The following is a 46,435-nucleotide window of genomic DNA, read 5'->3' on the forward strand; positions in this document are numbered from 1 at the left end:
TCGGGGAGCTGCTCTGCCCTTTGTCTATGACTATATAGCCCAGAGAATCGGACCCGGCCGCCGGTGCCAATCACGTCCGCTAATGCACTGCGGTCAAACCGGCGAATTCCGGATCCAAGGCCTCTGTGGCTGCAAATATCCAAGGACAGCCGGTGTAATGGCGGATCATGTGAATACTGTTCCCATTCGATTCCAAACGCACGATTACCGTTGGCACCATTTCCGGCGCCAAGCCGCCCAGCAAAACCAATATGCTTTCGCCATCCAGGCGCGCTGTGATGAGCTTGCGCGGATATGACATCAACTCGAACCGTGTGAAGTAGTTCATGACCGCGGGGCCTGCATAAAGGTTGGTAATCATGAGCCGCGCGTCATCGCTTATCAGTTGACGTATACCGTCCCAATCCTGACGGTTGAAACGGTCGACATAAAGGGCATGCAGTTCGAGCATCGCGTTGTTTGCAGCACTCATACCTGCGGGGCCGTTTGGAAGCGCTGCAAGCTTCGCCCGCCCGCGGTGCAAAGCAGCTTTGACGCCGCCGACACTACTGGCGACGAGCGCCGCAATTTCCTCGAGGCTATAATCGAAGACATCCTTGAGAAGAACGCAAGCGCGCTCCTTCGGCGGCAGACTGATGACCAAACGCTCGAGAGCCCGGCTTATGCCGGGACCGTATAGTTCCGCCTGAGGCAGGACGTCAGGTTCGGCCGCAGCAGCCTCTTTGACTTTACGAACGGTCCGCTTGCGTATGAAATCGATGCAGCGGTTGTGAGCGATCCGGAAGAGCCACGGCCCTAAACTCTCGTTATCCTGTAGTTGATCCAGCTTTCGATAAGCCTCGAACAGCACGTCCTGCATGACGTCCTCGCCGTCGAGCACCGATCCCGTCATGCGGCTGCAATAACGATGCAGCTTCGCGCGGTGTCCGGCAACCGTCTCGATGAAGGCGGAATAGCGCCCATCGAACTTGCCTGTCAGAAAAATGTCCTCGGCCATGCTTCACCTGTGTCTTGAACTGCGCCCAAGCGGTTCTCTTTTCGCATGACGTTCGAGGCCCCTCCAAGGATACGTCTACAAGTCAAATTGCCTGATCGGTTCTAAGGGATTAACCGCTGGGCTCCGTTTACAGCAGGGGACTGTCAAAGGTTCACCCAACGCCGATCTAGTTTGACGTCGTGAGCGTGGTGAGAGGAGAGAGGCTTCCGGCCTGTCCCACTGGAGTGATCCGGTCGATGTGACGCATGGATCTAATGACCCCGATCACCTCAATTGCCGTTTACCCGGTGTCGATTCCTATCCAGACCTACGGATGGCGGTTCGGTCCGCGCCGGATCCCGAACCATCGCCACACGGCCGGTGCGTAGATCACCGCAGCGATGAAGCTCGCCAGCATCACCAGCGCGATGCCGAGCTGAACGACGTTATAGCGCAACGTACCTTCAGCAACGAACCAGCCCGCAATGATGCCTGCTATTGCGAACGGCAGGCGGGCGAGAATGGGAAACCACATGGCGACCTCCATCGACTAGAGAAGCAATAACCGCTTCACGATCGGCCCAAGTTGAGAGTACGACAGATAGGACGCGCCGACTACCAGCAGCGGCAGGAGCGCGGGAACAAGCACCGGCAGGACGTTGCCCTTGTTTATGAGGAGCGCTGACGTCTTCAGGGAGGCCTTGTAGAGAGGTTTTACGTCGCGGAATTCTTCAGTCTCCGGCTCGACCTCGTCCGCAAAGATGTTCTCGCCCAGGAGCGTGCGCTCCTGCTTTCGTTCAAAGTCCGTGGCTTTCGCCATAGAGAGCATGACCGCCTTCCGCTTCAGCCGGCTGATGTCAGCCGCCAATCCGGCCAGAGGCATCGCATAATATAAGAGCACGATCACGAGCCATCCGGCGCCGACGATTGTGAACAGCGTCGGCGTCACGGCGTCGTTCTGCATCACGTGTCCGATACCCGCAGCCGTGACAGAGCTGACCGCCAGCGTAAACAGCGTGTACCCGGCCGGATACAGGCCCATGAAGCCGAGGCCGCCGTGTCCGTCAGGGTGGGTTACGGCCAGCCTGAGATGACACCGACGAATGTCCGACAGGAATCCCGCCCAAACGACATGCTTCCAGACCATCCGGGCGAGGAGGAACCAGTAGAGCGTATTGCTTACGACGAGGCACCAGAGACCTGCCAGCGAAAGACGTCCTTCAGAGGCTGCCCAGCCGGGTGCCGATCCACTCAGAAAGTTGTTCGCGTTCAATATCGACGCCGCGGCGGCCAGCAGCAGGCAGCCGGCTTCTGCTCCCCACGCCGCTGTACGGTCCCTGGCATTCGAAAGTGCCTGGCGGGCGTCGGACATCGACTGTGAAGCGACCAAGGGGGTCCGGAAAAGGATCGCTGCGCATTCGTCGAGGGCGAAGCTTATCGGCTTCTCCGTCAGCGTGAGAAGGATTGGCGCGATCAGGAACTTGGCCCATGCACCCCAGTCGTAAAGGAAGAGGCGCGCTCCGTACCTGCCTTGGGTCGCCAGCAATAGAAGGACGGGCATCGTCCAGCAGAATGATCCGAAGACGAAGGCACGCCAGCCCGGCTTACGTAGGCCGAGCATTGACACGATATTGTAGAACGGGCCGCCGTGCATGATCCTTATGCGTGTGTCCTGGTCGGTGTCGCCCGCAGCCAATGTCAGCCCTCCGGTGCGGCGATCTTCGCCTGCTCCGCCTTGGCCGCCGTGACGGTGGCTGAGGCCGCAGCAGCGGCGGCGGCCTTCTCCTCGCCGCCGACCTGAACTGTCGGCTGTGCGAATTCGATCCCGTTTGCCATGAAGATGTCGCGGATCATCGTATAGGCGCGGCGGCGGATTGCGGACTGATGTCCAGGAGCAGTGGTGAATGCGAAGCTGAGCTCGATCCCGAAATCGCCGATCTGTTCAACACCCTTCATCTTCACCGTCTCAATGATGAAGGGTGCGAGTTCCTCATCGGTCAGCATTTCGGCGCCGACACCTTTCACCAGTTTCTTCACCTTGGCGACATCCGTGTTGAACGGGACTCGGAGCATGAACTTGTCGATGACCCAGTCTCTGCTCATGTTCTGGACCGCGCCGAGAGAGCCAAAGGGGACCGTGAAGATCGGACCGCGGTGGTGGCGCAATCTGACCGAACGCAGGCTGAAGGATTCGACAGTGCCCTTATAACTGCCGCTCTGAATGTATTCGCCGACCCGGAAGGCATCGTCCAGCATGTAGAAGATGCCGCTTATGACGTCCTTGACGAGGGTCTGTGATCCAAAACCCAGGGCGACGCCGAATATGCCGGCTCCGGCGATCAAGGGAGCGATCTGAACCCCCAATTCGGCGAGCACCGTGAGTGCGGTTGCCGCCAGCACGAAAACCGCAAGCGCATTTTTGAAGATCGGCAGGAGCGTGGCGATGCGATGCTGGCTCGCAGCCTCGCCGCCATGAGCCGAAGGATCAGCGGAAAATGACTGGAGCTTCTCGTCTATGAAGGCCTTGGTGATGTGCCAAATGAGATCGGCGACCAGGAGAACGACGACACTCTTCAGAAGGCCGTAGAGGATGGCCGTCAATGTCGGGTCCTGATGCGCAAGCGAGTTGGGGTTGAACTGCCAGACGATCGCCAGCCACGCCACCGCCAGCGCGATGACGACCGCACGGCTGCCGCGGACCAGGAAAATGTTCCGGACACGGTTCTGGCGGGAGCCGTCCTGGGCGGAAATCGCCCCTTCGATCGACCGCCCAACGGCTTTCAAGATACCTGGCAAGGTGAGCGCATAGATTCCAATCCAAGCCAGGCCCTTGAGATCAAGACACCACAGCACCCAGATGGCAAAGAGAAAGAGACTGAGAGTGCCTTTGATGGCACGGGATTTCGTGGATGTCCGCCAAATGGCTTCCACTCCGATCAGCAGCAGCACGATGGAAAAGCAGTAGGAGATCGCCGTGGTGACGGCGGGATCGATACCAAGCGGCGCGCCAAGGGTTCTGAAGGCCAGAGCGCACACGAAAATGCCGATGAAGAGACGCACGCGTCGGAGCAGTCGGTCACTCTCGACACTGAACACTGCAAGTACGGATAAAAAGCGATAGGCCACGAAGGCGATCAGGAACGTGAGCAACGCGATGCGCGCCAACGGGGGCCAATCAAAGGCAAAGAAGATCACCCCGATGACAAAAGCAAAGACAACCACCGGAAGGAGCCTGGCGCCGGCCGCGGCGATGGCGCCTTGCGCCTTGACGAACCGAACCGCACGAATGCGCAGGAATAGCTGCTCCGCCGCAGCACCGATGGCGACCAGAGCCGCGAAAATAACCATGACCGGCGCGTAACCGTGGGAGATGGCATCCGACCGCGTTCGGGCGGACGCGGCTGCAATCTCGGACGGTATGCGCGGAAGTGCGGATACCACACTGTGAATGCGGTTGCGCGTCTGGTTGTCCCAGTCTTCCAGATCCGAGTTGGGCGATGCGGATGGGTGCGTCGTTTCGCTCTTTGGCTTTTGGCTCTCCAACCACGCCCTCACATCCGGGTCCTGCAGAAGGCGCACCAGATCATCGATCTTCGGTTGGGCGGAGGGCGGCGTCTGAGCATGCGCCGTTATCGAGAAAAGAAGAACGAAAAGGACCGCTGCCACCCGTCGCATGTTCTGTCGCTTTCTTCGCTGCTTCTAACGGAAAGGAGATCACAAATTCTTTCGTGATACGAGTACGCAACGGTAAATGCCGGCGTAACATTCGGCCGATCCAGCAGAACGGCAGGCGTTTACAGTAACGTACTTACGGAAATCGCGAGACTGCATAGGATGTCTTCCTTCAACTTGAATGGAGGGCTGAACGATCTATGGGCACGGGCAGCACGAACCCACAGGAGGGGGCCGTCCGGCGGGGACTTTGGAGGCTCATGCTAAAACTGCCGGCGATGCGTGGGCGCCTTCAGATTCTTGGCGCAAAGTCTGCCGCACTCCAGGACCTGTTCGAAGCCTACGAGGACGCAAGCGTGACACTCGAGCGCCTGCTCAAGGAGCCCGACAGCGACGCCCGTTTGATGATCCGCGAATATGAGACGATCTGCAGCGAGGTCGAAAACGACGTCATCGAATATTGTCTCGGACATAGCCCGGACGTGCCGAAATAGCGCGGAGAAACGCCTGAAAAAGATCACGTTTCGGTTTTGTTAGCGTCTTGTCTTGCAACCGCTCGTCATCTGAGCGATATATTCGTCTGTTCTGATGGACTTGGACCAAGCGTAGCGGGGGGCCGTGATGCACGCTGAGGAACATGGCGCAACGGACTGCGAAGTCACGGAAACCGAGGCGCGCGCTGAAGTCGAGCGGCTTCTTTCCGATACCAGATTCCATGCAACGGAGCGCCAGCGCGCCATACTGCGCTATCTCGCCGAACGGCATTTCTGCGGACATGACGATGGCGTCAAGGCCTACTCGATAGCGATAGACGTGCTTGGCAGATCAAGCAGCTTCGAGCCTTCCCTCGACCCCATCGTGCGGATCGAAGTCAGCCGCCTGCGGTCCGCGGTCGCGAATTACTACGAAGCCTTCCAACAGGTGGGCTGGGTTTCAATCGATCTGCCGAAGGGAAAGTACGTCGTCGTGTTCTCGAAGGCGGCGACCGGTGAACCCGCGGAGAGTGGGGAGGTTGAGGGAACCCGCGGGCAGGAAGCGGAGCGAGCATATTCTGCAACGCCGACGGAAACGGCAATGCCGGCAGCGGCGTCCGTTACGCGACCCAAAAAATGGATCATCCCGGTGTCATCCGCTGCGGTGCTTTGCGTGGCCTTGTCGGCGGCGACCGCTGCATGGCTCTACACCCGCCCAGTGTTCACCACGAGGCCGGTGGTCTCGGTCATCATCTCGGCGGCTGACGAGCGGTTGGAGGGCGAGGCGACCCTGACGCGGGACATACTGATCACGGCGCTGACCCAGTTCCAGACTCTCACGGTGACATCGACGGACGATGTTACCGGATCGGTATCACCCACATCGCGTGTCCAGTCGGGGCGGTCGTACCGCATAGATATGAAGTACTACGGCGACCATGACGACCGAAGTGTATGGTGGCAGATCGTCGACTCCGGATCCGGCGACCTCCTGAAGGCAGGGCTTGATAGGGTCGAAGGTGATGGCAAGAGCGTGCAGGCGGTAAGCGACGAGCTGGTCGCCGCATTGTCGCGGCGGTTCGCCACGAGCCGCGGCGTGATCAACAGCATCGAGATCCACCAGAACGCAATCGGAGCGCTTGGAAACGCCTGTATTTTGAGAGCGGAATACGAACTCGACGATGGCAGCCCCGCCGACGTCGCCGGAACAGCCGACTGCCTCGAACGGACGGTGGCGGCTGAGCCATCCAATGCCGATGCGGCCGCGACGCTGTCGCGCGTGCTCATCGCCAAGGAGGATGGCTTGGTCCCGCCAGAGATTGTCGCCCGTCCGCTGACACTCGCCAACCGAGCCGTGTCGCTTGCACCGCTGTCGGACCGCGCGCAGATCGCCCTCATGATGGCGCAGTTTCAGGCGGGACGCATCCCGACTGCGATAAGCGCCGGAAACCGCGCACTTGCTCTCAATCCAAACAATCCCGACGCCGCCGCCAAGCTCGGGATGATCCTGTTCGCAGCCGGCTATTGGCAGGCGGCTGCGGCAATGGCGGAAGGGTCTGCAAAATCGATGGATGTCGTTCCGCACGATGCCCAGCTTGTGCTTGCACTGGACGCTTATCGAAGGGGCGACTGGTCGGACGCCTCCCTCCTGGCGGAGCAGGTGAACTGCAGCGACTTCGTCGTCAGGGCGCTCCGAGCCGCTTCGCTCGGCCAGCTGGGATCGGATGCGGCGGCACAACGGTTGTCGCAACTCCGCAGCCAGAACCCCGATTTTGAATCCAACTTCCAGAGACTAATCGCAGGCAGGCGCTACCAGCCGGCGTTGGTCGCCTCCATGGAGGAGGGGCTGCGCAAGGCAGGCGCCCACTTGAGCTCGGAAGGCCTGGCAAGCGCGTTCTGAAGCGTAAACGGACACCAATTTGTCCGGCTACCGGAGCGGTCGGAACGCGGCCCGCAGCTCGGCAGAGAAGAGTTCAGGCTCCTCCCATGCGGCGAAATGGCCACCCTTGTCGACTTCGTGGAAGTAGCTCAGGTTCGAATATGCCCGCCGTGCCCACGTTTCGGGGGCCCGGTAGCTCTCGCCTGGGAACACTGTGATCGCCACCGGCAATGTGATTTCACTGGTTTTCTCTCCGGCCGCCAACGCAGGACTGCGGCCACCGCCATATTCCCAGTAGAGCCGCGCCGATGACACGGCGCTGTTCGTCAACCAATAGAGCGTGATATCGTCGAGCACCTCGTCCGGCGACTTTTCCGGATCACTGGCCTTATAAGTCCAGCGAGAAAAACCTGGATGCCCGAGCATCCACGCCGCAAGGCCTGCGGGTGAATCCGTCAGGCCATATCCGACGGTTTGCGGCCGGGTGCCCATCATCGTGGCATAGGACCTGTTGCCCATCTTTGCGGCCGTGCTGAGCGCCTCGAAGGTCGCGCGCTCCTTGTCGGTGAGGCCATCGGGTGCTGGGCCGCCCACCGCGAGAACAGCAGCAATCTCAGGCGGGACGACAGCAGGCAGATTGATGTGGATGCCGAGTAAGCCTTTGGGTGCCAGTCGCGCCATCGCGCTTGAGACAGGAGAACCCCAGTCCCCACCCTGGGCGACATAACGCTGGTAGCCGAGGCGCTTCATCAACTCCACCCAGATGCGTGCCGTGTGATCGGGGCCCCATCCGGTGGTCGTGGGTTTGCCGGAAAAGCCATAGCCGGGCATCGATGGGACAACGACATCGAAGGCGTCCTCAGCACTTGCGCCATGCGTGGTCGGATCGGTGAGCGGGCCAATGGCTTTCAGGATCTCGAACACCGAGCCTGGCCAACCATGCGTGATGATGACAGGCAACGCGTTTGGGTGCTTCGAGCGAACGTGAAGGAAGTGAATGTCGAGACCTTCTATTTCGGTCACATATTGGGGGAAGATGTTTAGCTTCTCCTCGGCCTTCCTCCAGTCATAGTCGGTGCCCCAATACTCAACGAGTGGCCTGAGGTTTGAAAGCTGAATTCCTTGCGACTGATCGGCGACCGTTTCCTGATCCGGCCAACGCGTCATCCGAATGCGGCGGCGAAGGTCGCTGAGGTCTTCGTCCGAAGCGTTGGCGCGAAACGGCCGGATCGTGTCTGCCGTTGCAGCCGACACGATATTGGGGCGCAAAACACTGATCGCCTCTGCTGCGACGACCAGACCGATCGCAGCAGAGGCGATCAGCTTTCGCCTGCCTTGATCGATGACCTCATGCCGTTTTTTCGAAGCGAGCCCTTTGAAGGATGTGGTCATAGCTTTGTCTCCTCTGAACCGAATGCCTTTGGCAGGGCCGCGAGCAGGGTTGTTGTCAGGATCGCGTATGCGTAGGCCGGGCGTTCAGTTCATGGGTGCATCATCTCGTGCGTAAAGGCCGCAGTCGTGTTGCGCACCAGCGCGACACAGCAGCCCGGAGCGCCATTCCGTGGCGCGCTGTGGGCTCGACGCAGGTATTGGCCAGAAGCCGGGTCACGATGAGCGGTGAAATGCCGCGCTGCCTGAGCTGTCGATCGAGGTCGGTGTTGGCCAGGGCTTGGCCATTGGCCAGGTCATTCCCACCCGAAGATCTTCTTCCAGTCGGCCTTCATGTCAACGACCAGCCAGTTCCGCCGTTCGGCCTCGTTCAATGCCTTATCCAGCTTCCCGAATGTCGACTGCCGGTCGTAGGCGTATTCGCGCTCGGCATCGGTGTGATGGATAATCATCGCGAACCCCGGACCTTTGGCCGCCGTCACCCAACGCAACATTTCGTAGTCGCCGTCCGAATTCCCGGCGACAAAAATCGGCTTTCTGCCAATAAATTGATTGATGCCGACTGGTTTGCCCGGGCCATCGTTCACGAAGTCTATCTTCGGCAGCCGCCTGAGAACCGGAACGTCGCCAACGAGAGCGTATTCCGTGATGATCGTACTGCCCACGACCTGTTCCGGTGGAATGCCATAGATCTTTTCCGTTATCGGACGCATGAACTCGACGCCGCCGCCGGAGACGATGTAGGTCTTGAAGCCATTGGCACGCAGGTAGTCGAGAAGCTCTCGCATCGGCGCGTACGTCATCTCCGTGTAGAGCTTCCCGGTCTTCGGATGCTTCGCTGTCGCAAACCAATCGGTGACGATCTTGGAAAATTGGTCGGTCGTCATGCCGGCATGCGTTGCCATGCCCAACTCGACCATGCCTTTCTCGCCGCTCCTGGCGACACCCTTCAGGTCTCCGGCAAGGACGGATTTGAATGGCGCCTTCTCCTTCCACTCCGGGTGCTGCGGAGCCAATGTCTTGACCCGGTCCAACACAAAGCCGAGCTGGATATAGAACGGCTGTTCTACCCACAGCGTGCCGTCGTTGTCGAAGACGGCGATGCGATCCTCGGGCGCGACATAGCCTTCGCCGCCCTTAGCGGTCGTTGCCTTGACGAAGTCGATGATCCGGGTCTTCGCCGCCGTATCGTTCCACGACGGTAGTGGTTCCTGCGCCCATGCGGGAGATACCGCGCCTATGATCAGCATGACCAGCGCGACGAGCAGCGAGGCAAAGATCGCGTCGGACGCCTCTGAGCGGTTTGTCATCGGAGCTCTCCTACTAAGCGGAAACTCTTTTCACGCACCGGAAGCCGACATGGGTCGTCGAGGTATCCTCAGGCTCGGCATGCCGGGCGGCAGGTCGGTAGCGGCGGCAGTAGTTGGGGGCGCAGAGGTGCGACCCACCCTTCAGCACGCGGCGCGGTATCCGTATTTGCGGCTGCCGTGGATCATAGCTCGCCTCAATACCACCGCCCCGTGGGTTCTGCGGGATGCAGCAGGACTTAGCGGCGGGTTCTGGATGGCGCGTCGACCAGTAGTCGGACGTCCATTCCCAGACATTGCCGATCATGTCGTAGAGGCCGTAGCCGTTCGGCGGGAACGAGCGTACAGGCGACGTGCGTTCCTTGCCGGCGGGCTTTGTGCTGTGGGTCGGGAAGGTGCCCTGCCAGGTATTGGCCATGGCAACGCCACCAGGCATCAGCTCGTCGCCCCACGCATATTCGGCATCATCCAATCCACCCCGGGCGGCCAGTTCCCATTCGGCCTCCGTGGGTAGGTCAAGCCCGGCCCAATCCGCATAGGCTTTCGCATCGACATAGGCGATATGGACCACGGGGTGCTCAAGCTTGCCACGAAGATCGCTCAACCCTCCAAGCGGACGCCGCCAGTTTGCCCCGAACTTGAACGTCCACCATTGTGTGATATCGGAGCCACTGACGGTCTTCGGCTTAGTGAAGACGAGGGATCCGGCCTTCAACATCTCCGGCAATGCGCCCGGATAGTCCTTTGGGTCGGGCGCTTTCTCGGCAAAGGTGACGTAGCCGGTCGCCTTCACGAATTCCATGAACTTGCGGTTGGTGACGGGCGTCTCCTCGATCCAGAAGCCGTCGATGTTCACGGGATGGGCGGGAGCTTCTTCCGGATAGTGGTCGTTCGAGCCCATGGTGAAGGTGCGGCCAGGAATCCAGACCATGCCTTCGGGTGCCTTGGCAGGTCCGCTTTTGGTGTCGAATGCCAATGCCATCATAGCCTCCGAATATCGAAGGGTGCAGCTTCGCGCCTGTCGGCTGGAAGGGGAAGTACGTTACTGTAAATACCGGCGTTAGCAACATAGCGAAGGGAGCAATGGACGCCGCTCGCACGGGCCTTTGTACTCTAGCCGTTCGGATCAAACGGGATTGAGGTCCGGCAGGACAGGCGCCGTCCGGGACGTGCTGGGCAAACCGGGTGTTCCGACAAGGCTGGCAAGCCATTTTCTGTCGATATCGACCGCCGTCTTTCCCCGAAACAGCCCTTCCTCGAGGATAGAGACCTGGCGGGAGAGTTCGGGTGAGTTCTCCGACGAAAGCCAATCCGCCAGCGTCCGGTGCCCGAGCGTTTTGGACCATGCCTGCAGTCCGGCATAGATCGCTATGGGATTGCCTGTCCGGATCGTCCTGCGCAACTGCCCGAGCTGGTAACGATCGGCGCGGCGGCGTCTCGCACTGATATCGGCAACCCGGTCCGCCACTTTCCGGGCCATTCGATGAACAGGCCGGAAGAAGATGCCGAGCAGCACGATGAGGACAGCACATGCGATGAAGAGCCAGGCTGAAGTTCCCGGCAGCGGCCTGGACTGCTCATCCTGAAGCTCGGGTGTGATTGCCTCATGCGTCGCGGCTGCCGTAGCGACGGTGACCTTCACCGCCGGCAGCGTAGCCGACCGCCAGGCGTGATCGCCGGCATCGAACCAGGGATAGGAAAGGGAGGGGATATCGAAAGTACCCGTGGTCTCCGCGGTATAGACCACTATCTCGACGCGCCGGCTGCCGGTCTCCCGGTCGACTTTAGCGCCGTCTTCGACCTGTGGCGGCTTCTCGTACTGTCGTAGGCCGGGCGCCGTTCCGACGTTGACGGGCGGGATCATCATCGCCTGCGTGTCCTCGGCAAAGATGGTGATGGTTCGGACCAGCGCATCGCCTGCCTTCAGCGTCGACGGGTCTTTGTCGAAGGACTGCGTCAGTGTCAGTGCACGCGCGGCAAAGACCGGCGCCTTAGGCGCGCCGTTCGCCGTTGCCACGACCCTAAAGCTCGTGGAGGGCGCACGAGCCGTTGCCTTCACCGGCTTTCCATCCTGCGAGTAGCCGAGTTCAATATCGATCTCCGGAAGGGTGAAGGTCCCGGCTGTCTCCGACACGACGGCATAGTGTCGGCGGATCACGGAATACTGGACGCCGTCCACCGTCTGGACGAGGTTCTGTGCGCGTTCCTCCGGAAGCGTCACGATCGCATTCGGGAGATCGAAGAGCGGGAACTGCGGCGGCGACGTGAAGAAGTCAGGCACGAAGACATCGACCGCGATATGCACCTGCTGGCCGGGGACAATCTGTCCTTCATCCTCGATCGCGACATGCGCGAACGGCTCGGCTGCAATAGCGATGCCGGATGTGGCCAGCCAGAAAAGGACCGCCAGCAATCTCATGGATTCCTCTTCTGCGTTTCGAGCGAGAACTTTCGCGCCATAAGATCGGCCGGGCTCACCTGCAGGTTCTTCATCCACATCTCCGATGTCTGCTCTGCGATGCTGATTTGTCCTTCCTTTCCTTGCTTGCCCTTGTCATCGAACTGCACGCTGTCCGGCTTCTCGTTCGGCTCCTGTGGCTGCTCCTGCTCCTCGTCCTTCTTCGCTTTCAGAAGCCGTTCGGCGATCACCAGGTTTGCCTGTGCGTCGGGCCAGTCCTTCCGTCTCTCGAGTGCCTTCTTGAATGCGGCGACGGCCTCCTCGAACCTCAACAGATGGAGAAAGGCGTTGCCTTGATCGTACCAGCTTTCGGCCGTGTCGACGGACGCGAAGGCGTCGACCGCCTCGGTAAATTTTCCCGCCTGGTAGAATGAGACCCCCCTCCACATCGGATCGGAGAAATGCGCTGCCGCACCCTCGAAGTCGCCATGTTCGAACGCCAGACGACCCTGCTGGTCCGGCGTCAGCCACATATCCATGAATTCGGCCGCCCCTGCGTCGCTGGGAGAAAGCAGCCGCAGCGCCAGAAGGAAGGCTCCCATACGCACGACCCAGCCCCTCCTGAAATTCAGCGCAAGGGCGACCATCACCGGCACGACGAGCCACCAGCCCATGTCGCGCCACCGGTCGCCCTCGGTCGCCTTCTTCTGGGCGAAGTTCGATCGGATCCGCTGTGACACCCAGCGGACGTCGGTATCGTCAGCCGTCGCCGTCGCCACATCGGCCCCGGTCAGCCTATGCAGGTTCTGCAGGCCCTCGATATCGAGTTTTGCCAGGACCCTGTTTCCGCCCTCGGTGAGGAACCCCTTCTCCGGCGTTTTCACCGGTCCGCCCTCGGCCGTGCCGACGCCGAGCACGACGATGCCGCTTTGGGTGTTCTGCTTGAAGGCTTCGAATGCAGTCTGTTCGACGCCGTCGGTGATGAAGAGGATAGTTCCCGTTGCGCGCTCCTGTGCGAGCGTGTCCTCGGCAAGCTTCAGGGCCTTTGCCGTATCCTTCCCTAAGACCGGCATGATCCGGGTCGCGAGCGCGTCAGTGTAGCTTTCGATGAGGGACGCATCCTCGGTGAGCGGCAGAACGAGATGGGCCGATCCGGCATAGGCGATCACTCCTGTGCGCGCACCGTTTCTGGAGGCGATGATATCGTGGATCTTCAGCTTGGCCCGTTCCAGCCGTGAGGGCGTGACGTCGATGGCATCCATCGTGGGGGAAAGGTCCACAGCGATGATCAGGGGAGCTGTGTCTTCGACGAACGGAGGTTGCTCCCGCTCCCAGGTTGGCCCCGCCGCCGCCAATATGCCGACAGTTAATATGCCGGTCAGTATCCATGACGGTCGGATAGTCGATCCTCCGGTGGCGTCAACGACCAGCCGGTCGAGCAGGTGCGGGGCAATCATCGCCTTCCACTGATTTCGGACGTCGCCGGACCGGGATGACAACCACAGCACCGCGATCGGAAAGAAAAGGCCAAGCAGCAGCCAAGGCCTTAGGAAATGGAAGTCCGCGATCATGCTGCAGCCCTCCTGCGGACCGCCCCGGCGAAACCGGATACGATGTAGTAGACGCAGAGCAGTCCAATGCCGGCAGTCAGCGGCCATTGAAACAGTTCGATACGCGGCCGCCATGAGAGGGTCTTCTGGTTCTCGGGTGTGATCCGATCGAGGACGTTGTAGATTGCCGCGAGTTGTGACTGATCGGAGCCGAAGAAGTAGCGGCCGCCCGTGGCTTGTGCGATCTTCCGAAGCGTCGTCGTATCGAGCTTATCCTCTCCGGTCGCCTTGGGATCGCCGATGCCGACGGCATGGATCACGATGCCTTTCGACTTTGCAATGTCCGCTGCCTTGGCCGGTGGCATTTTGCTTGCGGTATCGTTGCCGTCGGAAAGCACGACCAGCACCTTTTCCGGAACCGTCGTCTTCTCGAACATCCTGATCGCAAGCCCGATCGCGTCGCCCAACGACGTCCGCGGCCCGGCGATACCCGGCAGAGTATCGGCAATCATTGTCTGGACGAGCTCGTGGTCCATAGTGAACGGCGCGAGGGGGTAGGGCGCGTCGCCGAAGGCGATCAGTCCGATGCGGTCTCCCGAGCGTCTACCGACGAAGTCCGCGACAACCTTGCGTACCGCCCCGACGCGCGCCTCGATCGTTCCGTCTGGCGCGTGAAAATCCTTGGTGTCCATCGACTGCGACAGATCGAGTGCAAGCAATATGTCGCGCTGAGGTTCGACCTTCTCGATCGGCGGTTCCACGAACTGGGGGCGGGCCAGTGCGAGAACGATCAGACACCAGGCTATGCTCTCACAGATGAACTGCGGCCACGTCCGCCGGACGACGACCGATCCTTCCGTCGGACGCACGCCGGCTGCTTCGGCAACCTGCTCGAAGAAGGGCAGGCGCACGGATGCCGACGTCTCGCGATGCGCGGGCAACAGCCACCGGACAAGCAGTGGTACTGGAAGCAGGAGCAGCAGCAGCGGGAGGTCAAGCTGATACATGATGACGCTCGATCCATCCGCGAACGGCCGCGGCAATGTCGTCGCCGTCATTCTGCGGCAGTCCGCCGATGCTCGAACTGTCGCGGTATTCGGCATCGTCGAGCAGCCGTGCGAGCGCATTTCCTGCCCCACCCTCGGCGTGGCCGTCGAGGAAATGCACCCATGCCGCCCCGGAGAGACAGGCGACCTGGTCGCGAGGCCATGCCGCCAGCGCCGTCCTCTTCAGAAGGCATGCAAGTTCGTGGATTGCGTCCTGCCGAGTTTCGGGGTTGCGGATCCTGATTTCGATTTCGTCGAGGATACGCCGCGCCTCCCTTCGGTAGGCATTGGCGCGGTAACGCCTAAGCCAAAGCAGAAACGCAAACATCAGCCCCACGAGAAGGACCAGTCCAACGACAATCCATCCCCAGGTCTGGGGCATCCACGAGACCGGCGTTGGTATGGCGATGTCATGCAGCGAGCGCAGTGCTGCCTCGGTTATCGGGTCCAAATGCGATGCCTGCGGCTCCATTAGCGCCTCCGCTGTCGCCATGCGGATTGTTCAAGCAGACGTCGCAACTGCGGAGCGGTCTCCTCCGCTGCCGATACCGGAAGCATGGGGAGGCCGAGTTCGCGCTGCCATGCCCGAAGCTCGCGTCCACGGTTGCGAGCGAACCTGTCGATGGCGCTGCGGACGTCGGATTTCCGGAAGGCAAGCTCCGCCTGAAGACCGCCACCGCTGACAACGATATCGCCGGACTTCGGCAATTCCAGTAGGAAAGGATCGTAGACGAGCAGGCAGATCATGTCGTTGCGGCCGGAAAGCCTCAGCAGCAGGTCGCGTGTCAGCGCCGTGTGGCCGTCGAAGTCGGAAATGACGACGACCAGATGGTCGTGATGGGCAATGTTCGCCACGGTTTCCAGAACCATATCGAACTGGCCGGGCGCGGGCGCGGCGGCTGAGGCTACGTTCAACGCCTGGTTCTGCTTCGCCAACCTCTCGGCGAAGGCGATGACGGCGTTGCGGCTGCGATGCGGCTTCACCTCGTCGATCTCGGTGTCGTTGAAGACGAAGCCGCCGATACGGTCACCGGAGCCGAGAATGCGCCATGCGCAGAGTATCGCGGCCTCTGCGGCGGTCACTGATTTCATCGCTCGCCTGCTGCCGAAGAACATGTTGATGCGCTGATCGACGACAAGGATTGCCGGCCGCTCCTTTTCCTCGCCGTAGACGCGCACCACCGGCCTGCTCGTGCGGGCTGTCACGCGCCAGTCGATGGAGCGGATGTCGTCACCCGGCAGATAGTCGCGAAGCTCCTCGAAGATCAGGCCGCGGCCGCGCATCGCCGACTGCATGCGCCCGGCAAGCTGCTGGTGGCTGCGCGCCTTCTGGACGAATGCCAGGTCTCGCGCGCGGCCTTCGAGCGCCACCAGACCTTTGGTAGTCACGTAGATGCCACCCATGTCGGCCGGCGTCTTCATGAGACGGCCACCAGCTCGGCGATCCGGTCGACGACATGGTCGGACGAGGTGTTCGAGGCATGCGCCTCGTAGGAAAGGATCAGGCGATGGCGGAAGACGTCATTGACGATCGCCTTGACGTCGTCTGGTGTCACGTAGTCGCGTCCCTTCAGCCAGGCATAGGCGCGCGATACCTTGTCGAGACCGATGACGCCGCGCGGGCTGACGCCGACCTGCAGCAGCTTCGCCAGCGCCTTGTCGTAGCGGTCCGGATAGCGGGTGGCGAAGACCAGGGCGACCATGTATTTCTCGACAGGATCCGAAACGGTGACTGCTCCGATCTCCTTGCGGGCGTCGAAGACGGCCTGCGGATTAAGCTTCTGTGGGGCAGCGGGTTTGCTGTCGCCGTGCGCCTCGTTCTCCTCGTCGCGGTTCAGCCGCATGATCGCCGCTTCCGACGTCTCGTCGGGATAACCGACCTGCACGTGCATTAAAAACCGGTCGAGCTGAGCTTCGGGCAGCGGATAGGTGCCTTCCTGCTCGATCGGGTTCTGTGTCGCCATGACCATGAAGAGGGCCGGAAGCGGATAGCTTTTGCCGCCGACCGTGACCTGCCGCTCCTCCATCGCTTCCAGCAGGGCCGATTGCACCTTAGCGGGGGCGCGGTTGATCTCGTCGGCGAGAATGAGGTTGGCGAAGATCGGTCCCTGCTGGAACTTGAACTCTCCCTTGCCACCTTCGCTGAAATAAATCTCCGACCCGGTGATGTCGGCAGGAAGCAGGTCGGGCGTGAACTGGACACGCGAAAGCTCGGAATCGAGGTTTTTCGCCAGGCTCTTGATTGCCCGCGTCTTTGCGAGGCCGGGCAGGCCTTCCACGAGCAGGTGACCATTTGCAAGAAGCCCAAGCAGAAGCCGCTCCACCATCGCCTCCTGGCCGATGATCGACTGGCCGATGCGTTTGCCGAGCTGGAGGATGTCGTCACGGGCGGCCATATTTGCTTCCCAAGTGAGGTGAAGGGCAGGCGCGGCGCTTTCGGCCGCGTCTGCCTTTGCCTAATGGTGTCGCTACTGACCGCTGCCAGCCGGGCTTTGCTCAAGCGACCGCATCAATGAATCGATCATCTGGTCGACGCTGAAGCTCGCCGGACGCTGGCTCGGTGGGTAATCCCGGAACGTCTGGAGGAAGGGGGCGACGCGCCACACGCCGTATTGGATGAGATAGGCATTCTTGGCCAGCCAGTCATAATACTGATCGGAAACAACATCGGCCCGTTCGAACGGATCCATCCTCAGGTTGAAGACCTTCGGGGCGCGCAGGCACGTGAAGGGATTCGACCAAACTTCGAAGCCACCGGGCTTGCGCTGTTCGCAGAACACGATTTTCCAGTTGTCGTATCGGTAGGCGACGAGGTTGCCGTCGTCGTTGAAGTAGAAGAAATCGTGTCGTGCGGACTTTGGCTCCTGCCCGGTCAGATAGCCAAGCTGGTTGTAGCCATCGAGATGGACCTTGAACTGGTTGCCTCCGATCGCTGTTCCTTTCAGCAGGCGGTCCTTGACGTCCGAATCGCCGGCGGCGGCAAGCAGCGTGGGAAACCAATCCAGACCCGACATCATCTCGTTTGATACTTCTCCAGCCTTGATGTGGCCTGGCCAGCGGATCATCGCCGGTACGCGGAATGCACCTTCCCAGTTCGTGTCCTTCTCGCTGCGGAAGGGCGTCGTCGCAGCATCCGGCCAGGACCATTGGTTCGGACCGTTGTCCGTCGTGTAGACCACGATGGTATTGTCGGCGACGTTCAGATCGTCGATAGCCTTCAGAAGCTTTCCGACATCGCCATCATGCTCGATCATGCCGTCGGCATAGTCGTTGCCTGGCATCCCGCTCTGCCCCTTCATGGATTCGCGCACATGCGTGAAGGCGTGCATGCGGGTTGTGTTCATCCAGGTGAAGAACGGCTTGCCCTGCTTTACCTGCCTGTCCATGAAATCGATCGCCGCCGCAGTCGTCTCGTCATCGATCGTCTCCATTCGCTTTGTGTTCAGGGCTCCGGTGTCTTCTATCCTACCGTCGGCATAGGAGTGGATGACGCCGCGCGGCGAATTCGTTCTGACGAACTCCTGGTCGTCCTTCGGATAATAGGGTCGCTCCGGCTCTTCTTCGGCATTCAGGTGATAGAGATTGCCGAAAAACTCATCGAAGCCATGTTTGGTCGGCAGGAATTCGTCCCGGTCGCCCAAGTGATTTTTGCCGAACTGGCCGGTCGCGTAGCCGAGCGGCTTCAGCGCCTGGGCAATGGTGATGTCGCGCGGCTGCAGACCGACGGTCGCGCCGGGAATGCCGACCTTGCAGAGCCCGGTGCGCAGGCAGACCTGACCGGTGATGAAGGTGGAGCGACCCGCCGTGCAACTATTTTCGGCATAGTAGTCGGTAAAGATCATGCCCTCATGGGCAATGCGGTCGATGTTGGGCGTCTTGTAACCCATCAGGCCAGTCGAATAGGCGCTGATATTGCTCTGGCCGATATCGTCGCCGAAGATCACCAGGATGTTTGGTCTTGCGCTGTCCGGACTAGGCGCCGGGGAGCTCGTGGCTGAAGATGCCGGGGCCGTGCCCTGGGCGGATGCGCTCGACATGAACGGCGCCGAAATCAGCGTCATGGCCGCGACGGTCGTTACCCAAAGAAATCCACGGGAGAGTTTCGTGTCCATCATCTGCTCTCCCTAGTTTGGTCGTTCAACATTTCGCACTCCTTGTGATCGGGTGGGGCTTCGCAGCCGCCGCAGCGGATCGTTGTTATTCGACGGGGAGAGACTTCTATTTTTGGCGTCTGCGCGGAAGTACGTTACTGTAAACAGCGGGGTTGTAAGGTGTAACAGGGGCGTAAATCCGCGGTCACGGGGTCAGCGGCTTCGACTCAGGATCTACGCGCAGCGTCGCATCCACATCTGCAGCCTTTTTCGGACGTAGCGGTTGTTCTACGATCGTCAGAGGCGCGGCAACGGCCGCTCCAGCCACCGTACCAACGGTCCGGGCGGTGCCGCCGACGACGGCGGCAACACCTTCTCCAAGCGAGATGTTGGAATCAGTCAGCGTCTGCCCGGTTATAATCCGCTGGCCGATGAGCTGGACGATCTGCGGGCTTTCGGCGAACTTGCCGTGGTTCATGCTGTCGCCGCTCTTGACCTTGGTGAGATCGATGGCGGTGATGCCCGCCCTCTCCAAACGGGAGCGGTAGGGCTCCTCGGCCGGATTGATCCCACCCAGGCGCCCGCCGCCCGTGATGAAGCTGGACGCCGCAAGCGCGCGGTCGTCCTGCGAAACGAAGATCGTGAACTTCGGCCTCGGCGTGCCCATCTCCACGAATTGCTTGGCGAAGACTTCGATGTCGATGTCGGGCGAAGCGAGGATGACATTGTGAATCTTCGGATTTACGTGCCCATCGCGAATGCCCATTTGCCTGAGGGATTCCATGGCGAGCCAGGTGCCCATCGAATGCGCAAGGATGGTGATGTCCTTGACGTCGGGATCTTGCGCCAAGACACGCAGCGTCTGTTCGAGAGCCGTACGGGAGTAATTCGTACTCTCTCTATCATATGCGTAGGCGGCGAGCCGCGCGCGCGACGGCCAGGTGAAGAGGATCGGCGTCGCCTGCATGCCGCTGTCGTGGACGATCTGCGCGAAGCGGAAGACCGAATCCTCGTAGGTGTTGTTGAAACCATGGATGAAGACGAGCGCATGACCGCCTTCGATATGCTGGTGGAACCACGCGCGGCCCTCAGGAACGGTGTAGAGCTGTTTGACGCGGGTGACGGCGAAGTCGGTAGCGGGATTGGGGGGCAGCCTTTTGGGCCACTGTACCGTTCCGGGTTGACGCTTTGGCGGAATGGAGACCGCGATATCGGTTAGAAAGGGCTTGGGACTGCGCTCACCGTTGAACAGGGTGGCCGGATTGCCGGAGGGCTGGCGGGTCGTCGCCACAAGAATGTCGACCTGTGCGGTTTTGGGCGTCGCCGCCGTCAGCGTCACGGGCGTCATCACACCACTTGGGTGGCCGCAGCCGGATAGCGTCAGCAGGATTGCGAGGACCGGTTTCTTCTGCATCGGCACTCCGTCGATCGTTCAAATTCACCATAGGCGGCATCGGCGCGCGGTTAAGTACGTTACGGTAAATTACGTCGGCGAAGCGGTCGGCGTTGCCTCGACATGATCTCTCTGCACGCCAGTGAGGCACGCCCGTGAGGCACGTCACAAGGCAAGCCGTTTACGCCGGTATTTACAGTAACGTACTTATGCTTCCTTCCGGGGTGGGAGATCCTGTCGGTTCACATCGGTTCGGCGGGAGATCAGCGTGAGAAGAGTGCTTTTCGCGACAATGGCAATAATGGCGATAGCATCGGCTGCCGCCGCCTTGTCGCCCGACGAGCTCGCGAAGCGCACAATCGAGCGCCGTGCGGTGGAGGCGGTCATCTGGGGTATTCCGGCAGTCAACTACGACCTGATGCTCCAGGAGATGCTCGCCAAGACAAGCGGCAAGGTGAACCAGATCGTCTATTGGTCGCGCCCCCTCGATTGGCACAATCAGACCCTGACGCCCAATCCGGACGCCATATATCTGATGGCCTTCACAGACACAAAGGACGTCGGACCGGTCGTGATTGAAGTGCCGCCAGCAGAGGGCGGCTCGATCAACGGCAATATCGTCGACGTGTGGCAGATGCCGCTTGAGGACGCCGGACCATCTGGTGCCGACAAGGGCAAGGGCGGAAAGTATCTTATCCTGCCGCCCGGCTACAAGGACAAGGTTCCCGACGGCTACATCCCGCTCACTTCGGACACCTACGGCGGATACGCGCTTCTACGCTCCAATCTTGCTAGTCACAGCGACGCCGATATCGAAAAGTCGGTCGCCTATGGCAAGCGATTGAAGGTTTATCCGCTGTCACAGGCAGCCTCGCCGCCGGAGACCGTCTTCACCGACGCCAAAGATGTCCTGTTCGACTCGACGATAAGGTACGACACAAGCTTCTTCAAATCTCTGGACCGGATCGTCCAGACCGAACCCTGGCTGCCGCGCGATCGGGTCATGATCGACCAGCTCAAGTCGTTAGGCATCGAGAAGGGCAAGCCGTTCAAGCCGGACGCAGCGACAAGCAAGCAGCTTGAAACCGGAATCCATGAGGCGCGGGAATGGCTGGAGGCAAAATACGATACCAGCTTGAAGCCCTTTTATGAGAAGGGACGCTGGAATTTCCCCGCCGACCCCGAACTCGTGAAGGCAGCGCAAGCGTCGTTTAATGAGCCGGATGCCTATCCGGTCGACATTCGCGGTCTTACCTACAGCTATGCCTATGTCGGCATTAAGCGCCTCGGCGCCGGCCAGTTCTATCTGATCGCAATCAAGGACAAAGACGGGCATCCCTTTGACGGTTCGAAGACCTACCGCCTGAACGTGCCAGCCAACGTCCCGGTGGAGCAATATTGGTCGCTGACCGCCTATGATCGCGAAACACATGCGCTGATCCGCAACATGCCGCGCGCAAGCTGCTCGTCACAAATCGCTGATCTGCAGAAAAATGCAGACGGCTCGGTCGACATCTTCCTTGCGCCGAAGGCACCCAAGGACAGGGACACGAACTGGATACCGACCGATCCGAAGCGCGACTTCGAACTGATGTTCCGTCTTTATGCGCCAACAAAGGCGCTCTTCGACAAGACATGGACGCTTTCCGACGCGGAACGGGTGAGGAAATGACCAATGGAAAATCGTGTGGAGATAAAGCGAAACCGGGCGATCCGCAGGTATGGATTGTCATTTTGTGCGATGATGGCGCTATAAAATAGTTAAATGACGGTCAGGGCGACGTCATCGTAAATTCCAATGTCGGGTAATGCCGGATGAGCACTATGACCCAACTTCCCTCCGCCGGTTCCGGCGGAGGGATTTTTTTGGATGATATTGCGTATAACACTCAAGGCTGCTTGACCTACCGCGACGTTTCGATGTCGCGGCGGCGAGCCCCGCACGTAAAGCGGCAAGAGCGATGAATGCCTGCCGCGTTACGCCGCCTTTTCAATTTCGCAATAAATGATGTTGCGGTTATCCCCGAACCAGACGGATACTTTTGTCTCTGCGCTGCCGGCGCTTGCGTTGGCAATCATGCGCATATCGCTCTCCGAACGCAGAAGGAGAGGCCAATTCATGAACGCTTCCATGTAGCCGTCTACTTCGATTTCCTGCGAGAAGTTCGCAAACAAGAAGGAACCGCCGGGCTTCAGCATTTCAATGCATTTGCGCGTCAGTCTGGCGGCAACCGGAAACGTCAGATAGTCGTACAGGCCTGCAGCGTAGATGTAATCGAAGTGCCCGAGAGCGTGTTTGCCGGAAAACAGGCTTTTGACGGTACCGTCTACGGCTTCCACGCATGTTCCGGCAAAATCGCGCGCAACCGTGCCCACACTGAGCGGGTCCTGATCGAGCGCAATCCAGCGTCTGATTTTTCTTTCCCTGAGCGCAGTCGACAACGCCGCCTCGCGAAGATGGCCCGATGCCACCGCAAGGACTTCCGCCGACCCGGGGCGGTCCTTGGCGAAGTCATCCACTCTTCGTGCAAGCAGATCTCGGCGCTCTCTCACGGCGACGGATGAGGAAGCGTTTTTGGTGTATTCGTATATCGTTCTGCCCAGGTCGGTGGATGCCGCGATTTCTGTCTCCACTTTGGAATGACCGTAGATGAAGTCGAGCAGATGTGCGTCACCCGAATAGCCGCGCGGCTTATCGAACGACCACCGCGTAAAAGGATCCTGAAACAGGAAATGAGTCACGGGATGATTTTGGGCAAGGAAGACGATTTCACTCCATATGCTGGCATGAAAGCGACGGCGTATTTGATGCAGCGCATGCGATAGTCGGCTCACAACCGCGTGCGGATCCACTGTGGATCGGAACTGTTGAAGCGATAAATCCAGCGTCAGAGCAAGCTCCGCCTTGGCTGTTATCATCTGATCCGAGGGGGGAAGGTCGTTTGGCTCAGTCGGGCGAAGGATTTGACCAGGTGCAATAAGACTCTCGCCGTCGAACTTAAATCCTTGTGCCATTATGAACTCCGTTGACGCAATGTTAAGCATAAATATGTGGATGACAGAACGCGATTGGATTCTGCTCGTCAAGAGGGTATTTCTAGCAGCACGAGCTAAATTTCGTGGCCAAAACGAACGGAACTTTGGAAGCGGTGAACTCAGGTTTATCGGCAGCAATGCTCGGAGGGCGTCGCCGCATGTTCTATGAACGATTATTTTCGGAGCAGATCGCATCTGGAGTTCCCGCAAAGGCCACTTTTCTGGATGCAGACTGCGTTGTGCCGATAGAGAAGCTCCGTGGCTCCCCCTTGGAGATGAGGGCTGCGTATGCATCGGAGAATGATGCCGCCCAGCGACAATGCACACGCAAAGGCTTGTGGATGGCTGTCGCCGTCTATGTTGCCTTTGCCGCTCCTGACAGCTGGCTCATTCCGGACGTCGCGCCGCTAACGATCGCCTTGCGGTTTGTCGTTGCGGCTGTTGCGCTGATGGCCTTTGAGATTTTGAGGTTGGCGAAGGCGAAGACCGTTTGGCTGGACAGCACTTGCGCTCTGGCGCTAGTCTTGGGTTATATCGGCTGGCTTTGTCCGGCTATTACCACAAAATATGCGATGAGCATGTCCTACTACATGATCTTCGGCGCGATTTTCATGATGGGCGCAAACCTGTTCTTCAGCTTCTCGTTTCGCCTGTCTGTCCTTACGTCCGGCACGGTATTGGCTGCTTTTTTTGTGGCGCTGTATGGTTTCTTTCCATCGACGCCGGCCTACCAACTCGCCTTTGGACTGTTTTACGTTTCATGTTTCATATTCACGTCATTCGTGAACTGGCGTTTGAATGTCGAGCGCTACAACGTGTTCCTCAATGCGGTGGAGGCTCGCCACCAGCATTTGGAGGCAACAGAGCGCGGAAAGGCATTGCTGCGTCTTTCACACACTGATTACCTCACAGGCATCGAAAATAGACGCGCAATCGATCGCAGACTGGACGAGTGCTGGAGCGCTTGGAAAAACGAAGGCCGCGAATTTTCGGTCATCCTGATCGACGTCGACTTCTTCAAGCGCTTCAACGATCGCTACGGTCATCAGGAAGGTGACCGATGTCTCACTGTTATTGCCGCGACGCTTCAGAAATTGGTTGAGCGCTACGGGGGCATCATTGGTCGTTATGGCGGCGAGGAGTTCATCGTTGTCATGCCTTTACAAGCGCAGGATGAGGCAACCTATATAGCAGGAAAAATTCGACACCAAGTTGAGGCGCTTGCAATCCGGCACGAAGAGCGGCCTGACGACGCGCAGATCGTAACGGTGAGTGTCGGGGTTGCCTTTATCAGCGAACGGGCAGGGGCAAAGGTGGAATGGCTCGTGCGTGAGGCCGACCTTGCGCTCTATAGCGCAAAGGCCTCTGGCCGCAACTGCGTTCGAACATTTGACCCGACGTTGCGGCGTCCGAACGAGGACGCCGGAAAATTGGTGCCGCTGCTCGCGACAGCCATTGATCGGAGTTTAGTATCACTGGTCTATCAACCGATATTCGATCTCAGGAACGGCCAGATAAAAGCTGCCGAGGCTTTGATGCGGCTTCGTTTGCCCGATGGAACCTCCGTGCCCCCGGATATCTTTATTCCCATCGCCGAGCGGACTGGCTCGATTATCGAATTGGGTCGATGGGCGATCAAAACGGCATGTCAGGACATCCTGGCGTCCGACCGCATGTCCACGGTGAGCGTGAATGTCTCTCCGGTACAGCTCAGATCTCCGGGTTTCGCCATGAGCGTTGCAGCTATCCTGGAAGAGACTCGCGTGTCTGGGTCTCGGCTCGCACTGGAAGTCACTGAGGGCTTGGATATGGAGATGCAACCCGCGGTTCTGCAGTGTGTCGCCGATCTCCAGGCACTCGGCGTCGAGATTTGGTTGGATGATTTCGGCTCTGGTTATGCCGGATTATCCTGGCTCCGGGCGATCGAGTTCGACACCGTCAAGGTTGACCGAACCTTCCTGCATGATTGTGCCGACGAGCGTGGGCTGACCATGTTGCAAGACATGGTCGCTCTCATCCGCAATCGGGGAAACACCATCCTGGTGGAAGGCGTGGAGACCGAGGCTCAGATGTCTGTTCTCCAGAATCTCAGCATTGACCGAGTTCAAGGGTTTCATCTGGGCAGACCGGTGAGTGCAGAGTTATTGAAGATCAGTGCATAGTGCCTCTCAGCGAGCGGTCGACGAGCCAGACTGGCCGTCCAGCGCCATCAATATCTGATATCCGGCCTTCACCCGTGCCGAGATCGGATAGTTTCTGTTTGCCAATATCACGATGCCGATGCGCTTAGCGGGAACAAAGGCGACATAAGCGCCGAAACCATTCGTGGAGCCGGTTTTGTTGATCAGCACATCATCCTGCGGCTCTACAGGCGGAACAAGCTTGGTCGCTTTATTCGGCTTAAGGGCCATCTCGGGGGAATTTCCTGCAAGCAGCCGGTCGAGATCAGTCGGATAGGCATACATCTCCCATCCGAGACCCTGCGTCATGTCACCGACTTTGTAATACCCGGTGTGCGTAGCGGTGATTGCGCGTCGGAGCGTTTTGTCGAGCTTCGAGCCGTCGATATTTGCCTCGACGAACTGGATCATGTCCGCCGCGGTCGTCTTCACGCCATAGGCCTCCGAGTCGAGAGCGCCTGGCGTGACCCGAACGGGCTTGCCGTTCTTCGAATAGCCGTAAGCGTAATCGCCCATCTGATCCTGTGGAACCTTGATGTAGGTATGGGCTAAGCGGAGCGCCGGGAAGAGCGTCTGCTCCATCAGATCGTCGAAAGGCTTGCCCATGCTTCTGGCGGCGAGATAGCCAAACAGGCCGATGCTCGGGTTCGAATAAAGCCGATGCGTCCCGGCCGGATAGATCGGGCGCCAGTCTCTGTAGTAGCCGATCGTCGTTTTTTGATCGGTGACATCATCCGGGAACTGCAAGGGCAGACCGCCCGCCGTATAGGTGGCGAGATCAAGGAGGCTGATCTTGTCGAAGCTGCTGCCCGCGAGCGCCGGCAGATGCTTGCTCGCGTTGTCTGAGAGGGACAGGGTTCCGCGCAGCTGAGCGTAGGAGGCAAGGGTGGCGGTAAAGGTCTTGCTGATCGAGCCGATCTCGAGAATCGTATCCTCGGTAACTTTTTGCCCGCTTTCTTTGGATGCGACGCCATAGTTGAAGAAATAGCGCTTGCCCTCAACCGTGACCGCCACCGCCAGTCCCGGAACGTTGTTTTCCTGCATCGTGGGCCGGATCGCGTCGTTCACGGCCTGCTCGAGCCGGTTTTGGCCACCGCTCTCGGCGGCATAAGTATTGGCGGCAGAGAAAATAGAAGCACCGACGATCAGTCCGAGCTTTGGAAGGCAAATAGCTTTCATAGAAAGTCCTCGTGTTCGTGTGATCGGCCGCGCATTCAGCAATTTGCGGCCGGCAGCTCCATGGGGATTTGATTGGATTGGGTTTTGTGCGTGCCGACAGTCCGACGGCGCCATCAGATCTCAGAGGCGATCCGGCCGATATCGGCAATGACTGCGTCGCGTGCGGCGGCCGGTATCGACGGAATCTCGCAATAGGCCGTGACGATGATCGGAGCCCGATCCGGTGGCCATATGACGGCGATGTCGTTGGCGTTTCCGTACTTGTCTCCATTGGTCCCGGTTTTGTCACCAACAAGCCAGTTCTTCGGAAGGCCGGCGCGCAGCCGAGCGTCGCCCGTTTTGGTGGTGATCAGCCACGCCGCCAATTGAGAGCGCGAGGCACCGGACAGGATGTCCGTAAAAAGAAGCTTTCGCAGATTCTCCAGCATCGCTGCAGCCGTTGTGGTGTCGCGGATGTCGTCGGGCCCGTCGTGATAGTTGAGCTCGGTTTCGATGCGATCGAGACGCGAAACGTCATCGCCAAGCGTGCGGCAGAAGGCCGTCAGCGCCGCTGGTCCCCCGAAACTGGCAAGCAGCACATTTCCGGCGGTATTGTCGCTGCGGGTCACAGCCGCATCGCAGAGTTCGGCCACTGTCATACCAGGCTCACCGACGCGCGCCTGCGTTACGGGTGATCCGGACACCAGATCCTTCTTTGAGAATTTGATGCGTCGATCCAGCTTCTCTTCCCCTTTGTCGACGCGAACCAGGACAAGAGCCGCCGCCAAAGCCTTGAAAGTGCTGCACATGAGAATGCGTTCGTTCGCACGGTGCTCGATACGTTTGCCGCTCGCCAGATCGAGAATACTCACGCAAATGCGGCCGGGATGCTTGCGCTCCAGCTCGGCAAGCTTGGCGTCCGCAGCTTGCATGTTTTGGGCCAGCCCTTCCGTACTGAGTGCGGCAAGAGCAAAACTGCCGGCAAGCGTCTGCCGACGTGACAATAACATTGTCATTCCTGTCTTCCTTATCAGGTTGGTTTCAAAGAGAGGCCGGTGTCATGGACCGGCAGACGTCGCAGGGTCCGTCTGCACCTCTCGACAGGAACTATGAAGGGGAGGCTGGTCCTAGACAAACGATCAATTCTGCGCTTAGACATGAGAAAAACTTGGGCATGAATGACGATGGAAATTCCACAGCTGCCGCTTAACGCCCTGCGCGCCTTCGAAGCTTCAGCGCGACATTGCAGCTTCACACGAGCGGGATTGGAACTCCGGGTCACGCAGACCGCCATCAGCCATCAGGTAAAGGCGCTTGAAGAGGCCTTGCGTGTCACCTTGTTCAAGCGCCTTCCCCGGGGTCTTGCCCTGACGGATGAAGGGCACGCATTGCTCCCAGTGCTTACGGATGCCTTTCGCCGGATGAGCGCTACTTTGAGCCAGTTCGAGGAGGGGAACTTCCACGAGATCCTCACCGTGGGCGTGGTCGGTACCTTTGCGATTGGTTGGTTGCTGCCGCGACTAAGCGTATTCAAGCAACAGCATCCTCATGTTGATCTACGTCTCAAGACGAACAACAATCGATCCGACGTGCTGATTGACGGCCTGGACTTCTTCATCCGGTTCGGTGACGGCGCGTGGCACGGAATGGAGGCAATACATCTGATGGATGCGCCGCTTTCGCCCGTGTGCGCGCCGATGTTGCGCGAACGTCTTCGCACTCCGGCAGACTTGGCAAGTGTGGAACTGCTGCGCTCGTACCGGATTGACGAGTGGCCCCTCTGGTTCAGGGCTGCTGGGATCGATGCGCCCAGTCTTCGCGGCTGGATGTTCGATTCGTCGCTGACGCTTGTGGAGGCTGCGGCGCGAGGTGTGGGCGTTGCGCTCGTCCCGGTCGCCATGTTCCTTCAGGAGATTGAAGCAGGGCGGATCATTCAGCCTTTTGAGATTACGGCCCAGACCGGGAGTTATTGGCTGACGCGATTGAAATCACGTGCGGAAACGGCATCCATGAAGGCTTTCCGTCGATGGCTTTTGACGGAAATCGAAGGTGAGCGCGACGAACGGGTCGCACCTTAACGTCTCTGGCAGAATTAGTGCCGGTCGGCTGGTATTTTGAATTCGCACGTCGCTGCAATGGTGGGCGCGAAACGGCAGAAGGAATAAACGACGACGTTGAACGGCGTGCCGCCCTTATGTCCGCGCGGGCGGCGTAAATTCGGGCACCATGTGAAAAGGCCCGGCGCAAGGGCCGGGCCGATATAGCAAAGAACTAACGGCAAATTCGCTGTTCTGTGACCACCCTGTGGCCGTGGTGCCATTCCTTTACGACCTTTGTAAAACAGTCACGATGGTGATGGCGATAGTCCCAGTCGGCGCGCTCCTGGTAGTGATGGCGATGATAATAAGGGCCGCCGCCGGTGATAACTTCTACCGAAGCAGCTTGGGATGGAAGACTTGTGGCTGCAAGCGAAGCGAGGGCGATTGCAGAAGCGATGAGGAACTTGTTCACGGGTTTTCTCCGATTGACATTTGCTGTCCTACAACGTCGCTTAGGACGTTGATTCAAAGGTAATCCTGAGCAAATGAACCAAGCGTGACGGTAGTGTTCATCTAAGCTTCATATCAAAATCGGACTACGAGAAGGGCTTGTCGCCGAAGAGGATATCCCCTCAGGAGCAGAGGACTGATGCCCGACCGGGGCATGATCTGTTCGACGGGCCGATCCAGCAACCTCTGGGACGAGACGGATGTGTTCGATTAGATCGAATGCTTCTACAATGCGAAGCGTCGTTACTCCCATGCAGGGCTATGTCAGTTCCAACAATTTTGAAACCAAGGTGGGTTAGCTTAACCCCGTATCCGAAAAACCAGCAGCAGGCCATGACCCCGAAAGATCCATAGGCGAAAGCCAATTTAAGCTCTTTGGGGCGGCCCCAGAAAACAGGTGTCTGATGGAAGCATGGCTTACACTCTTCCTAATGCTGCTCGGTACGCATTGGATCTGCGATTACCCGCTGCAGGGCCAATTCCTCTCCGACGCGAAAGCCAAGGGCCCGCTGCGGGTCTATCATCTCATTGCCCATGCTGGCATTCACGGTGCGGGCGTCGCACTAGTGACGGGGAATGTTTGGCTCGGGCTTGCGGAGTGGGTGCTCCATACCATCATCGATGAGGCAAAGATTCGCGGTAAGACGACATTCGCTCAAGACCAGGCATTGCATATCGCGTGCAAGCTGCTGTGGCTTGTTCTGGTGATTGTGGACCACAAGCCATGACCAATTAGTCACAAGACCCCCGGAGATCACCTTGGCGCGACTGGCCAGAGGCAGCGACCCATGCGACCGGGTGTTGCCGGCCATGATGCTTGCCCTTGTCTGCTCCTATCTCGTTCCAAGAGGTGAGGGTGTCGCGGTGGAACGAAAAGCCTGCGTGTGAGGGGCGCTGGGTTTTTGTTATCTGCGCCATCGGGTTCGGGCACGCATGAAAACCGGAGCTCTGGAGAGCTAAGCTGGCCTTTGAACTATATTTTACGCCGATTTCCATTCAGTGAAATGACCATCGAGTAGTAACGGCGCGAATCCCTGGGACAAAAAAAGTGCGCGATGAAATCATTGTCGTATCGCACAAGTGAACATATGGCTCCTTAGCGTGTTTATATGCGGCTGTGAGGAGGGATTGAACATGGATTACTATGCAACTGTTGCGGTATGCGTCGCCGCCGGGTCGTTTGTCTTCACCATCATAAATATTCGCTAAAGTTGTGCTTTGAATCGCCTGTCGCTACCCGCCGTGAGCGAGAGCGGTTATACTTCTGTGGTGATGCGTATGGCAGCCTTACCGCGTCAACCGGACAGGCATGACCGACGGTAGCAGGCTTGCGGAGAAGACGTGCCGGAGCGCTGACGCGTGCCGAACGTCGCGACTAGGTTGTTCGCGCACCCCATGCCTTGGCCAAGAGGCCAAACTTGCAATAACTTTCAATCCCCAGCCACTGCGAGGCCGCAAGCCAACCCCGGTCTGCGAATGATTGTGTATTTCCGATTGATACATTACTGCCGTTCGGATTCATCGGCCGGTAAGCAAATGAAGGTATCTGACGGAATAACGCAAAGTTTTTGAGTGCCCCGCGGTGAAAGCCAAGCCCCAATTTCGCAGCCACATCGGCCTGATCCGGCTGCTCCAAGTGATCGCTATCTCAGCTCTGGCAATGGCACTTGGCCTGAGATTCCTCATCCATTTTAATCCGCATCTCAGCTTCAGCCGCATCATCATCAATCATGGGTTCGATATCGAGACACTCGTCATTGCGTTCGTTGCGACAGTTGCGGGCGTATTTCGCCTAAGAAGGGCGCGGCAACAAATCGAGGAGCATGATCAGGAGAGGGAGTCGGTCGTTGAACGCGATAGTCTCACCCATGCGTTTTCGCGCAGTCGTTTCATGGAGCTTCTCGAAGACCGATTGAGTGCAATCCGCACAAGGCAGATCGCCAGGAAGCCGACACCCGATTTCACCTTGATGCTGATCGATGTCGACTACTTCAAGCGGATTAACGACACGTTCGGGCACACGGTCGGTGACCGCGTTCTCAAAACCCTGGTTGAGGTGGCGTCGGCGCGATCGAACTGGATCGTCGGCAGAATTGGCGGCGATGAATTTGCGGTGGTCGCAGACGACACCGACTATCACTTGTTGAGCGCCGAGATCGCCAGCTTCATGGATAAGCTGCGGGAGCTGCTGAGACGCGACGATAGTCGTAGCTATGACGGCATATCGATCGGTATCGCCCAAGCACCACTCCATGCCGGCTTCGCTGACGCTCTGCTAACGCGCGCCGACGTTGCCCTTTACGAAGCCAAACGCAATGGCCGCAATCAGTTCGTTTTCTTTGATGCGGACATGCAACACAGCCAAATGCGTGAGCGTCAGATCACCCGGAATCTTCGGTCTGCCATTCTTCTCAACCATCTCGCCGTCTATTACCAGCCTGTGATCGGCAGCGACGGTGAGGTCATAGGTGCCGAAGCGCTTGTGCGTTGGCGTGATCCCATCCGAGGCGCTATCATACCACCCGATGAATTCATCCCGATCGCAGAGCAGTCCGCATTGATCGACCATCTTGGGGAGTGGGTATTTCGTCAAGTTTGCCGCGACTATGAGCGAAGCGGGTTCAAGGTGATCTCGATCAACGTTTCCGGCGCGCAATTCCTGCATGATCGTCTTGTGCCGATGCTGCGCGACGTGCTGCGCGAAACCGGATGTCGTGCCGAAATGTTCGTGCTGGAGGTGACCGAAACAGTTGGCCTCAACGCGACGCCTGCCGTTGTCGCTACCGTAAGCGAACTGAAACGCATGGGCTTCCGTTTGTCGCTCGATGACTTCGGTACTGGCAATAGCGGCTTTGCTTTCTTACGCGACATGCCGTTCGATACCATCAAGATTGACAAGAGCTACGTGCAGAAGCTCGCCGACGATCCGATTGCGCAAGTGTTCGTTTCGGGGGTGGGAAAGCTTGGCGAAACACTCGGCTTCAGGGTCATAGCCGAAGGTATCGAGACCACAGAGCATCACCAACTGGCGCGTCTTGCCGGGGCCACCGCATTTCAGGGTTATCTGTTTGGACGGCCGGAGCCTTTGAAGCCGGCAATAATCAACGCAAGTGCTGCCTAACGTTCGACAGTCTTGTGCTCGCGTGCTCACGAATGCCAAAATGGAGGGCTGGAAATTTTCCCGGCATAGCTGTATTAGATGTCCAGATCCATAAGTCTAAGGGCATCTTGCATGTTTAATATAGCCGATTCCGCTGCGCTGCTCGATGCGATGTCCAATCCTACGCGCCTGACAATCTTGAGGCTTTTGAGCCAAGGCGAAGTCCGCGTGGGCGAATTGAATGAAGCTATTGGCATGACGCAATCAGCGTTGTCGCAACATCTTAGCAAACTACGATCGAGGAACCTTGTCCAAACCCGCCGAGATGCGCAATCGATCTATTACAGATGCGAAAGTGCGGCGGTTTTGGCGATGCTGGCAACCTTGCACGAACTTTTCGCCTTTCCGGCCCTATGATCTGTTGTCGTTAGATTTTCCAGTTCCTAATATATGCGGAACGGTTGCGGAACCAAAATAGAACTATCCTAGCGGGAGTCTGAAGGATCCAGGCCGCCTTGGCATAATAAGGCGGTCCGGCGTTCAAGCTCCGGAATGCATTCGAAATCTCCTCAGGAAACGAATAGATTCTCGCGAGTTGCCAGGCCCGGTTTTCCTGTCCCTTCTTCGCTCCTTCAACGAAGCTGCGACGCTCCAGAATTCCCTTCTTCTTACTCAGTCTAAAGAGCGCTGATGTCGGACACTGACCCAGTGCGCATTCCCCGCTCCAATGCGAATGATGCACCATCAAATGGCGGGATCAAATAACTAGTGGGCGGTGTAAGCTCCGTCGACCAGATGGTGGCTTCCGGTGATGAAGCTGGCCTGTTCGGACAAGAGGAAGCACACGAGAGCCGCCACTTCTTCCGGCTTCCCGCGCCGGCCCATCGGTTGAAGCGCCGCCATGCGCCGGGTGCTGGCTAGCTCCAGGTGCTCCGATAGGAGTGGCGTTTCTATCCAGCCTGGCCCCACGGCATTGATGCGGATCCCCATTCTCGCATACTCCATCGCGGCAACCTTGGTCAGTCCAACAACCCCATGTTTGGCCGCTGTATATGCCGGTGTGGTCGGCAATCCGACAGAACCGAGAACGGAAGAGATGTTGACGATGGCGCCTCCGCCACGTTCGAGCATAGCGGCGATCTCATATTTCATGCAGTAGAAAACGCCATTTAAATTGACGTTTATCAACTTGAGCCAGCTGTCGAGAGGGTAGTCTGCCGTCGCTTTTCGGGCGCCGTCGATTCCCGCATTGTTAACCGCCAGGTGCAGGCCATCGCATGTCTGGATGGTGAACTTGACCAACTTTTCGACAGCTTCGGGGTCGGCGACATCGATCGCAAATTCATGGGCTTTGCCTCCATGCGAACGGATCTCCGTGGCGATGCGATGCGCAGCATCGAGGTCTAGATCGGCAACAACGACCTCAGCCCCTTCCTCACCGAGTTGCCGTGAAACAGCGGCGCCTATTCCGGAGCCGGCACCGGTTACAACCGCGATTTTTCCTTCGAAACCGAGCTTCATCTTATCCATCCCGTTACCTAACGCAACCTATTCGAGCATGGGCGGAGGTTTCATGCAAGACGTTTCATCAGTCGTAGAGAACGGCGACGAGCAGGACACGATGAGCCAGGGGTGATCGGCCAAACTTACTCAAATGGATGCATCCATTTGACAAACAAGGACATCGTTGACGTCTATAGCCGCGGCCCTTTGGCAACGATGGAATGACTTATCTGATGGGCTTGCGCTCGATACCGGCGGTTGCGCCACCTATGTCCGGGCCACTGTGGAATAGCTTGGCAACTGCAAACCGAATGCTGACTGTGTCCTTTCTGCACTAGGCATCGGTGTTGTTTTCTACTATTAGTGGATGCTTGATAAGTGGAGACTTGTTTTCGACAACCCCTTTGTTGTGAAGAGAGGACTACTTGATGAGCAGGATTCTAATTATGGCACTAGTTGCCTTGTTTTCGGTTGCCAGCCTGAACGCCTGTGGGTCGATTGGTAAAGGCAAGGGGAAGGCTCCGCCACCCGCTGAAACAGCGGCGCCTGTATATAAGTAACAACTGACCTTTGTCGGGCGTAAAGGGCAAAGGCTCATTGCGCCCGACATGGTATCCGGCGGGACTGGTATAGCGGCTCACTGCACGACCAAGAGTGGTTGGTAGGTTGCTTTCCAGGTTTGCGCTCATCAGGGCTTGAAAGATGGAGCATGGGTGATGACGCTTGGAAGAGGCGGTCTATCGCTTGTAATAATGCTGGCGTTTGTAGTTTCATCATGCCAGACGGAAGACAAAAGTCCCCAACCACATTACATGTCGGACGCTCGTGGCCAGTCAAAGGTCGCGACGACCAATAACAAGTCCAGCGGGCGCTTTATCGAGTTTCGCTCGCGCTACGCGCTCACCTATGGGCACACCTATGTTATATTCGGGCGCGCGGACGCGAATGGAAATATGATCGAAAGGGAGGTTGCAGGCCTTGCGCCGGCCTCGCCTGATGCCGCGCCCTACGTCATTGGCCATTTCGTGCCGGTGCCGGCTACGACCGGGGAAACCGACGGTGACCTGGAAGAGCAGTATAGGTCGGCAAGCTGGCGGGTTATGCTCACGGACGCCAAATACGAGGATGCGGTAGCGTATATCCGCAAACTTCAGGCGAGAAGCAAACTGTGGGAGGCGTCGGTCTACAATTGCAACGCCTTTGTTGGGGACATCGCGCGACACATGGGGTATAAGACCCCCGGCATCTGGCTCAGGCCGCAACAATTCATTACAGATCTGAGAGAGATGAACAGTTAAACGCGATCGGGCAACCAAAATCGATCGCATATCGCAGAAAGGCTTCGGTGACTTGATTTGAGCATATCGGTAGCTGCTGTTGGCGAGATCGTGTGGGTGCTCGGCGTCGTCACCTGGTATGTTATTCGGTATCCTTTCGAGCGCCGCGCCAAGCGCGTGCGAGTTGTCAGCAACCGCCGCTCGCTTTCTGAGGCGGTGGGGCTTGCATCTGCTCTCCTCGGCCTCGCGATCTTGCCCGGCTTCTACGTTGCCACCGGCATCCCGGCTGCGGCCGATTATCCGACGCGCCCGTGGGCCGTCGTCGTCGGAGCGATATTCTTCATCGCCGCAATGTGGGTCTTTCGCAGAACCCACAAGGAATTGGGTCGGAACTGGTCTATTACGCTGGAGATTCGCGACCAGCACGAACTGGTCTGCGGCGGGCCATACGCTCTCGTCCGCCACCCGATGTACACCTCTTTCCTGCTTATGGGCCTGGGTCAGGCCTTTCTGCTGTCGAACTGGGTGATGGGGCTAGCAGGCTTGGTCGGTTTCGCAATCCTTTTTTTCCTACGGGTGGACAAGGAAGAGCGTATGATGTTGGACGTCTTCGGCCAGCGCTATCGCGCCTATATGGAGAAGACCAAGCGAATTATCCCTTATCTCTACTAGAGGTGCATTGATGCAAGGCCGAGCCATCAAGCTTTCGGCGCCACGACGCCTTGTCGGGGACCTTATGAGGTTCTCGATCGGAGTGCCACGGGTCACGGTGCAGCGGCAGATGAACCTCGGCCCGCTCCAAAAGGCCAGAATGGCGCAGCAAAGCAGGTCTTCCTGGACCGTACTTTTCTTGAAGGGATACGCGCTTCTCGCCGCGGAGATACCGGAACTACGGCGCGCTTACGTCAAGTTTCCGAGGCCACACCTGTATGAGTACCCAGTAAGTGTTGCTTCCATTGCGCACGAGCGCGAGTACGAGGGTGAGCGGGTCGTGCTGCTGAGCTCCATCAAGTCGCCGGAGACCTGCTCCATTGCCGAACTGGAGGCATCGATCCAGGCGGCGCGATCGCGTCCAGTCCTGGAGATCAAGGAGTTCCGGCGAGCCTTGAAGATTGCCCGCGCTCCAGCGCCGGTCAGATGGCTATTGATGTGGCTTGGGCTGAATATCGGGCGGAAGCGGGGCCGCTTTTTCGGCACTTTCCAGCTTTCGGTCTATTCCGGCCTCGGGGCAGAATCCCTCAACCCCCTGACGCCCTTGACTACGCTTCTCAACTACGGGCCGATCAACGAGGATGGATTGGTCACTGTTCGTATCCACTATGACCACAGGGTCATGGATGGAGCCAATGTTGCGCGAGCACTGGAGCGATTCGAAAGGATCTTGAACGGCGACGTGGCTGGTGAAGTGAAAAGCCTTGCTCAAAGCGGAGCGGTTCCCAGCCCCGCAGCTTCAGGGACGGCAATATGATCCTGCAAGATAAGTTCCGGCCGGCTGTCGTTGTCGTCGGTGCGTCCCGTGGTATTGGTAGGGCAATCGCCAAAGTCGCGGCTGGCGAGCGTTCTGCAGTCGTATTAGTTGCGCGTTCGCCGGAGGGCCTGGCCGCTGCCGCGACCGACGTGCGGGAGGCTGGCGGCGAGGCGTTTACGCTTGAGTTGGATCTCTTTGCCGGCGACGCGTCGGAGCGTCTGGAGAATTTCCTATACACAAACGGTCTGATTTGCGATGTCCTGGTCAACAGTGCCGGTTATGGTTTGCGTGGCCCGGCAACGGCACTCCCCATCGATGATCAACTTGGAATCATTGATGTCAACATACGCGCCCTCAGCGACCTGACCCTTCGTTTCCTGCCGGGAATGGTGAGGCGGGGGCGTGGCGGCGTGCTCAATCTTGGTTCCATAGCCGGGTTCACTTCCGGGCCAAACATGGCTTTATACTATGCCAGCAAAAATTTCGTTCGCTCGTTTTCGGAAGCGCTCCATCACGAATTGCGTCGCACCGGCGTGATTGTCACATGTGTGGCTCCGGGACCGGTGTCGACAGAATTCCTCGAAAGATCCGGCGCCGATCGGGCGGCGCTATTCAAGATTTTGCCCAAGCTGGACGCGGAGTATGTAGCCAAACGCGCGTGGCGCGGGTTCAGATCCGGTCGTCGCCTCGTCGTGCCGGGCATTTCGGCCAAGCTGGCAGCTCTTGTGATCGCGTTCTTGCCTTCCGCAGTTCTGCTGCCCCTCATCGGCCGGTTGCAACGCAGAAGCAAAGATCCATGTCTTTGCGGTTCGGGCAAAAAATACGTGGAATGTTGTGGTGCCCGCCAAATCCAGCCACGCCACGACCCCCGGCAAACCACGCATTAGAAATCGCTGATTGGTTTTGATCGAAAAGACTAATATAATCCATCTGGCCTGATCCAACGTGAATCGACCTCGAAGTTGCGATGCTTCAGCAACACAGGCTAATGTGCGTGTTGTCACATATTGTCACGTTCTTGCAAACGAAAGGTCGCAACTACATCCTGCCTGGCAGAAGCTTGGCGCTTCGGATTGAGGACTGAAACTTGGTGTCGGACGAGCTTTTTCTGCTTGATAATCGCACAAGTTCAAATCAAGAACGGAGTTACAATGAACATCAAGAGCCTGCTCCTCGGCTCCATTGCCGCGCTTGCAGCCGCATCCGGTGCTCGTGCGGCCGATGCCGTTGTTGCTGCCGAGCCGGAGCCGCTCGAATATGTTCGCATTTGTGATGCATTCGGCGCCGGTTATTTCTTCATCCCGGGTACTGAGACCTGCCTTCGGATCGGCGGCAAGGTGCGTACCGAAGGTCAGTGGAAGGACCCTTACAATCGCGATAGCGATTTCGGTACAAAGTGGCATACCCGTGCAGAATTGAACGTCAACACGGCAACCGATACCGAATACGGCCCGCTGAAGACCGACACCATCGTTCGTTGGGATTGGAATGACGGCGGCAGCACCAGCACAACCCTGCTATGGGCCTATATCAATCTTGGCGGCTTTACTGTTGGTAAGACGGATTCACAGTACAACCAGTTCGTTGGTTACGCCGGCGACGTCATCCAGGACGACGTAATCTATGACGGCCCGTACGAACTCAACCAAATGACCTACAACTACGATGCCGGCAACGGCTTCACGGCTGTAATTTCGCTCGAAGACACCAACTCCAGCTCCGATAGCACCGCTTATGGCGGTGCTTGGCAATTGTCCGAGGCCGACCACTATCTTCCGAACGTTGTTGCAGGTGCTGGCTATAAGGCCGACGCATGGTCCTTCAGGGTTGTCGGCGGATATGACTCAATCGTCGAAGAAGGCGCCATCAAGGCTCGTATCGACGCCGATTTCGGCATATTGTCGGCCTTCCTGATGGGCGGCTGGAACACGGACGGCAGCAAGCTCAACCAGTATGCCGGTTCGAACCAGAACGTCTCTGCTTGCACCACCTCTGATGGCATTGTTCACGGCGCGGATTGCGGCTGGGGTGACTGGGCGGTTTGGGGTGGCGTTGGCGTACCGCTCAATGACAAGCTGAAGTGGAACCTGCAGCTCGCCTACACGGATTCCAAGATGTTCGAAGCAACGACGAACGTAAAGTTCAACCCGGTCAAGAACCTGCTCATAGAGCCGGAAGTCACCTACGTTCATTACGACCTACCGGGCGATGACACCTTCTCGGGCATTCTCCGCTTTGAGCGCACGTTCTAACCTGATTTGATTTGGCTTAACCTCCGATCAAAGAACGAGGGCCTGGTATTTCCGCCGGGCTTTTTGTCTGTTCGGGATCGATTCAAGACTTTGCTCAGTTACCCGCACCCACCAGCAAGAGCAGTGCGGAAGCAACGGCGAAACGAACTGAGGCTCAGTCCTGCTCGGCAAATGAGCCTGTTCGCAGACCACGAACGGTCATTTCAGCGCGGAGCGCCGGTGAGTTAGCATTCTGTCATGAACGCGATGTGAAAGAAGGACTATGGGATTTCTACCGGCAGCGGCTCGCAGCCTACGAAAGGAAACCCTATGAAGAAGATCATTGTACTCGCGACAATTGGGATGTTTTCTACGAACGCGATGGCCATGTCCACGTACGATTCCAAATCGTTGACCTGTTCGGCCATACACGAAAAGATCGCCCGGGAGGGCTCGGTGGTGCTGAGATATCCCTCACGTCGCCCAGGTCTCATGATGTACAACCGATACGTCTCGAATTCGAAGTCATGTCTAGGACAAGGTGTAATGGGCAGCGTCAGCGTCCCGACCAGCGACAATCCGAGCTGCAAGATGAAGACTTGCAACTTCACCACAGGCAAAGGATCAACCAAGAACCACTGAAGTGAGAGAATGAGGCGCCATTTTTGTTAGGCCATTCAAGCCAAACAGCACTGGCTGCCATGGCAGGATACGACAATTTGTCCCGCGGCCGCGCCAGAAACCTGGCCTGCACGGTCAATCCCTTTATCGCTTGCCGTTAAGATACAGAGTTGTAGTCACCGCTGACGATCATTTCGTTCCGTTTCGCGCCTGCGTTATTCTCAAAAAGACACTCAAGCACACAGTCGACGAATGCGTTGATATCGGGCTGGGCGGTTACGGTGGACTCCGGATCTGCGATGTCCATCAAGGCACGGTCTCTGTGTCGCGACGCCAGATGGTCAGCGGCACTTTGGTCGTTCAAGCACACAGGCAGCGTCTTCAGCCCTCTGCGTATGAGAAGGCCAGATATCTGCAAATGGGTGCTGGGACCGAGTGTTGCCGGGTCGTCGACCAGGAAGACCGCACGATGCAACGAACGGCGGCGGTGGTTCGAGAGAATTTCCAGCAGCTCAATGGTTTTGGTCACGAGTGAAATGTCGACGCTGCTCGGACGAAGGGGGATTAGCGTCAGGTCCGCGAAGCTGAAAGCTAAGGCCGTTGTTTGATCCGTAGCGTCCGACACATCGACAACAAGATGGTGATGCAATGCTCTCAAGCGGCGCAGATCATCGATAAATTGCCGGCTCGAAAGCTGACGTTGCGAGGCACTTCCCATTGGCTCTTTGAATACGGCATTCGCTTCGCCGGGGTGGCCTTGTCCCCAACAGTCATAAAGAGCAGTGCTCTCGCCCTTCGATATCAATTGTGTCGCCACCAGGTTGGCGGCGATACGGCCGACGCGACCCACGCCGCCGTCCGCAAAGCAGATTACCGCCAACGGTCTTTCCTCATTGCCCGTTTTCCAATCAACTCGACAGCAACATGTCGATGGGCGTCGTCATGACAGATTGATGATGAATTTATGACATCCAAGATATTAACAATGGGAAAATGAAGTACACCCAATATAACAAAGCCCGATGGATTGGTTGGGTAGCCGGCGCGCCGGACAGGCTTTGACGCGGCTAGATCACCGGCGAATCGCGCGGCCTCGGACGATACCTGTGGCGGTTTCTGTGCCAAGGCACGTTGCCAATGCTTCAAATTGCCATTGCGAACGGTTGAAACGCCCTGATCGGGTTCTATCCTTGGCAACTCTGCGTAGTCGAATTGCTTAGTGCAATCCTCCTTATGCCTTATTGCTCCGTGGCTGCATTAGAGACTATTCTCATGTACCGGCGGCGGCTGATGTCACGCTGTCAGCATTCATGCCTCGGCGACCCAAGGTAGGTCTAGCCGCCGGACCATATAAAGTTGGGGCAAGCGTCACATGGCGAAGCTGCAGCAGCCGAAGTTCGTGTTCATGAGGGGTGGGTTGAGGCCTTGGGCCGACGCCACGCTGCATGTCGGCTGCGAAGCCGTGACCCGCAACGTCAACGTTTTCGAGGGTCTCAAGGGCTACTGGCAGCCGAGCGGCAACTTCGGGATCGTCCAGCTTCGGAAGCATTATGAACGCTTGCACCGCTCCGCGCGCCTGCTGCACATTCCCTTCGAAACGTCGCTTGACGCGTACCGCGATGCCCTTGCCGAGCTCAGTGAGGCACTGATTGAACCGGACCGCGACATGTGGTTCCGCACGACGCTCTTTGCCGTGGAGGGCCATTGGGGCGAGGGTACGGTGGCGGATCTTGTCGTTACCGCCTACCATCAGGAGCAAAAGGCCCCGGAACCGATCGACCTAGGCGTCAGCACCTGGCGTCGCAGTCCGGACGATTCGCTGCCGGCTCGCATCAAGGCTGGCAGCAATTACCAGGTCGCGCGCGTGGCGCGCATTGAGGGCCAGGCCCGCGGCTGCCAAGACATGGTGCTATTGAACCATTTCGGCCGCGTCGCCGAGGCGACGGGCTCGTGCCTTGTCATGGTCCGCAATGGGACGATCGTTACGACCCCCGCCACGGAGGGAGCGCTCGAGAGTATCACGCTTGACATAGTCGAGATGTTGGCGCGTTCCGCCGATATCCCGTTCGAGCGCCGGCCGATCGACCGGACCGAGTTGCTGATTGCCGACGAGATCGCCCTTTGCGGTACGTTGGCGGAACTGGTGCCCGTGAAGTCAATCGACGGTTTGCCGCTCGATCCGAAGTCGCCGATCCTCAAATCCCTCCAGGAGCGGTATTTCCGCGTTGTCCGAAACCTTGAGCGGCTGCCCGGTGTCGAGCTGTCTGTCGTCGCGACGCGGGCTGTCGCCGATCAGGGGGCGGCGGCCAGTGCCTGACGTGGCGGTACGGGTTGTTCTTTTTCTCAATAACTGGGGCGGCTTTGAAGTCGCGCGCTGGCTTCGGCAGCGTGGCGAGACCATCGTCGGCCTCGTGCTCCAGCCCGCCGAGGAGCGGCGCTTTGGCGAGGAGATTCTCGGCGCGCTGCAAATGCCTGCCGACAGGATCTGGCTCTCCACCCAGCTGCGCGACCAAGAGACCCTGATGCAGCTCAAGGCGCTCGATCCCGACATTGGCATTTCCGCGTTCTTCGGCGCCATCCTCAAGCCGTCCCTGCTGGAGATCTTTCCGAAGAGGTGCATCAACCTGCATTCGGCGATGCTGCCCTATAATCGTGGCTGGCATACCAATGTCTGGCCAATCATAGACCGCACGCCGGCCGGCGCGACCATCCACTATATCGATTCCGGCATCGATACCGGCGATGTCATTGCCCAGCGTCATGTCGCGGTTGAGGCAACCGATACGGGCGGTCTCCTGCATGAGAAGATTACGCGCGGCCTCGTTGACCTGTTCAAGCAGACTTGGCCGGACATAAGGCGGGGCACGAACACGTGCCTGCCACAGGACCATCGGAATGCGACCATCCATAAGAAGGCCGAACTCGCCGCGCTCAGCCGCATCGATCTCGGCCGCCGCAATCGCGCCGGCGACCTGATCAACATCTTGCGTGCCCGCACCTACCCGCCCTATCCCTCTGCCTATTACATGAGCGGCGATCGCGCTATTTACGTTCGTCTGCAGTTGCTGCGCGAGGCCAATCTCGACGCGCTTGGCGTATCGCGGGAGCGCCGGCACTCCTTCCCTAAAATCGTTAGCGACGCCAAGTACACGACCGAAGACTTGCTGACGTTGCTCGGCATCCACGACGCCTCCGGCCACTATTTCGCCGTCCTGTTGGATGAGAGCGGACCGGTCTTCGTCCGCGCTCGCCTCGTCGACGAAAGCGAGTTCGACACGCAGGCCTTGCCAGCGTGGATGTCGATTGCCTGACGATCGAGCGAGAGCGAGCGTTCCTCGGCATCGAATCGGGCACTGTCATGGCGCATATGAAAGCGACTACAGCTAAATCCTATGTACCAGTCCGAGCATTGTGAATGAATCGATTTGATCGCGAGTTGCGCCTACGGGCGCCATGAAGCGCGCCGTTTTCCCTGCTTCGCAAATAGCCTTGACGGCGTTCAACGCCGCCTCGTAGGTTTGATGCTCTTCAGAGCCTTCTGCGGAAAGCCCGTCTTCCGCGTAGCTCTCGATATACCATGTCCCTGACATCCGCTCTCCTCCGTTTTGCCTCAGGCGAAGATTGTAGGGTACCGGGAGATGTCAAGAAGGAATTGGTATCGCACTGAAACCAGCGCCACGGTATTTCGTTCTCGTTCGCAGAACTCCGGCGCGGCGCGTCTCGGCCTCATCTTATCGGACCAATCGCCTTTGAGATCCAACTTCGCTGGCATTCGACCACTGTGATGGTGAGCACTCCACGGATCGTTGAGTGTTCTTCGCTCGCTGCTCCAACAGCCGTTCGAATGCATGCTTGATCCTCATCACATGCGGCGTCTTATATTCGAAACCCGTGTTGTGAAGGTGTATCAACATAGAAGCGTTGACCTCGAACACGACAACCCGGCCCTCAGAATCCAGGGAGCAATCGATGCCGAAGTAATCGAGCCCAACCTCTCGCCGGATCGCATCTAGCGCTGCCATGGCCTTCGTCCCGAAGACTTCATGGGGCCGTTCGAGGAACGCCTGCTCCTCTCTGCGCGTCCACTCGAGATCAGCCATACGAGTTGACACGTGATGGACTTTCCAAACATCTCCGATTGCCAGATGATAAGGGAGGATTTCGTCGCCGACGAAGATGAAGCGATACTTGCGGTAAAAGCCGTCGGCTGACCTATAATCGAAGAAGTCGGTGAGATAGAGCGGTCGATCGCCCGCCTCCTTGGCAAATGCCCGCAACTCCTGGAGCGTGGAGATCAACTCCATCTTATCACCCCCATGCGTGCCTGCGTGGCGGGCGATGAGATTGAAACTCGGGAGACTATTGCTGGAGAGGAACTGGTGCAATGCGGCCGCGTCCAAGCGGATGGTGGCCGGCACGACCGTTCCGGCGATTCCTGCGAGCCGCTGCGCGATGCTCTCGCGATCAGTGCCGAGGATCAATTGCGGATGATTGATCACCGGCTTTTCAAGGGAATCGACGAAATTCGCCACCTGTTCAACAATATCTCGTCTGAGATCGGCCTCTGAAACCAGATTGACGATCACGTCTGCATTGACGAGTTGCGGATCGCAACGATGGCCTGGCAGGATGAGGACGACATCGGCGTCATAGCAGCTGTCACTGATGAGATCTTCATAGGGTGTGTTGCCGGAAAGCGGCGAAAAGAGCAGCAGCGCCTGAAAACGCGCGGGCTGGTGTCGTGCTCGGTAACTGCGAGCCACGCCCTTGGCCGCGACGCGGCGAAAGCAGTCATATGCTTCCTCGGTGTTGCCGAGCTCCTGTTCGATGCCGGCACAGAACAGCAGTGCATCATTATTGTCTGGCTCAACACGCAATGCGGCACGCACATGCGCCAGGGCAACCTCCTTCTGCCCTGTCTGCTTAAGAGCATATCCCTTGTTGTAGAGACATTGAAAGTTGGTGGGCGAGACTTCCAGCCCTCTGTCGTAGGCTGATATCGCGTGCCCGAGGTCGTCGTGCTTCATGCAAAGATCGCCGAAAAGCAGCCAGGACGACACATCGTTCGGCGCTAACTGACAACAACGCATGGCAGACAAGGCCGCCCCCGAAACGTCGCCAAGCCCCGACAGAACCTGGCAGCGTTTGGTGAACGCCAGGACATAGTCGTCCTGGAGTTCGATCGCCTTGTCGAGGCTCGGAAGTGCCTCGCGCAAACGTCCAAGCTGCGCTAGCAAGGCGCCATGATGATACCAGGCAGTCGCATGGTTCCAACGGAATACCAGGGCCGCCTCGTAGCACTGCAGGGCCCGGACAAGATCGCCTGTAGCCTGGCAAGACAGGCCGAGGCCCGAGATCCCCTGGGCGTCACCGGGATTGACGGCAAGAACTGCTTCGAACCAGGGAATGGCTTCCTGCGGTTTATCGCTATGCAGCAATAGATAGGCGAGCGTGTTGCAGGCCAACGGCTGCGATCGGATAAGGTCCTGCACAGACAGCAGGCTATTGATAGCTTCGTGGCTGTTCCCCGATGCCATCAGGTCGGAAACCTGCTTTAGAATTCCGACGAGTGCTGCCGGTGAGGGCGAGGCGACGTCTGGCGACAAATTCATATGCGTCAACTTTCAGTAAAGGAAAGCGAGGGCATTTCCAAAATGAACTCGGCATGACTGGCTTGGTTGCGGTCTTCGATATTCAAGCCCGACGATCGTTCAACACATGCACGTCGGCTGCGAAATCAGAACTCATTGGTAAGCCGGCGTCTGCCAGCGCAACGAAGATCGATGCACGTTGGTTACTGCCTGCTCTGGAACTCGGGAATTGCAGACAACGAGCTTCCTGCTCACCGCTTTTGGCGCTGCAGTATCAAAGAGGCCAGATGTATCGGATAAAGACAATTGGTAATTACAAATATTACACAAAATTAATCATATAATCTCCGATGCTTGCAGGCAATTACAGTACCTCTTGGAAATTGTATTTCCGATAAATTTGCATATCGATAGTAGTTGTCTGGCGATGCATGAACGCATACGTTGGTAATACACAACGATCGGACGGCATATGCGCGGCAGCCATCAACTTTTGGCTGTCTCTTTGCTTGTTTATGTGCTCGGATCAACGGCAATTGTGAATGCGGCGAAGACACGGCTCAACAACGGCGGCCATTGGTGCCGAATCGTTTTCGCTTCGTCGCATTGACCTCCACCAATCACGCCAAGCGCTATGGTCTCTATCACAGGAAGGGTACGATCGCGATCGGCCCAGGTGGCTTGGGGACACTGCTTGCGACCTACTCGCGCAAGCCTCGGATCAGCTGTCCCTGTTATAGATGTTAACAAGAAGACATCCTGGCGATAAGCGCGGGAAATATTTAAACAAAAGCAATTAGTTAGTTCGAAACTGCGTTTATTCCTGCATCTCTGTAACCATCGCCAGCCGGCTATCCGAAAGCCACTGCAGCTGCCTAATCCGGCAGCGCGAACAAGGCGAAATCACGCTAACATTTGTGGAACGCTCGTCTATGACTTCAATTATTTCTTCTCTGCCCGTCAATCTGATCCGGTCTCTCCCCACTGCCACGATCGCTTCTCTGAGCACGGACGAGGTTGCAGCACTGGGCACTAACCAAATCAACGCGCTTACCTCAGCCCAGATCGCCGCGTTGGATACGCAAGATGTTGCTGTTCTTACCTCGAAGCAAATGAACGCCATATCGGCAAGCGCCATAGTGGGCTTGGGGCTAGACCAACTGGCCGTTCTATCGTCGGTCCAGATTGGGGGGCTTTCCACGACCGAAGTGAAAGCGCTGACGTCCAGTCAGATCGCGGCATTGTCGACGACGCAGATTGGTTCATTGACGACGACGCAGATCGCCGCTTTCTCTGCCGCAGAGGTTGGTGCGCTGTCGTCGCAGGATATCGCGACGTTGTCGAGCGACCAGATCGGTGCCATCAGCGCGCTGGCCCTGTCGAAGCTTTCCACGGCCAATGTTGCGTTACTCTCCACTGCCACGGTCGCCGCGTTGAAGACGGCGCAGATTGCGGCGCTGACATCCAGTCAGATCGGTGCGCTCACGACCGGTCAGATCCATGTTTTGAGTTCGGCGCAGATGAGCGTTCTGAGCGCAATGCAGGTT

At 58.2% G+C, this 46,435-nt stretch carries 39 protein-coding genes and 2 pseudogenes; 17 read left to right on the top strand and 24 right to left on the bottom strand.

Annotated elements, in window-relative coordinates; translation table 11 throughout:
- Nucleotides 1–79: 79 nt before the first annotated feature.
- From FHT86_RS15235 to FHT86_RS15250, 4 genes are all read right to left on the bottom strand, one after another.
- Nucleotides 80–997 (bottom strand): RNA polymerase sigma factor, encoded by a 918-nt coding sequence (locus FHT86_RS15235; RefSeq protein WP_133707631.1) that lies wholly within the window; start codon nucleotides 995–997, stop codon nucleotides 80–82.
- 307 nt (nucleotides 998–1,304) lie between these two features.
- On the bottom strand, nucleotides 1,305–1,511 hold the full coding sequence (locus FHT86_RS15240; RefSeq protein WP_133707632.1) for a hypothetical protein: 207 nt from the start codon (nucleotides 1,509–1,511) through the stop codon (nucleotides 1,305–1,307).
- 15 nt (nucleotides 1,512–1,526) lie between these two features.
- Nucleotides 1,527–2,672: a hypothetical protein gene (locus FHT86_RS15245; RefSeq protein WP_246779519.1), complete on the bottom strand. Its 1,146-nt coding sequence runs from the start codon at nucleotides 2,670–2,672 to the stop codon at nucleotides 1,527–1,529.
- Between the two features lie 2 nt (nucleotides 2,673–2,674).
- Nucleotides 2,675–4,651, bottom strand: a complete 1,977-nt coding sequence (locus tag FHT86_RS15250) for a mechanosensitive ion channel family protein (RefSeq protein WP_133707633.1) — start codon at nucleotides 4,649–4,651, stop codon at nucleotides 2,675–2,677.
- 257 nt (nucleotides 4,652–4,908) lie between these two features.
- Here FHT86_RS15250 and FHT86_RS15255 point away from each other — a divergent pair, with 257 nt between their 5' ends.
- Both FHT86_RS15255 and FHT86_RS15260 read left to right on the top strand, forming a co-directional pair.
- Nucleotides 4,909–5,142 (top strand): hypothetical protein, encoded by a 234-nt coding sequence (locus FHT86_RS15255; RefSeq protein WP_246779520.1) that lies wholly within the window; start codon nucleotides 4,909–4,911, stop codon nucleotides 5,140–5,142.
- Nucleotides 5,143–5,269: 127 nt separating this feature from the next.
- On the top strand, nucleotides 5,270–7,021 hold the full coding sequence (locus FHT86_RS15260; protein WP_133707635.1) for a tetratricopeptide repeat protein: 1,752 nt from the start codon (nucleotides 5,270–5,272) through the stop codon (nucleotides 7,019–7,021).
- A 27-nt stretch (nucleotides 7,022–7,048) separates the two neighbouring features.
- Here the strand turns inward: FHT86_RS15260 and FHT86_RS15265 are convergent, their stop codons facing one another.
- The 11 genes from FHT86_RS15265 to FHT86_RS15320 all read right to left on the bottom strand — a co-directional run bounded on the left by FHT86_RS15265 (nucleotide 7,049) and on the right by FHT86_RS15320 (nucleotide 20,195).
- Nucleotides 7,049–8,392, bottom strand: a complete 1,344-nt coding sequence (locus FHT86_RS15265; protein ID WP_133707636.1) for an epoxide hydrolase family protein — start codon at nucleotides 8,390–8,392, stop codon at nucleotides 7,049–7,051.
- Between the two features lie 293 nt (nucleotides 8,393–8,685).
- Nucleotides 8,686–9,699: an HAD family hydrolase gene (locus FHT86_RS15275; RefSeq protein WP_133707637.1), complete on the bottom strand. Its 1,014-nt coding sequence runs from the start codon at nucleotides 9,697–9,699 to the stop codon at nucleotides 8,686–8,688.
- Nucleotides 9,700–9,712: 13 nt separating this feature from the next.
- Nucleotides 9,713–10,678, bottom strand: a complete 966-nt coding sequence (locus FHT86_RS15280) for a formylglycine-generating enzyme family protein (RefSeq protein WP_133707638.1) — start codon at nucleotides 10,676–10,678, stop codon at nucleotides 9,713–9,715.
- A 144-nt stretch (nucleotides 10,679–10,822) separates the two neighbouring features.
- A complete protein-coding gene (locus tag FHT86_RS15285; RefSeq protein ID WP_133707639.1) occupies nucleotides 10,823–12,115 on the bottom strand; it encodes a BatD family protein in 1,293 nt (430 codons plus the stop codon).
- Nucleotides 12,112–13,665, bottom strand: a complete 1,554-nt coding sequence (locus FHT86_RS15290; RefSeq protein WP_133707640.1) for a VWA domain-containing protein — start codon at nucleotides 13,663–13,665, stop codon at nucleotides 12,112–12,114. The genes FHT86_RS15285 and FHT86_RS15290 overlap by 4 nt, the downstream gene beginning before the upstream one ends.
- A complete protein-coding gene (locus tag FHT86_RS15295) occupies nucleotides 13,662–14,651 on the bottom strand; it encodes a VWA domain-containing protein (RefSeq protein ID WP_133707641.1) in 990 nt (329 codons plus the stop codon). Before FHT86_RS15295 ends, FHT86_RS15290 begins: the two co-directional genes overlap by 4 nt.
- Nucleotides 14,638–15,162, bottom strand: a complete 525-nt coding sequence (locus FHT86_RS15300; protein ID WP_133707882.1) for a DUF4381 domain-containing protein — start codon at nucleotides 15,160–15,162, stop codon at nucleotides 14,638–14,640. The genes FHT86_RS15295 and FHT86_RS15300 overlap by 14 nt, the downstream gene beginning before the upstream one ends.
- A complete protein-coding gene (locus tag FHT86_RS15305) occupies nucleotides 15,162–16,112 on the bottom strand; it encodes a DUF58 domain-containing protein (RefSeq protein ID WP_133707642.1) in 951 nt (316 codons plus the stop codon). Before FHT86_RS15305 ends, FHT86_RS15300 begins: the two co-directional genes overlap by 1 nt.
- On the bottom strand, nucleotides 16,109–17,086 hold the full coding sequence (locus FHT86_RS15310) for an AAA family ATPase (RefSeq protein WP_133707643.1): 978 nt from the start codon (nucleotides 17,084–17,086) through the stop codon (nucleotides 16,109–16,111). The genes FHT86_RS15305 and FHT86_RS15310 overlap by 4 nt, the downstream gene beginning before the upstream one ends.
- A 72-nt stretch (nucleotides 17,087–17,158) precedes the next feature.
- Entirely contained in the window at nucleotides 17,159–18,802 is a 1,644-nt protein-coding gene (locus FHT86_RS15315) for an arylsulfatase (protein WP_133707644.1), read from the bottom strand.
- Nucleotides 18,803–18,986: 184 nt separating this feature from the next.
- On the bottom strand, nucleotides 18,987–20,195 hold the full coding sequence (locus FHT86_RS15320) for an alpha/beta hydrolase (RefSeq protein ID WP_133707645.1): 1,209 nt from the start codon (nucleotides 20,193–20,195) through the stop codon (nucleotides 18,987–18,989).
- Nucleotides 20,196–20,442: 247 nt separating this feature from the next.
- On the opposite strand from FHT86_RS15320, the gene FHT86_RS15325 reads away from it, so the two are divergent.
- Nucleotides 20,443–21,846 carry a DUF1254 domain-containing protein gene (locus FHT86_RS15325; protein WP_409527592.1) on the top strand — a complete coding sequence of 468 codons (1,404 nt, stop codon included), beginning with the start codon at nucleotides 20,443–20,445 and terminating at the stop codon, nucleotides 21,844–21,846.
- Between the two features lie 305 nt (nucleotides 21,847–22,151).
- Here FHT86_RS15325 and FHT86_RS15330 read toward each other — a convergent pair whose 3' ends face one another.
- Complete coding sequence (locus FHT86_RS15330) at nucleotides 22,152–23,189, bottom strand: class I SAM-dependent methyltransferase (protein WP_133707646.1); 1,038 nt, start codon at nucleotides 23,187–23,189, stop codon at nucleotides 22,152–22,154.
- Nucleotides 23,190–23,485: 296 nt separating this feature from the next.
- On the opposite strand from FHT86_RS15330, the gene FHT86_RS15335 reads away from it, so the two are divergent.
- Nucleotides 23,486–25,372 (top strand): putative bifunctional diguanylate cyclase/phosphodiesterase, encoded by a 1,887-nt coding sequence (locus FHT86_RS15335; RefSeq protein ID WP_246779555.1) that lies wholly within the window; start codon nucleotides 23,486–23,488, stop codon nucleotides 25,370–25,372.
- 6 nt (nucleotides 25,373–25,378) lie between these two features.
- On the opposite strand, the gene ampC is transcribed toward FHT86_RS15335, so the two are convergent.
- Together ampC and bla are read right to left on the bottom strand one after the other, a co-directional pair.
- Nucleotides 25,379–26,569, bottom strand: a complete 1,191-nt coding sequence (ampC, locus tag FHT86_RS15340; RefSeq protein WP_133707647.1) for a class C beta-lactamase — start codon at nucleotides 26,567–26,569, stop codon at nucleotides 25,379–25,381.
- A 113-nt stretch (nucleotides 26,570–26,682) separates the two neighbouring features.
- Nucleotides 26,683–27,564: a class A beta-lactamase gene (gene bla / locus FHT86_RS15345; RefSeq protein WP_133707648.1), complete on the bottom strand. Its 882-nt coding sequence runs from the start codon at nucleotides 27,562–27,564 to the stop codon at nucleotides 26,683–26,685.
- A gap of 168 nt (nucleotides 27,565–27,732) precedes the next feature.
- On the opposite strand from bla, the gene FHT86_RS15350 reads away from it, so the two are divergent.
- Nucleotides 27,733–28,626: a LysR family transcriptional regulator gene (locus FHT86_RS15350; protein ID WP_133707885.1), complete on the top strand. Its 894-nt coding sequence runs from the start codon at nucleotides 27,733–27,735 to the stop codon at nucleotides 28,624–28,626.
- 193 nt (nucleotides 28,627–28,819) lie between these two features.
- On the opposite strand, the gene FHT86_RS15355 is transcribed toward FHT86_RS15350, so the two are convergent.
- Nucleotides 28,820–29,059, bottom strand: a complete 240-nt coding sequence (locus FHT86_RS15355; protein WP_133707649.1) for a hypothetical protein — start codon at nucleotides 29,057–29,059, stop codon at nucleotides 28,820–28,822.
- Nucleotides 29,060–29,501: 442 nt separating this feature from the next.
- On the opposite strand from FHT86_RS15355, the gene FHT86_RS15360 reads away from it, so the two are divergent.
- The 3 genes from FHT86_RS15360 to FHT86_RS15370 all read left to right on the top strand — a co-directional run bounded on the left by FHT86_RS15360 (nucleotide 29,502) and on the right by FHT86_RS15370 (nucleotide 32,614).
- Nucleotides 29,502–29,825, top strand: coding sequence for a DUF3307 domain-containing protein (locus FHT86_RS15360; protein ID WP_133707650.1), 324 nt, complete (start codon nucleotides 29,502–29,504; stop codon nucleotides 29,823–29,825).
- 854 nt (nucleotides 29,826–30,679) lie between these two features.
- The gene (locus FHT86_RS15365) at nucleotides 30,680–32,218 is read left to right on the top strand and encodes a putative bifunctional diguanylate cyclase/phosphodiesterase (RefSeq protein WP_133707651.1); all 1,539 of its coding nucleotides are present in this window, start codon (nucleotides 30,680–30,682) and stop codon (nucleotides 32,216–32,218) included.
- Between the two features lie 111 nt (nucleotides 32,219–32,329).
- On the top strand, nucleotides 32,330–32,614 hold the full coding sequence (locus tag FHT86_RS15370; protein ID WP_133707652.1) for an ArsR/SmtB family transcription factor: 285 nt from the start codon (nucleotides 32,330–32,332) through the stop codon (nucleotides 32,612–32,614).
- A gap of 348 nt (nucleotides 32,615–32,962) precedes the next feature.
- Here the strand turns inward: FHT86_RS15370 and FHT86_RS15375 are convergent, their stop codons facing one another.
- The gene (locus tag FHT86_RS15375) at nucleotides 32,963–33,718 is read right to left on the bottom strand and encodes an SDR family NAD(P)-dependent oxidoreductase (RefSeq protein ID WP_133707653.1); all 756 of its coding nucleotides are present in this window, start codon (nucleotides 33,716–33,718) and stop codon (nucleotides 32,963–32,965) included.
- Between the two features lie 410 nt (nucleotides 33,719–34,128).
- Between FHT86_RS15375 and FHT86_RS38060 the strand changes: the two genes are divergently transcribed.
- The 6 genes from FHT86_RS38060 to FHT86_RS15400 all read left to right on the top strand — a co-directional run bounded on the left by FHT86_RS38060 (nucleotide 34,129) and on the right by FHT86_RS15400 (nucleotide 38,697).
- Nucleotides 34,129–34,260 carry an ABC transporter gene (locus FHT86_RS38060; protein WP_133707654.1) on the top strand — a complete coding sequence of 44 codons (132 nt, stop codon included), beginning with the start codon at nucleotides 34,129–34,131 and terminating at the stop codon, nucleotides 34,258–34,260.
- A 156-nt stretch (nucleotides 34,261–34,416) separates the two neighbouring features.
- Entirely contained in the window at nucleotides 34,417–34,998 is a 582-nt protein-coding gene (locus tag FHT86_RS15380) for a hypothetical protein (protein ID WP_133707655.1), read from the top strand.
- A gap of 63 nt (nucleotides 34,999–35,061) precedes the next feature.
- Nucleotides 35,062–35,649: a protein-S-isoprenylcysteine O-methyltransferase gene (locus FHT86_RS15385; RefSeq protein WP_133707886.1), complete on the top strand. Its 588-nt coding sequence runs from the start codon at nucleotides 35,062–35,064 to the stop codon at nucleotides 35,647–35,649.
- A 10-nt stretch (nucleotides 35,650–35,659) separates the two neighbouring features.
- Nucleotides 35,660–36,445: a hypothetical protein gene (locus tag FHT86_RS15390; RefSeq protein ID WP_133707656.1), complete on the top strand. Its 786-nt coding sequence runs from the start codon at nucleotides 35,660–35,662 to the stop codon at nucleotides 36,443–36,445.
- Complete coding sequence (locus FHT86_RS15395; RefSeq protein WP_133707657.1) at nucleotides 36,442–37,332, top strand: SDR family oxidoreductase; 891 nt, start codon at nucleotides 36,442–36,444, stop codon at nucleotides 37,330–37,332. The genes FHT86_RS15390 and FHT86_RS15395 overlap by 4 nt, the downstream gene beginning before the upstream one ends.
- Nucleotides 37,333–37,596: 264 nt before the next feature.
- Entirely contained in the window at nucleotides 37,597–38,697 is a 1,101-nt protein-coding gene (locus FHT86_RS15400) for a porin (protein WP_133707658.1), read from the top strand.
- 757 nt (nucleotides 38,698–39,454) lie between these two features.
- Here FHT86_RS15400 and FHT86_RS15405 read toward each other — a convergent pair.
- Nucleotides 39,455–40,177, bottom strand: coding sequence for a hypothetical protein (locus FHT86_RS15405; protein ID WP_133707660.1), 723 nt, complete (start codon nucleotides 40,175–40,177; stop codon nucleotides 39,455–39,457).
- A 492-nt stretch (nucleotides 40,178–40,669) separates the two neighbouring features.
- Here FHT86_RS15405 and FHT86_RS15410 point away from each other — a divergent pair, with 492 nt between their 5' ends.
- Together FHT86_RS15410 and FHT86_RS15415 are read left to right on the top strand one after the other, a co-directional pair.
- Nucleotides 40,670–41,614, top strand: coding sequence for an aminotransferase class IV (locus FHT86_RS15410; RefSeq protein ID WP_133707661.1), 945 nt, complete (start codon nucleotides 40,670–40,672; stop codon nucleotides 41,612–41,614).
- A complete protein-coding gene (locus tag FHT86_RS15415; RefSeq protein WP_133707662.1) occupies nucleotides 41,607–42,608 on the top strand; it encodes a methionyl-tRNA formyltransferase in 1,002 nt (333 codons plus the stop codon). The genes FHT86_RS15410 and FHT86_RS15415 overlap by 8 nt, the downstream gene beginning before the upstream one ends.
- 72 nt (nucleotides 42,609–42,680) lie before the next feature.
- Here FHT86_RS15415 and FHT86_RS15420 read toward each other — a convergent pair whose 3' ends face one another.
- The 3 genes and pseudogenes from FHT86_RS15420 to FHT86_RS38905 all read right to left on the bottom strand — a co-directional run.
- Nucleotides 42,681–42,887 (bottom strand): hypothetical protein, encoded by a 207-nt coding sequence (locus FHT86_RS15420; protein ID WP_133707663.1) that lies wholly within the window; start codon nucleotides 42,885–42,887, stop codon nucleotides 42,681–42,683.
- A gap of 141 nt (nucleotides 42,888–43,028) precedes the next feature.
- A complete protein-coding gene (locus FHT86_RS15425) occupies nucleotides 43,029–44,324 on the bottom strand; it encodes a tetratricopeptide repeat protein (RefSeq protein WP_246779521.1) in 1,296 nt (431 codons plus the stop codon).
- Nucleotides 44,325–44,474: 150 nt separating this feature from the next.
- Nucleotides 44,475–44,909 (bottom strand): annotated as a pseudogene (locus tag FHT86_RS38905) (tetratricopeptide repeat protein); the annotation flags it as partial.
- A 911-nt stretch (nucleotides 44,910–45,820) separates the two neighbouring features.
- Between FHT86_RS38905 and FHT86_RS15430 the strand changes: the two are divergent.
- Nucleotides 45,821–46,435, top strand: a pseudogene (locus FHT86_RS15430) (hypothetical protein); the annotation flags it as partial.

Source organism: Rhizobium sp. BK313 (assembly GCF_014193655.1).
GTDB lineage: Bacteria > Pseudomonadota > Alphaproteobacteria > Rhizobiales > Rhizobiaceae > Rhizobium.

Bases quoted from the DNA above. Each gene is read 5' to 3' on its own strand.
- FHT86_RS15235 (WP_133707631.1), bottom strand. From the start codon at position 997: ATGGCCGAGGACATTTTTCTGACAGGCAAGTTCGATGGGCGCTATTCC.
- FHT86_RS15240 (WP_133707632.1), bottom strand. From the start codon at position 1,511: ATGTGGTTTCCCATTCTCGCCCGCCTGCCGTTCGCAATAGCAGGCATC.
- FHT86_RS15250 (WP_133707633.1), bottom strand. From the start codon at position 4,651: ATGCGACGGGTGGCAGCGGTCCTTTTCGTTCTTCTTTTCTCGATAACG.
- FHT86_RS15255 (WP_246779520.1), top strand. From the start codon at position 4,909: ATGCTAAAACTGCCGGCGATGCGTGGGCGCCTTCAGATTCTTGGCGCA.
- FHT86_RS15260 (WP_133707635.1), top strand. From the start codon at position 5,270: ATGCACGCTGAGGAACATGGCGCAACGGACTGCGAAGTCACGGAAACC.
- FHT86_RS15265 (WP_133707636.1), bottom strand. From the start codon at position 8,392: ATGACCACATCCTTCAAAGGGCTCGCTTCGAAAAAACGGCATGAGGTC.
- FHT86_RS15275 (WP_133707637.1), bottom strand. From the start codon at position 9,699: ATGACAAACCGCTCAGAGGCGTCCGACGCGATCTTTGCCTCGCTGCTC.
- FHT86_RS15280 (WP_133707638.1), bottom strand. From the start codon at position 10,678: ATGGCATTGGCATTCGACACCAAAAGCGGACCTGCCAAGGCACCCGAA.
- FHT86_RS15285 (WP_133707639.1), bottom strand. From the start codon at position 12,115: ATGAGATTGCTGGCGGTCCTTTTCTGGCTGGCCACATCCGGCATCGCT.
- FHT86_RS15290 (WP_133707640.1), bottom strand. From the start codon at position 13,665: ATGATCGCGGACTTCCATTTCCTAAGGCCTTGGCTGCTGCTTGGCCTT.
- FHT86_RS15295 (WP_133707641.1), bottom strand. From the start codon at position 14,651: ATGTATCAGCTTGACCTCCCGCTGCTGCTGCTCCTGCTTCCAGTACCA.
- FHT86_RS15300 (WP_133707882.1), bottom strand. From the start codon at position 15,162: ATGGAGCCGCAGGCATCGCATTTGGACCCGATAACCGAGGCAGCACTG.
- FHT86_RS15305 (WP_133707642.1), bottom strand. From the start codon at position 16,112: ATGAAGACGCCGGCCGACATGGGTGGCATCTACGTGACTACCAAAGGT.
- FHT86_RS15310 (WP_133707643.1), bottom strand. From the start codon at position 17,086: ATGGCCGCCCGTGACGACATCCTCCAGCTCGGCAAACGCATCGGCCAG.
- FHT86_RS15315 (WP_133707644.1), bottom strand. From the start codon at position 18,802: ATGGACACGAAACTCTCCCGTGGATTTCTTTGGGTAACGACCGTCGCG.
- FHT86_RS15320 (WP_133707645.1), bottom strand. From the start codon at position 20,195: ATGCAGAAGAAACCGGTCCTCGCAATCCTGCTGACGCTATCCGGCTGC.
- FHT86_RS15330 (WP_133707646.1), bottom strand. From the start codon at position 23,189: ATGGCACAAGGATTTAAGTTCGACGGCGAGAGTCTTATTGCACCTGGT.
- FHT86_RS15335 (WP_246779555.1), top strand. From the start codon at position 23,486: ATGAGGGCTGCGTATGCATCGGAGAATGATGCCGCCCAGCGACAATGC.
- ampC (WP_133707647.1), bottom strand. From the start codon at position 26,569: ATGAAAGCTATTTGCCTTCCAAAGCTCGGACTGATCGTCGGTGCTTCT.
- bla (WP_133707648.1), bottom strand. From the start codon at position 27,564: ATGACAATGTTATTGTCACGTCGGCAGACGCTTGCCGGCAGTTTTGCT.
- FHT86_RS15350 (WP_133707885.1), top strand. From the start codon at position 27,733: ATGGAAATTCCACAGCTGCCGCTTAACGCCCTGCGCGCCTTCGAAGCT.
- FHT86_RS15360 (WP_133707650.1), top strand. From the start codon at position 29,502: ATGGAAGCATGGCTTACACTCTTCCTAATGCTGCTCGGTACGCATTGG.
- FHT86_RS15370 (WP_133707652.1), top strand. From the start codon at position 32,330: ATGTTTAATATAGCCGATTCCGCTGCGCTGCTCGATGCGATGTCCAAT.
- FHT86_RS15375 (WP_133707653.1), bottom strand. From the start codon at position 33,718: ATGAAGCTCGGTTTCGAAGGAAAAATCGCGGTTGTAACCGGTGCCGGC.
- FHT86_RS38060 (WP_133707654.1), top strand. From the start codon at position 34,129: ATGAGCAGGATTCTAATTATGGCACTAGTTGCCTTGTTTTCGGTTGCC.
- FHT86_RS15380 (WP_133707655.1), top strand. From the start codon at position 34,417: ATGACGCTTGGAAGAGGCGGTCTATCGCTTGTAATAATGCTGGCGTTT.
- FHT86_RS15390 (WP_133707656.1), top strand. From the start codon at position 35,660: ATGCAAGGCCGAGCCATCAAGCTTTCGGCGCCACGACGCCTTGTCGGG.
- FHT86_RS15395 (WP_133707657.1), top strand. From the start codon at position 36,442: ATGATCCTGCAAGATAAGTTCCGGCCGGCTGTCGTTGTCGTCGGTGCG.
- FHT86_RS15400 (WP_133707658.1), top strand. From the start codon at position 37,597: ATGAACATCAAGAGCCTGCTCCTCGGCTCCATTGCCGCGCTTGCAGCC.
- FHT86_RS15410 (WP_133707661.1), top strand. From the start codon at position 40,670: ATGGCGAAGCTGCAGCAGCCGAAGTTCGTGTTCATGAGGGGTGGGTTG.
- FHT86_RS15420 (WP_133707663.1), bottom strand. From the start codon at position 42,887: ATGTCAGGGACATGGTATATCGAGAGCTACGCGGAAGACGGGCTTTCC.
- FHT86_RS15425 (WP_246779521.1), bottom strand. From the start codon at position 44,324: ATGAAGCACGACGACCTCGGGCACGCGATATCAGCCTACGACAGAGGG.